Genomic DNA, 54714 nt, shown 5'->3' with positions numbered 1-54714 from the left:
AGCCGCGTGACGGTCGATATTTACGGAGATCCCGATACTCCTGGCCTGGTGGTCGTCCCCGGCGTGATGAGTGATGCGCACGCCTGGCGCCACGTCGCGCATGCCATCGACGCCTGGCCATCAGTGGCGGTCGTGAACCGGCGGGGCCGCATGCCCTCCGGGCCGTTGACCGATGAGTACTCGATGGGCAGCGAAGTCGTGGATCTCGGCGCGGTCATCGACGAACTCGGCGGTCCGGCAACCCTTTTCGGCTGGAGCTACGGTGCCTTGATCGCGTTGCTGGCCACCAACGACCGTCCGATGCGCCACGTAATCGCCTACGAGCCGGTGATGCGGCCGTTCGGCGCTCACGCGCTACCGGCATTGAAAGACGCTACCGCACACCAGGATTGGGATCGCTGCGTCGAGATCGTGAATCGGCAGATCTCTGGATTCCCCGCGGCGCAGGTCGAAACCCTCAAGGCCGATCAGGCCGGGTGGGCGACCTTACGCCGTCTGAGCGAGCCGCTGTACGCCGAGGTGACCGCGCTCAACACGACTTCGATGCCGGACGCGCTGGCGCGACAGGCAGACCGGGTGGATTTGATCATCGGCCGGAACAACCTCGGCGCGGCTCCGTACGGCACCTCGTTCGACGATGTCCGGCAACGCATCACCCACGCCGAGGTTCACGAACTACCCGGCCAGGGCCACCTCGCCCACATCGAGGCCCCTGCACTCCTCGGCCAACTGCTCAACGACCTCGGACCAGGGCGGACGTAGCGAACCCATCGCCGAAAAGGCGCCGAGGCTCGTCCTGTTACCTTCCCCAGCGGGCGCTCGTCATATGTGCGACGACCGAATTCGAGGGTCGTCGCATTGACGAGCGAATGGAGAACGCGATGTTGACCAACATCATGTACGTGACGATCTACGTCACCGATCAGGACCGTGCGCTGGAGTTCTACACCCAGCGGCTCGGGCTGGAAAAGCGGATCGACTTCGCCGGGCCCGACGGGCGTTTCCTCACCGTCGGTGTTCCCGACAGCCCGGTGCAGATCATCCTGTGGCCGCACGAGGCATCCGCGGGACAGCCGACCGCCGCGGGCGGGGACGCCGCGCCCGGTCCGCTCATCCTCGAATCCGATGATCTGCGAAAGGATTTCGAGATCCTCCGCGAACGCGGCGTCAGCTTCGAGACTTCCGAACCCGAGGACTATCCGTTCGGGGTCCGCATCGAGGCATCGGACCCGGACGGCAACCGCATCTCGCTCCGTCAGCAGCGCAAGCCGTGACCGCCCGCTCATCCGACGTCGTCGCCGAGACATTCCAAGCCCAGCGTGATCGGTTGCGCGCCGTCGCGTACCGCGTGCTGGGTTCGCACGTCGACAGTGAGGACGTGGTCCAGGAGGCGTGGATGCGCACGGTCCGCCAGGACACGGCGACCATCGACAACCTCGCGGGCTGGCTGACCACGGTGGTCGGCAGAATCAGTCTGGACCTGCTGCGCTCGCGCCGATCCCACCCGGAAACCTCCTACGGACAAGAGTTTCCGGACTTCGTGGTGACGCCGGACGACGACCCGACGCCGGATGAGCAAGTGGCGCTGGCCGATTCGGTCGGCCTCGCGCTGCTCGTCGTGCTCGATTCGCTCGCTCCAAGCGAGCGCCTGGCATTCGTCCTGCATGACATGTTCGCGATCCCGTTCCACGAGATCGGCCAGATCCTGGGCAAATCCACCGACGCCACCAAAATGATCGCAAGTCGCGCTCGCCGCAAAGTCCAAGCCGGGGAACGGCAGACGAGTGCCGGTCGCGCACACCGACAGGTCATTCACGCCTTCCACGCCGCTGTCCAGGGCGGTGACTTCGAAGCGCTCCTTCGTGTGCTCGACCCGAATGTGAAACTGACCGTGGACACCCCCGACGGCGCGGTGATCACGCTCGGTGCCACCAAGGTCGCCGCCGGTGCCCGCATGTTCTCCGGGGAGGTCGGCCGCCACCGGCCCGTGCTGGTCAACGGCGTCGCCGGGCACATGTCCTGGCGGCCCGACGGAACCCCCCTGTCGGTCATCGCCTTCACCGTCGCCGCGAGCCGGATCACCGCAATCGACATCGTCGTCGACCCGGCCAAACTCGCCTCGATCCACCTGCCCGACCTGGCCTGAGTGTCGTATCGCCAATGAATCCTGGGCACGGTTATCCGCATGCGGGTTCCGGGCCAGGTCCGGCCGGGTGGGGTTCTGCATCGGCATCAAGACCCTGGCCGGCTCCGAGGTCAAATGCAACGGCGTCGTCATGGTCGAGGGCGGCAAACCATGCGGCACAGCGCAACTCGACCGGGCGGCCAAACGCGACGAGGATGTCTCGAAGGCGTGGAAGGCAATTGCCGCCGGACTGGGCGCGACGATCGTATGTGGCGGCGGTGCAATAAGTTTGGCGGTGTACTCGATCCGGCGCGATCGCACCCCGGCTCACTGATTGTCCGCGGACGGTTATTCGAAAGGGGCCGGACCCCTTGCGGGGATCCGCCAGAAGCGAAGCAGGAGCAGACCGCCGTGGCCCAGACAATCGATGCTCCGGGCCACGACGCCCGGAACCTACTTCGCGTCAGTCAGATCGACCACTGCCGCACCGGCCGCATTGGTCTGCACCGACGCAATGCCCTTCTTCGCCGCATCCCTGCTCGCATACGCCTGACTCTGCGCGATGACCTCACCATTGCCGGCCTTGAGCCGCCACCGGAACTTATCGGCCGCGTCCGCGAACAGTTCGAATTTGCCTGCCATGACTACCTCGTCCCACTACATAGAGAAACGCGCATCTGACAGAAGGTCAGCGTAAGCGTGCCAGTCCCGACCGGTCGGCATTGACATGCACGACGTTCGGAATACTCGAGTCGCGGCACGAAAGTGCATTGTCAGCCGTGGCAATAGACCCGTACCAGGACCGTGTCGTCAGGAAGCGCCGCCAGGTAGTCGTCATTGCCGCGCGGCGGTATCGGGCAGTCGGGCTCGTCTTCGTAGGCTGTGTGCTCGTCCCAGCCCTTTATGCCAGCAGACGCCGCTCTCCTCGACACACCCGTCGTGGCATAAAGTCCAGCAACCCGGCTCCGAGAAACCCAGGGCAGACCAAGCCATCCGAAAAAGCGGGGGAACCTCACCCCCGTGCGCGTGGTTATTCCGTGCACGCAACACTGTCATGCACATTCGGACATTCCGTGCCGCCCTCCCAGGTGCGAACGTTGGCCCATGCCCCTTCCACCAGGATCGTGCCGGATCGCATTCGGCGGTCGTCTCCGACGCAATGGACACCCTGGAGTGGGGCGTGACCAACCCCCATGCACCACAACATGATTCAGCGCAGCATTTTGATCTCCGGCGCGAGCATCGCCGGACTGACGCTCGCGCACTGGCTGGGCCGGCACGGATTCGCAGTGACCGTCGTGGAGCGTGCGCCCGTGCCGCGGCCCTGCGGCCATGTCCAGGTTGTAGACGTTGCCTCGCCTGACACTCGTAGCTGCGCATCGGCAGCCTGAAAGGAAACTCGAGAATGAACAACGAAACCACCGTAGACCGCGAGGTTCCACGGATCGCTCTGGTCACCGGCGGTAATCAAGGTTTGGGGCTCGCCCTGGTGCGCCGGTTGTGTCAGCACCTTCCGGAGGGGTCAACGGTCTATCTCGGCGCGCGTAACCTCGAGCGTGGCCGGGGCGCCGTCGCCGAGCTCGCGACCGAGGGGCTGCGTTCGAGGCTGATCGTGATCGACGTAACCGACGGAACATCGGTGCGGGATGCGGCCGCAGCCATCCGCGAACGCCACGGGGGCATCGACATAGTCATTTCCAATGCGGCCGCGCGGATTTCGCCGGACCGTGACAATGCCGCACAGGTGCGTGGGTTCGTCGACACCAACAACCGCGGCGCGATCCGCATGATCGAAGCATTCGGACCGCTGTTGCGCGACGGCGCGCGATTCGTCTTGGTAGCAAGCTTCTTCGGCACCCTCACCCAGCTCGATCCCACATTGTGGGACCGCTTCGAGCGGCCCGGAATCACTCTCGCCGACATCGAGCGCACGATGGACGAGTACGTCACGGCAGTCGAAGCCGACAAGGCAACAAGCGACGGCTGGCCCGACTGGATCAATATCCCCTCCAAGGTCGGCCAGGTCGCGGCGGCCCGAATCATGGCCCGCGCCTTGCCGTCCGGCCGCGACATCCTCGTCAACGCGGCGTGCCCCGGCCTGGTCGACACGGACGCGTCGCGGCCATGGTTCGACAACATGGCCGAAGCACTCAGTCCCGATGATGCCGCCATCGACGTCGTCTGGCTCGCAACTCTGCCGACGGGCACTACCGAACCACACGGTGAACTCGTGCAGTACCGGAAGGTGATTCCCTTCCGACGATGATCACTGCCCGGGCCGGATATCCCAGACCGGCGGGACGGACATCGGTGGCTCGAGTCGCGGCAGCGGGCGATGCCGCCGCGGCGCCGGACAGCAGGAACACCGGGTTCAATCGGGTGTTTCGACTCATCGGTTTCGTTGTCGGGGTGCCTATTTCGCCGACGGTCTTTCTCGCTGCGATCGGCTCGTCGGCGGCAGGCGGGCGGATGTGAGGGGATCCGATTTCGAGTTCAGCGTGCGGTGCATCATGGCTGATCTACTGGCACATCTCACACCGGGTCTCGCCGAATCGATTCGCATCGCCGAATCCCCGTTCGATACGGCCGCTCGACCTTTCGCCGCAATGATCTTTGCCCTGCCCCCAAGACTTGGGGCGATCTCGAGTCCATTCGCTGCGGTATCTTCCATGCGATCGCCGCACCTGGTCGGCGCGCAGAGGAAGCAGCCACATGTTCAACAAATCCTTTGCGGCCGCCGCCCTCTCGGTGAGCGCCGCTTCCGTTCTCGCGGCACCGCCTGCCACCGCCGACCCGGTCAACTGGGGCGCCGTTTCCCTCAGCGCGTGGGGCAACGTCTACGCGTTTTCGGTCAACCACCCGACCGAAGCCGACGCCATTCGAGCCGCCGACCGAACGTGCAAGGGGCAGGGCATCATCGACTGCCACATGATGGTGACATTCGCGAATGGCTGCGGTGCAGTCGTGACGAGTCCGCTCGCGATCGTCGCGGGGTTCCCGATCGTGGGCTTCGGTAAGGGCGCGACCCCGGGAGAGGCATACGCGGACGCGACCCGCAACCTGCCCACCGGCACCGGAAGTGCCGGCTCGTTCAATCGCGAACATGCCTGCACCCAGCCTTGATCCAGGTCCATCACGGTCCTCGACATAGTGTGCGTTGCCGGAAGCTAGATGACCTCGGCCCGTTGATCCTCGGACCTGTCGCGGGGCCGGTTCGGACCGCCCGCCACGCGGCACTAGCGGATGCGATGAGCTGCAGGGAAATTCGTCAGCTGACAACAATGACCGTATGACTCCGACGCCGGACCGACATTCAGGCTGGGTCGTGGCTCCGACCCCGGTGCGACACCCCGAAGCTGCTGCTCTGCTGCGGGACTACTACGTCGAGGTCGCCGATCGCTATCGCCTGCTACATCTGGGACGCCGATCGACAGTGGCCGAACTGGACCGAGAGCTCACTGCCGACCCCGCTGACGACTTGGTCCCACCCCACGGCCTGTTCATTCTCGGCCGATTCAACGGTGATCCGGTCGCATGCGTGGGTCTGCGCGCACTCGGCCACGATGTCGTCGAATTGACCCGGGTGTTCGTTCGGCGGCGATGGCGTGGAATCGGCGGTGGCCGACACCTGCTGACCGCTGCGGAAACCGCCGCCACCGCCCTCGGTGCGACAAGGGTTGTGCTCGATACCCGACTGGATTTGGTCGAGGCCCGAGCCCTGTACCGCCGCAACGGCTATGTGGAGATCCCGGCGTACAACACCAGCGACTATGCCGAGGTCTGGTACGGCAAGTCGTTGAGTTGCCCCTGACCCCAGGTCCGCAACACGGCAAAGAGCGCGCGTCGGGAAGCTGCTGTCGGCCAACCGGTTTGGATAACCGACCAACGCGCGGGTTGCGGCAGTACAGTGCGTTCGCCGAGCCGCTATCATCACACCATGTTTGACATGATCTCCAGCCGAAAGGCCCGTGCCGCGTAACCGCCCACGCGAGGTCCGCGCTCGCGCTGCGATGCGACGCCGATCCCAAAGCGCCGAGCACGTCATCGACGGCCTGTCTTCGTCTGCACTAGCCGAGATAGATCGCCTGGAACGCACCCGAAATTACCTGCAGGCGGGGGACGTCGGAAGAGCTGTGCGTCTGTGGAAGAACCACGTTCGCCTTCCCACGCGCGAACTGTGGCTCTACTACGAGTACGGCGATGTGCACGACTTCTGTTGTGGCAGTCCAGTAGAGGCCCGTCACCTTCTCGAGGTCGTGATCGCGGCACTGTCACCGCGCGGGGCCCGCGAGCTACGCGTGATCATCGGTCGACTCGATGCCCTGCTGGAATCTTGACCGACCCGCACATGCTCCGCCATTGCCGTGCTCTGCCGAAGGATGAACAGTTTCAGCCATTGATCTTTCGAGGCGGTGGGTCGGTCGGTTCGGTCAGCCTGCAATTCGGCATCATGACGCTTTCCGCCCACCTCGGATGGAACAGCCAGTTGGCCCTCCGCGGTACCGCGCCGGGCCGGTTCGAACAGCGCGGTATGCGGACTGGACCCATGCGGGGCGCATACAGGAGCGCAAAAGGCCGTCGGATGATTCAACGATGGTGCACGGAAACAATTGCGCAAGAGCAGTTTCCATTAACGCGACGCGCTGCTGGTTCGCACCGTCTCTCCCACCGTGCCACCCAAGGTCGAATACGTCGCCACCGATATGGCGCGCGAGCTGTACGACCACCTGCTCGACCCCACCGATTGGGCCGAACGCCAACGTCCCACGATCGCCCGCGCCCGCGAAGCCCACAACCCCGACCCACGGCACCGCTCATAGGGTGCGGCAACGGCGGATATTGACGGATCAAGGATCGAGATTGGCTGACCGAGGATTTCGACACCGCCGCCAAAGCAATCGGGAGATCGATCGCACTGTGGGACTGGCCGCGCTGCTGTTCTGGGGAGAGGTTTTTGAGGGTCGAGGAGTTCAGCGACGGAATGGTTGACATCACTGGTTCCGCATCGGAATTCGCAGAGCTTGCTGCCGTGGTGGCCCGGGGCGAGGGGAGAGTCGAGACCGAGGATCTCGTTGCAGTGGAGATTCGTTCGGATGTTGGTCCTGGACTGCTGGTCCGGGTCGACAAGCCGCGCCGAGTGCTGCTAATGGTGGGCGATCGGGAAAGCCGTGCGCTGCTGGCGGAGGATCTTCGCGATGTGGGGTCCATGACCGAGGGCGGACATCAGCACATCGAGTACTCCGCAGAGTTCGGCTACCTGCGGGAAGGTTCGGCCCCTGTGGTTCTCAACAGTCCGCACGGGGGAATGCCGCGCTCGTAGCGCCGATCCTCGAACCCGGCAGGGCCCCTATCGGTGAGTTGCGAAACACCGCACGGTCATCGGTGCGGGTTCAGGCGGTCATCGCTGCCGCCAATTCGGCGCACAGGCCCGCGAGTTCGGAGGAACGGATCCGGGGCGCATCCGGTGAATCGGCGTTGTGCCACGCTACATCTCGTGCCGTTCCGATGGGCCGGGTGAAGACGTGTTGATGGAGGTGGACCCCAGCAACGCTCAATCCCGCGACGAAGGTGAACACATGGGCGGGTGCCAGGACCTGCCGCAGTGCGCTGATCGACGAGCGGACAGTGCGAGCGAAGGCAACGGTCTCGGTGTCGTCGAGTTGATCAAGTGTCGCAACGTGGCGTCGAGGCTCCACGAACAGATATCCCGGCCGGACCCAGTCTTCCTGCGGTGGACGGTGAGTCACCACCACCAGCTCATCCACGTGCACAATCGGGCTCACCAATGGCCCGGTCCCGTTGTGTTTGTCGCAGATCACGCACCCCCACATACAGGTGACGATATCGCTGTGCTCGCGGTACCGCCCATCCTCGGAGCGATCTTCGACAAAGCACGGGCACACCTCGCTGGTCTGCTGAGTCCAGGCGGGTCGCGGCACGGGGTTGCGTTGGGAAGCTGTTGTTGTCCAACCGGTTTGGACGGCCGACCAACGCGGGTCGCGGCAATATGGTGCGTTCGGCTGACCACGGCCTTGCCGGTCTGAACAGTCTTGTAAACGGTGCGGACTCAGGCGGTCATCGCCAGGGTCGCGGCTGACGACAACAAACACAGAGGTTCGCGGCTTCTCGGATCGGGTCAGTCCGTAGTGGTATGCGATGCCTTCTCGGAGTCCAGCATTCGGGTAATCGAGTCGATGAAGCCGCGGCAGTAGTCCCGGGTGGCATACGCCTCCAGGTCGAGAGGGGCTGGGTTCTCATGCGGTGTCGCCGTGCCGTGTTCCAGCAGTTGGCGCAGATTCGCGCGCAAGATTACCCACGGGTAGTGATGATCGCGTTGACACTCGTCGCATCGGATAACCTGACCGACGATGCCGCGTGGTTCGAGAATCGCCTGCGCCAGTTCTACGTCGGCAAGGTCTTCTCGAACGATCAGTCGTTCGTGTTCATTCAGCGGATCCGCAGATTCGGGTGACAGATCGCGCGAACGGAGCAGTTCGTCGACCTCCGCGGTGCTCGCGGTGAGATCGTTGAATACCGTGTCGTCACCGAGTTCCGCCAAGCCGTTATCGCGATATCCCCGGCAGTAATCCCAGCTGACATAGGAATTGCGAGCAAGCGGATCCGGCGGCACATGCCGACCAACCTGGCCGTCGCGGAATAGATACAGAAGTCGCACCCGCAGCTGGTCCCAGTCGTAATACTGTTCGTCGAGATTGACGCCGCGGATTCCGTACGGCGACAACAATATCGCGAACTCGCTCAGATCGTCGAGGTCCTCCAGTACCGACTGCCGCTCGTCGGCGTTCAACGGAGTTGGCGCGCCGGCTTCGCCCACCGATGGAGAAGCCTGATATGTGCGGCTGAACGCGTGCGACCACAGGTCCATGTGCATGGGATAGAGCAGATCCGAGAACAACGCGGGCGCGACGTGCCAGGCGCCGTCGTCCACTGCGCGTTGCAATTCGCCGGTCGACCAGCCGCAGTAACCGGTGAAGATCCGCACACCGTGGATGAGCGGGCGGATGCTTTCCGGATCGGCCTCGAGATCGACCTGGGCGATACGTCGGTCGAGGCGGCGCACTCCGGGCACGCCGTCGAGTTGCACGTTGCCCCGTAGCGCTGCCAGGCACAAGGTCGAGTCCGGTTGCGCGGGACCACCGATGCCGAGCACGTGAGGTGTCGTCGCGAGATCCGCCCACTCGGGCAGTGAGTCGTGCACCGAGGCCATGCCCGGCCGATTGAGTACGACACCGATACTGCCGTGCTCATTGTGTTGCACCAGGTAGATCACCGTACGCTGGAGTGTGGGCTCACTGAGATCGGGTGCGGCCACCAGCAAGACGCCGTTACCCTGCGCGATGGTCGGCGGCAGCAGCCGACGAGTGGTCGGTGGCTGCTGGGTATCGACAACGTCCGCTGTGGCTGACATCGCCTGCGCTGTGCGCCTTTTGAACCGTTCGAACACCTCTTCAATGTAGCTGTTCTCGGGTTGTTGACCTTCAGACGAGATGCATGGCCGAACCGCTCAACATGTCATCCGGCATTAGCGGATATTCACCGGAGGCGCGCTTGGGAGTTCGCCGGATCAGCGATACGGTTTTGCCGCCACGCCGCGATTACACGAGAGGTTAGGCACCTGCCGGATCGATCACCTCGGTGTGCTGCTGACCGCAGTGGCGGGTTGGAACAGTTCAATCAGGTTACCGGCGGGGTCGGCGAGCAGTATTTGGCGGCCGCCCGGGCCGCTGACGAGGTCGCTGCGAAATTCAATGTTGGTCGCGCGCAGGCGTTCGATCTCGGCATCGACGTCCCCCACAATGAGGTGGATGCGGTTGGCCCCCGGCCCGGTGGTCTCGGAGGGAGTGGCGCGAGCGCCGGAACTGGCTGGGCCCGAAAGCAATAGGCGTAGTGGGCCGCGGACCACATCAGCGAAGGCGGGGACGGCATCGGTGTGCAGGTCGAAGCCGAGAAGTCGACCGCTGCCTGCACATCATCGACAAGGTAGCGGACACTGGCGTACTCGGTGGTGGATGTTGCCAACGGGCAGTCCTTTCGTGAGAGTCGGCAGCAGATAGTGGACGCGGGTTTCGATTTCGGCGGCTGTGGCGCGCACAAGCTTTACACGCCCTTGCTGCCTCGCAGTCGGTACTGACCGCCGAGTCGACGTGGATCGATGCACTGCCCCGCCAAAAGGAATCGCACGTTCCAGAACCTGGTCATCGGCATGAGCGCGCAATCTCCGTGGCCGGAAGGCGCTGTGCCCCTATATGTTCCGGCAACCCGTGTCGGCCGCTTCGGTCAGCGCCAAAGTGCGGTAGCGCGGCGCTCGACAGCCTCGCTGCCGATGGGGTGCCCCCTTGCCATGGCGTGAAAGCCCGCCCCGCTGGTGGGATATGTTGACGCGATGCCGTACTTGCAGCGTGAGGGACAGGTTTTCATCCTCCAGTTGGGCAACCGGGGAGAACGCGATACGGAGAACCGGTTTCATCCGGATTGGGTTGGCGAAATGGACGCTCTGCTGGATGAGGTCGCTGCGACCTCCGGCCCCAGCGGGCTCGTCACGATCGGTGACGGGAAGTTCTACTCCACTGGCTTCGATGTGGAGTGGGCGGCGCGAAACCCGGAGCGGATCAACGAGAATGTTGCCGACCTTCTGCGGTTGTTCGCCAGAATTCTCACACTGCCGATACCGACTGTCGCCGCGATCAACGGTCATGCCTATGGTGCCGGGGCCTTTCTCGCTGTCGCACATGATCACCGGATAATGCGCCGCGATCGAGGCTACGTGTGTTTTCCCGGCGTGACGCTCGGCGTCAACTACGCTCCCGGGATGGTGGAGCTGGCACAGTCGCAGTTGCCGCTACCGGTGGCCCGTCGTGCTCTGGTCACGGGGCACCGCTACGGCGGGACCGAAGCGGTGACGACGGGCTTGGTCGACTCGCTCGCTGACGAGCACGATCTTCTGAAATCCGCTGTGGAGTGCGCCCAGCGCCTGGCCTCGACCAGCGGGCCCGCCCTCGGCCACGTGAAGTCGTCGCTCTATCGCAATGCCACCGCGGCCCTGCTCGGGTCGGTATCGGAATACAACCACGATTCCGCTTCGGGCTGAGGGGCCGCGCATATCGCACCGAAATCGGCATTTCAGGATGTCCTGCGCGACAGACGATCTCGTGACCGGCTCGACCGATAAGCGGGGCTTTACGGCAGTCAGACCCTCCTCCCTCTTCTCCGAACTGCAGTCGGCCGGCGGTGATGTGCTGTTGTGGACTGGCGTCCGCTGGAGTTGATCAGGGAGAAGGGCCGGGTTGTGTTTGATGCGACCGGCCGGGCGAGTGCTGCGCGCGAATTCCCCTCTGCGTCCGGCAGATTCGAACGTGGACTACAGGGGATCCATGCGCTGAGTGCCTCGAGAGTCGAGCGCGATTGTCGGCCCGGACATTGCACATCGTGTCGTGAGGACGGGTTACGGCTCCCATCGCAGGACAGTGATGTGATCACGGTACCCGGCACTGCGGTCACAGATCCAGCGCGGCCGTCGTAGGCTGCTCAACCGTGGACTACCTCGGCTCGATTCGAAATCCCTTGCACGACGGGCTATTCCTGCTGCTCTGTGACTCGCAGGCCCGGTACGGCGGCTGGGACGTTCACGGCACGGCGCTGGCCTGTGAAGGCAGCACCTCACTGGCGCTGGATGGACTGCGAGCCTATGTCGAGGAGGCCCACGGTGACGGCCGGTACGAGGTCCGTCGGGGCTCGGATCGAACACTGTGGATAGCGCTACCTGTCGAACCGGGGGTGCGCCCGATCGCCGCCGATGCCCTCGAACACGAGCCACGCGTTGGAACAGCTCCGGTAGGGCTCATTGATCTGCCGAGCCGAAAGCTGGTGCTGGCCTTGGCCTATCCCCCACTCAACATGGCGACCGACGGCGATTACGCGGGCATCACCCATGAGGAGGGCGAGCGTCTCGATGTCACTTTCGATGCCGCCGTCGTGGCGATCACGCGTGAGCACACCGCTACCGGACAGGTGCTGGCCTTGCGTCCGGCTCCCGAACTCAACGCCTAGGCGTCGGTCAACACGCGGGATCAGTCTCGAAATACACCGGGGTTCTGCCGCGATCCATTCGGTAAGCCCTTGTCGCGGAGGCATATTCGGCGAGAGACTCTGTGGGCGCGAAGGATTCCGGAAAGCGCCGACCGCAGCCCGGGATGAATATTAACCAGGCAAGACTCTGATACGTTCGATTCGTGGACGATGGACTCGGAGATTTGCTGCACCGTGTGGTGTACCTGCTCGGTGAGGCCGCGCGGCGGCGCGGGGGTGAGGCCGAGGGTTTGACGTATAGCCAGATACGCCTGCTGGGGATGCTGGAGGAAATCGAGCCGGTGACCCAGCATCAGTTGGCGCAGGCGCTGGCGGTGTCGGATCCGGCGGTCAGCCGGGCCTTGCGGCCGTTGGAGGCGGCCGGATTCGTCACGGTCGAAACCGACCCCGAGCATGCGCGGCGGCGGTTGGTGAGCACCACCGACGCGGGGCGCGAGGCATTCCATGGCAGCGACAGGCCGCTGCAGAACGAGTTGCGGGACGCGCTGCTCGAAGCGGGGTTCCCGTACGAGCGATACCTGAGCGACACGGCCGCGCTGGCAAAGCTGCTGGAGCCGCGTCGATAGCGCGCCGCCGCCTTCGTCGATGAAGCTAAGTCTTGCGTGGTTAATATTAACCATGCAAGACTCAAAGCATGAACGCGATGTCGTACCTTGCCCAGTCGGCTTTCCCCTTGGTGTGGATAGTGATCGCGGTTTCCGGCGCACTGATCCGAACCCGGCACAGCCCTTCGCGGGCAGCCACCCTCGAAACCTGGCAGCGATGGTGGGCCGCTGCCGCGCTCGGGGCCGGCAGCCTGTGGATGACGATCGCATTCCTGACCGCCCCGGACGTGATGGCCACCGCGATCGGCTTCGACCGGACCCCGTTCCAGTTCGAGATCGCCTTCGCCAACCTCGGATTGGCGGTCATGGGCTTCCGGGCTGTCTCTGCCGGTGCCCGCGAGCGCATCACCATCGGCCTGGGCGCCGGAATGTTCCTGTGGGGCGCGGCGATCGGCCACGTCTACCAGTGGTTCGCGCACGGCGACCACGCTCCCGGCAACACGGGCGGAGTTCTGTTGTGCGACATACTCTTTCCGGCGGTCATGATCGCCCTCGCACTGCGATCGCAACGACTCGACACTGCCGAACAGCTCACGACCGCCGCTCACCCAGCCCGCGCATAACCCCGGGGGACTCCGATGTCGTTGCACCACAACATGAATGACCACAGCGCAAGCTGGTCACCGCACCGCATCGGCGCATTCGCCGACGCCGTGATCGCAATCGCGATCACGCTGCTGGTCGTCGAGATCAGGCGCCCGCAGGAGCAGGACCTGGTCGACGCCGGCGCGCTGGCGTCATTCCTCTGGCACGAGCGGGCCTCCTTCATGGCGTTCGTGCTCGCGTTCTTCCTGCTGTGGTCGGTGTGGCGCCGCCATCACACGCTGATATACGAAGTGACACTGCTGGATCGGCTCACCCTCGCATGGCATGCGCCGCTCCTGCTGTTCGTCGCGATCCTGCCCTATTCGACAGCGGTGTTCGGGCATGCGACGGACAACAGTCTCGCGGTATGCCTGTTCGCGGTGACCTCGGCGCTACTGTTCGGCAGTGAAGGTCTGGTGCGCGAGCTGGCCGCACGACGATCCGTACTCGCCGACGGCGTCGCCACGGCCGATATCCGTTCCAGTGCCGACGCCTCGTTCGCGGTCGCCGCGGTCTTCCTCGCCACCGCCGCGCTCTGCTGGCTCAGCCCGTACGTGTGGTACGCCTGGCTTCTCGCACCACTGTCGGCCACGTTCGGTGGGCGTCTGATCGACCGGTTGCGCAGCAGCGGGTAGTCCCCGTCTCGCGGCGGATTGCACAGCCCCCGAAACTGAGGGCTCGGGAAGCCATAACGCCGTCCACGCCCGGAACGAAATAACGGGCATGAGACTGAAAAACGTTTCCCTGCAACAGTTCACATTCCGCACCGGCATCATCGCCGCGGCGATGGTCACCGCGTGGAGCGGCTTCGCCGGAGCCGCCGGAGCCAATCCCGGCGATCCGGTTGCCCAATTCACACCGACGCTGACGCGGGTTCCGGGCACCAACTGCGCCGCGATTCTCAATGCCGAGACCGTGCCACAGCCGCAGTCCGGCGTGTTCGGTGTCCGGGTGAAGATCACGCAGACCGGGGAGTCCTGCGGGGCCTACTACGTCACCGTGCATTGGCGGAACATCGGAACCGGGCTCGCCAGCGGACAGTCGCAGCGCGTCGAAGGCACGGCGGTGGTGGGGCTGCCGGACAACGTGATCACCGGCATGGGCATGGGGCCCGGCGCCGGGAAGGTGGAGGCGTGGCTCGACACATACTCCGAGGTCTACCCGCAGAATCAGGACCTCGAGCACATCGCCGGCCGCACGACGTTCACCCTGGGGTAAGTGAGCGGCGATCCGCGACCGCTCGATCGTGCTCGTCCTCCTCGATATGGAGCCGCGGCGGCTGATGTGGTCGACTGGGGCGACGGCACCGCCGGGCCGGGAGAGTGAGAGGGTCGTCTCGTATGAGTCTTGCAGCACGTTTGGAGCGGCTGGGCCGTCCGCTGGTCGAGGAGCAGCTCATGCACCCGACAGTGGCGGGAATCGCCAAAGGTGACCTCGCAGAGCCGGTTTTCCGCTCCTGGCTGGAACAGGACTATCTGTTCCTGCTCGACTACGTCCGAGTTTTCTCTCGCCTGGCCTGGCAGGCGCCCGCCGCGCATCTGGGGGATCTGGTCGATCTCGCACACGCCACTTTCCATGACGAACTCACCCTGCACCGCGGTCTGGCCGCGGAGTTCGGCGCCGATCTCGACGGTGCCGTCAAGGGTGAGCCGTGCGCGAAATACACTGCGTTCCTGCTGGATTCGGCCGCCAACTACGCCGACGGCCTGGCCGCGCTCTACCCGTGCATGTGGGGTTATTCGACGCTCGGCGGCATTCTCGCGCAGCATCCACCCGCCGACCCGCGATATCGGCGCTGGATAGACACCTATGCCGACCCCGGTTTCGCGGCGCTCACCGCCCGCTGCGCACAGATGCTCGACGAAGCGGGCGGCGATAACGCGGAGGAGCTGTTCCTGACCGGTATGCGCCACGAAATCGCTTTCTGGGACGTGCCATTCAGTCGCGGGTGAACCGGTAGGTCATATCGGTGAGCGCACCGACCTCGATCTGCGAAATCCCGGTGATGCCCAGATCGACGCAGTGATCCAGCACCAGATAGGTGGGAGCGGCACCGTTGGTGGCGCCGAGCAGCGCGTAATAGTCGTCGCTCCCCCACAGGCGCGGGCCGACCGCGACCGTGCCGTCGCGCGCGGGATTGAGCAGAGCCATGTACTGATAGAGATCGGTCGCCTCACCCGCGCCCGCGTTCTCGGTCCACATGTAATTCAGCACCGGCAGTACATAGTCGGTGACATCTTTGTCGGTGGCTTCATCGGAGGCGGCCAGCCGGTACTGATGGAACAGGATGTCCGAATTACTGAGCTTCTCCCCCGCTTCGCGCTCGGCATTCCACAGCAGGATCGCGCCCTGATCAGGGATCGGTGTGGCCAGGTATTCGGAGTCGTCATCGGTCGCGGCCGTCCACGTGGTGCGCATGGCTCGCCCGGTCGCCGATTTGGGAAAGTCCCGTATCGCCGAAGCGTAGAACTTCTCGAACAGCGCGCGGCGGTCGGCGAGCGCTGCGATCTGCGCGTCGGTGCGCGCACCCGCGCCCCTGGCGACAGCGTCCATCTTGGCGGCCCGGTCCTTACCCTTCTTGACGCATTTGTCGTACACGGCACGGAGTCTCGCGACCTTTGCGCGAGTGACCTGTTCGTCCTCGGGGATGGCGATCACGTCATCGTCCGGAGCCGCGGGAATGTCTTCATTGGATGTCATCGCACTGCCTAGCAATCAGATGTATCCCCCCTCCGATGGCAGTGTGCGCCAACGACATCGGCCGCACACGGCAATCCGCAAACAAACCGCGAGGTCAATGATCTTCTGCGAGTGAATGTTTCATCCGACTCAGAAGTATTCACCCATCAACTCGGTGGACCACTCGGGTTGGCGCAGTTCTCCCCTGGGCCCGAACTCGGTCATGTACGGCTTGATGTCGAGTACGGGCGCGCCGTCGAACGCTTCACCGCGCCCTCCCACCACCCGGCCCCGGGCACCATCTCGAGTGCGTCAGCGGAGTTCGTCATCACTGGAATACGTCCCCGGCAGACCACTATTCGGACCGCTGTTCCACACTCTGAGACCAAAGCATGTTGCGGACGAAGCAGATTGACCACCAGCGGTCCCGCAGTTAAATCACGCTCGGGTCGGTGAGGGTTTCACCGGTTTCCCGGTAGAAGTCACGCAGAGTTGCGGTATGCGGTTCCCTCTCCGCGCCCCACGGCCTCTACCTTCAGAATAAGCCACAGGCCGGGGCTTGCGGCAAGGCCCCGGTGATGCGGCAGAATCGCTCGTCCGACCAGGCAGAGGAAAGGATTCCGGTGTCCGGAAAGCTCGATGATGGACCGTTCTTCCATGGCACGATCGCGGATTTGCGCGTGGGCGATTTACTTACCGCGGGCCGCCCATCGAACTACCGCCGTGAGATCGTCATGAACCACATCTATTTCACCGCTCTGGTCGATGGGGCGGGCCTCGCCGCGGAGATCGCCGCGGAACTGACCGAGGGTGAGGCGATTCCGCGGGTCTACGCGGTGGAGCCGACCGGGGAGTTCGAGAACGACCCGAACGTGACCGACAAGAAGTTTCCCGGCAACCCGACCCGGTCCTACCGCAGCACCGCCCCGCTGCGCATCATCGGTGAGATCACCGACTGGACGCGCCTCACACCCGAACAGCTGCAGATGTGGCGGGATCGGCTTTCGACCGTGGTACGTGGCGAGATCCTGAATTGAAGGGTCACCCCTACCCCAGGGAGGCAGTGCCGGGAAACTCGTGAGATGACTCAGGCAGCGGGCTCGTAGGAGCCGCCCTGCTGGCGAACGATCACACCGAGCCGGTTGGCGGCATTGATCTGGGCGACCAGGGCGATCAGGGCCGCGGTTTGGTCGTCGTCGTAGTGCTTGCGGACCTGGGCCCAGGTCTCGTCGGAGACGCCGGGGTGGGCGTCGGCGATGCGGGTGCCTTCCTCGGCCAGGGCGAGTGCGGCCCGCTCGGCGTCGGTGTAAACCGTCGCCTCGCGCCAGGTGGCGAGCAGATTGACGCGCACCGCGGGTTCACCGGCGTGTGCGAGATCCTTGCTGTGCACGTCGGTGCAGTAGGCGCAGCCGTTGATCTGGCTGACGCGCAGCATCACCAGATCCTGTGTGGCCTTGGGCAACTCGGATTGGACGATCACCATGCTGGTATTGCCGAAACGCTTCGCGAACTTGGCGCCGAGGTCGTTGGTGAACAGGTTGAAACGGGGTTCCATGACATCGTCCTTCGAATCGTGTTGTTGTGCTTGACGACCATGAGATGCCGACAGCCCGAACCCTGTGACAGGGCTGAGCTGTGACCCATCCCACTGCGCCGTACAGTCACAAAGCGGCCCGCTCCGGCATCTCATGTCCGCGAGACAAGATCGAACGGAAGGGAAGTGCTGACGTGAGCCAGCCTGGCAACCCCGCCACAGAAACGTTTGTGGCCCATCGGAATCTGCTGTTCACCATCGCCTACGAGATGCTCGCCTCGGCCGCGGACGCCGAGGATGTGCTGCAGGAGACCTGGATGAAATGGATCGGCGTGGATCTGTCCACCGTGCAGGACCGGCGCGCCTACCTGGTCCGCATCACCACCCGCCAGTCCCTCATGCGCCTGCGCAGCCTCGGCCGCCGCAGGGAGTCCTACGTCGGCCCCTGGCTGCCCGAACCGCTGCTCACCGCACCGGACGTGGCCGAGGACGTGGAGCTCGCCGACAGTGTCTCGATGGCCATGCTGCTGGTCTTGGAAACCCTCACCCCGACCGAACGGGCTGTCTTCGTCCTACGTGAGGTCTTCGACCTCGACTACGACGAAATCGCCGAAGCCGTAGACAAAACCCCGGCCGCGGTCCGCCAAATCGCCCACCGCGCACGGGAACACGTCGCCGCCCGCCGCCCTCGCGGCAGCGTATCCCCGACAGACGCACGCGACGCCGTCGACGCTTTCCACCGCGCCATCGAAACCGGCGACATCCAAGGGCTTCTCGACAGACTTGCCCCGGACGTCGTCTTCCTCGGGGACGGCGGCGGCATCAAAAAGGCTGCGCTGCAACCGATTACGGGTGCCGACGCGGTCGCCACCCTACTCGCAGCGTCCCTCCCCCGCCTCGGCCGCGAAATGTCGGCCGAGCCCGCCGCCATCAACGGCTTCCCCGCCCTGATCCTGCGCCTCGACGGCGAAATCGACACTGTGATCGCCGTCCACGTCGACAACGGACTCATTACCGGTCTGTACTCCGTCCGCAACCCGGAGAAGCTGTCGCGCATGACCCACGAGACCACCCTGCACCGCTAGTACGGTGTCAGCGACGTGCCGTGTGCGGGGTCCGACTCTCCGCGAGTCCCGCGTCTGCCGTTGCCGCCTAGCCCTCGGGGTAGAAGAGGAACAGGGTGCAGCCGTTGGGGGTTGAGGGGACGTGCCAGGTACCGGCTGGGGCGTGCAGGAAGGTGCCGGCCGGGTAGTCGCCCGCGCCGTCGTTGAAGGTGCCGGTGACCACGTAGACCTCCTCCGGACCGGGCTCGTGGACGTCACGGTGGGGCCAGGAGGCGCCGGGGTCCATTTCCAGGACGTGGGCGTGCGCGCCGGAGGTGCCGTGCCATAGGGAACGCAGCCGGATGCCTGGGAACAGTTCTCGCACAGGGGATTCGGTGACGGTGGCAAACGTGTATCCGGCTTGGTCGAGGATTTCGGAGTGCATGCGCTCCACGCTGCCCGGTGGGGACGGACCGGGCGAGAGTCCGACCGGACACCATGGGGTACTTTCTTGCCATGCATCGCGTGGTTGCCCTGGTGCGGCCGGTGCAGTCGACGTTCGAGCTCGGCTGCGCGGTCGAGGTATTCGGTACGGTGCGGGCCGGGATACCGCAGCACTACGAATTCGAGGTCTGCGCCGAGACGCCCGGTGCGGTGCCGACAACAGCGGGGTACTCGATCGCGGTGGCACACGGATTGGCGGCGCTCTCGACCGCGGACACGGTCCTCATTCCCGGATGGTCACCGGTGGACGCGCCGCTGTCGGACGCTGTCCGCGAGGCGCTGCTGCGGGCGCACGCGGGCGGGGCACGGCTGGTGACGATCTGCTCGGGCGTGTTCGCGCTGGCGCGCACCGGCTTGCTGGACGGGCGCTCCGCGACGACGCACTGGGCGCGCGCCGAACAGCTCGCTCGCGAATTCCCCGACGTGCGTGTGGAATCCGGCGCGCTGTACGTCGATCACGGTGACGTCGCCACCAGCGCGGGGGCGGGTGCAGGCATCGATTTGTGCCTGCACCTGGTGCGCCGCGACCACGGCGCGGCGTATGCGGCGCTGATCGCGCGGCATATGGTCATGCCGCCGCATCGGGAGGGCGATCAGACTCAAAATCCCCTGCCCGCAACCGATCTCGACGATCTGCTCGAGTGGGCGCAGGCGCGGTTGCACGACCCGTTGTCCGTCGATGAGATGGCCTCGTATCTCAACGTCTCACCGCGCACCTTGGCCCGGCGCTTCTCCGATCACCTGGGCACGAGCCCCGGCGGGTGGCTGCTGTCCCGGAGGGTGGCGGCGGCGCGCACGCTGCTGGAGGAGACCGAACTCCCCGTGGAGGTGATCGCGACGCGCGTGGGACTCAGCTCAGCGGTGAACCTGCGGCGGCGCTTCCGCGCCCAGATGGGCACGACGCCGGGCGCCTACCGCCGCGCATTCCGTTGTCCCTGAAGATAATTCAGTTTGCCCGGATCACGATGGCGGAGGCGTTGTCGTTTCCGCCTGCCGCCGCGCAGGCGGCCAACAGCGCGCTGACAGCGGCGCGCGGCGGCGTGTTCTGACCGAGAAGACGCTCGAGGTCGTGGTAGGCGACCTGTTCGGATACCCCGTCGGTGCACAGCAGGTATCGGTCACCGGGTTTCATTGTCACGCTGAGCACGTCGGGCTCGGGCGCGGACCCGTGGCCGATATAGCGCGTCAGTTGATACCGGGCCGCCGCGGCCTGTGCCGAGTCGAACGGATACCAGCCGTGCACCGCCCCCAGCCATGCCATCGTGTGGTCGGTGGTCAGCAGTTCGAGCAGCCCGGCACGCCACCGATACACCCGGGAGTCGCCGATCTGAACGAGCCAGCAACCCTGGGGCGTGGCGATCATGGCGGTGAGAGTACATCCGGCCAGTGTCCGGAGTTCATGGCCGACGCGGCTCACCCGTGCGTGTGCTGCTGCCACCGCCTCACGAAATGTGTTCGGCCCGGGTTCTGCCGCGCGCGTGACGTGGTCGACGAAGGTATCGACGGCGATCCGTCCCGCGGCCGCGCTACCCGGACCGTCGCCCATGCCGTCGGCCACCACCGCGAGCAGCGGTCGCTCGACGAGGTGGGTGACATCGAAGTTCGCGGAGTAGCGGTTGCCGGTGTCACTGCCCACTGCGGTTTCGATGTCGAGGCGTTGCACGAGGTGAAGCCTATCCACGGCGAAATGCTGACGCCCACATGGGCGTACAGCCGGGGCTGTCACGCGTCCGGGCGATGCCGTGCCCGCCCGGACGCGCTCGGGGCGGCGTGACCGCTATCCGCGGCGACGGCGGACCAGCACGAACGCGGCGATCGCCGCGATCACGACGACCGCACCGGCGCTCACGGCGATCAGGACCGACCCGCGCCGATCATCGTCGGTCGAGGAGACCTCGCCGGGGGCCGCGGCCTGGGTGACGACCATGCCCTTGGAACCGCCGCCGGTCACCGATCCTGTTGCACCGCTTGCGTATTTCGGCCCCGGTTCTGGAGCGCCCGCCAGGGACAGATCCAAGCGGATCGGGACCGGGCGCTCGTCACCCGCCTCGACCGGCGAACCCAGCTTCACCGAGATGTAGTACCAGCCCGCGACGGCTTGGCGGGTCACCGCGGCGGTGCTGGAATCACGGTTGGCGTAGCGGATCGGAACCGTGGCGATCGGCTTGTCCGAAATGGGCAGGGACACATCGGTTCCCGTGTACACGTGGGTGTCCGAGGCGACTTCCGCGGCGACCGGCGAATACAGCACGGTCTCGATATTGGAGGTGGCCTTGGTGCCGGTGCCGCCGTTGGCGGCGAAGTTCACCCGGTACGACAGCCCCTGACCCCAGTCCGCCTTGACCCGGTAGAAGACGTACTCGCCCGGTCGCAGCGTATCGGTGTAGCGGCCCGCGCCGCCCAAGGTGGCCGCCGATGCCAGCGAACCACCGCCGGTGACCGGCAACTCCGCGCCGCCCGGGTCGGCGAACGTCGTGGTCACCTCGCTCGCGGCGGGGCCGCGATCGGTGACGCCGGGTTCGACGCCGATCATCAACTCCAGCGGCAACCGCTGCGGCAGACCGTTGGAGACCTTGTCCCAGTCGAGTTGGAAGTAGTAGCGGCCCGCCCCGTGACAGGTGCCGCCGGGCGCGCCCTCGACCGCACCCCGGAAGGTCAGGCTCACCGCCAGGGTGACGCCGTCGCTGGAATGCGATGCCTGATCGTATTCGAATACGTTGCAGTCCTTGCCATCTCGATCGAATACCCGGATGTTCATGGTGTTGAAGTCATCGGCGACGCTGATGTCCGGCAGTCGCGGAAACGACACGACACCACTGAAGTAGGCGGTGCCGTCCGCGGGCACATCCACTCCGTAGTAGCGCTTCTCGTGCTGGCCGACGGTGTCCAGGTAGTGGCCCTGGGTCGCGTCCGGGGCCGTCCGATAGTCGCCGGTACCGGTGATCGGCGTGCCCGAGGCCGCGTAATTGCGCAGGGCGGCACCGGTCATGCGAGGCAGGATCCGTTCCAGCGCTTTGCCATCCGCGGCGTCGGCGTACGTGCCACCGGTCGCCTGTGCCATACAGCTGAGCTGGGCGCGCGCCTTCTCATCGACGGCGAAACCGATCGAGTGCACGATCAGGCCAAGGCCCTGCTGCTTCAATTCCCTTGCCACATCGCAGGGTTCGGGTGGCGCGCAGGTGTCGTCGCCGTCGGAGACCAGCACGATCGACCGTGGGCCCGAGATCGGCAGCGCCGCGGCGGCCTTGCGCAGCGAGACTCCCATCGGAGTCCAGCCGCGGGCCTGGATGCCGTCCACCGCACCGGTCAACGCGCCGCGGTCCAGGGTCTCGGGGCGCTGGAGCACCTGGACGTCACTACAGCCCGCGGCCTTGTCCGCCTCGGCATTACCGGTACCGGCGCCGTAGACCGCCAGCCCCACCTTCGATTCGGTGGGAGCGGAACCGACGAAGCCGCGTACGGCGCGTTTGGCCGAATCCATCATGGTGCCATCGGCATCGGGGCGCTGCATGGATCCGGACGCATCCAGGATCAGCATGGTGGGCGCATACTGCGGCGAATCGGGACGCGCGGGCGCGGTCGCCGGCAGCAGGGACGGCAGTAGCGCGACCGTGGCGGCCGCGAACAGTGCGGTCAGTCTGGTCGTTGTCGACATGATCCTTCTCGGTCTTCGGTGCATCGTGCTTTCCGAAAATACCGATCAGAGTGTCGCGTTCACATGGGTGAGAGTCGCACTCACATACGCGAGCGTCCAAAACGCCACCGCCGCCTCGCAATTCGGCTAAGACGGCGCATTTGTGCCACGGGGTGGTCCGGAGTGGGACGTGTTCGTCGGTGTCGGTGAGCGATTCGTAGTAGGCGCCGTCCGGGCTCCGTGATCCATTCGACCGCTTCGGGCGCGCTCAGCAAAGTGCCCAGGAGACGCCGTTGACCAACCATGTCCGTACACCCGCAACCGGGCCCGCTACAGGCGAAGGCATGGTCTTCGTCCATCGACTGGCACGTGGTTATCCCGCCGGGAACCGTGGTGCGCCCTCTGGGTGGAGGGCACACCACGGTCTCGGTACCAGCTCAGACCGTGCCGTCGTGCAACGGATAGTCGATCACGACCACACCGCCGGTGGCGTAGTTGGCGACATCGGCGGAGGTGCGCTGGCCCTGGGGCGATGTCCGTGCCGCGATCATGGCGTCGGCGTCGGCGAAGTCGGCTTCGAAGACCGCGAAATACGGTGCTTGTCCGTTGCCCGCCGATACGTCGAAGCTGTACCGGCAGGCGAGCAGGCCGGGCATTTGCCTGACCAGTGGAAGGTGCTTGCTCACGTAGTAGTCGCGGAAGTGGTCGGGGTCTACGGGCGCGGGATAGAGGACCAGCAACCTATGCATGAGGGCCTCGGTTCAGCTCAGGGGTGAGTGCGGTATCGGGTATCGCGGGCGGGTGGAATGTCATATCCGCAGGTTAGGGCCTGATACATGGTCGAGGGAAAGACCGGGACGGGATAGAGTCAGAACGGATCGTTATCAATCGACGGGGAGGGCATGTGGCGCCGGATACGGTGAGCCTGCGGTACTTTCTGGTGCTGGCGCAGGAGTTGAACTTCACCCGCGCGGCCGCACGGATCGGTATCGCGCAGCCCGCACTCAGCGCACGGATGCGCCGGTTGGAGGACGAACTCGGTACGAGTCTGCTGGTGCGCGATACGCGCAGCGTCGTATTGACCACGGCCGGTGCGGCTTTGGCCGAGTCCGCGCCGCCCGCGCTGGCGGCGCTGGACCGGGCCTGGGACACCGCGCGCCAGGCCGGGGCCGGTGAATTGGGCACGCTGCGCATCGGATACAGCCTCAGCGCGGGGGCCGAGACGGCACCGGCCCTGGTGGACAGGCTCATTCACAGCAGCCCGGGACTCGAGGTCGGCGCGGTCCCGATGGCGACGCCGGAGGTCTCCCCCGCGGTCGCCGACGGCCGCATCGACGCTGGGATCACGCGCGGTGAACAGCCGGGGCGGGGCGTGCGCCGATTCCTGCTGCGCCGGGTGCGCGTGGGAGTGCAACTGGCACAACATCATCCACTGGCCGAACAGTCGGAGATCGAGATCGCCGATACGGCCGGGTATCCGCTGCGCCTGCCCGACCGTACGGCGAATCCCGTGGTGCACGATGAGCTCGCCGCAGTGTTCGCCGACACCGTGCCGAACCCTCGATTCCACACGCCCGCAATCTCTTTCGACATGGCGCAGCGTGATCTGTTCGACGGGATCACCCTCGCCCCCGCAGGGGAGACCGCGCTAGCGGTCGCACCCGCGGGTCTCACATGGCGTCCGCTGCGGGGCGCACCCGCCATGACGTTCCACCTGGTGCTGCCGCGGGTGCAGTCACCCCTGCACCACCGAGTCCGTTCGGTCGCCAAAACCCTGGCACACGAGCTGAACTGGCTGAACTGACGCGTCGGCACCGCCCGCGTGGACCGATCCGGGTCGCGCTAGCCGATGCGGGCGACTCGGTGCACACCCGCGCCTTGTCGATCCGATCGGTTCACCAGTGGGCGCCGATCAGCCGTGACGCCGCGTCGCGGATCACCGCCGCAGCCTGGGATCGAGTGCTGATCTCGGGAATCTGCACCAACCACCACGTGGCTCCGGCGGCACGATACCGGTCGGGGTCCTGATCGGCGGTTCCGGCGACGGTGACCTCGAAACCGTCCAGGCTGCCCCGGAATTCGCCGATGAGTTCGAGCATCGCGACCAAATCGGCCGGGGACGCCTCCGGGCAGCATCCGTCGAATCGAGCCGCTCGGCGCAACGGTGCCCGATGCAGTGACTGCGTCGCCACCCAGATCGGAATCCTCGGAACCTGTAGTGGCCGAGGCAGAAAACTCAACCCGTCGACCTGGAAATGCGGGCTATGGTGATCAACCACGTCGCCACTCCACAGGGCCGTGATCACCTCGAGGCTTTCGTCGAGCAATCGCGCGCGTGCCCGCGGATCGCTCTCCTCCCCGAGCGCGGTGAGCTCACCCCCGGTGTTCGACCCCAACCCGACCCCGAGCACGAACCTGCCACCGCTGAGCTGGTCCAGCGCCACCGATTGTCGTGCCACATCGTGCGGACGCCGCCGCGACAGGGGTGTCACCCGTGGACCGAACCGCACACCGCGGGTCGCGGCCGCGATCGCCGCCAGGGCGATCCACGCATCGCAGACCGGCAATCCCGGCCGCTGCGGCCGAATCACGTGGTCCCACAGGAAGACTCCGTCGAACCCCGCCGCCTCGGCTTGCGCGGCGAGTTCGGCAGAACACCGCGCTCACGCGTAGTCGACAACGACGCCTTCATTCACGACGTGGACACCGGCAATCGACGCTGGTTGGCGGGGGCTGCTGCCTCAGCGGCCGAGAGCGGATTTCAATCGCTCGGGAACGCGCTCACCGTGGATGTGCGCGGCGCCCGCATCGATGCGTTGCAGGTCGCCGGGCGTCAATTCGACCTCGAGCGCTCCCAGGTTCTCCTGCAGGCGAGGGAGTTTGGTTGTGCCGGGGATCGGCACGAACCACGGCTCCCGTGCCAGCACCCAGGCCAGAGCGATCTGGGCTGGTGTGGCTCCCTTCTCGGCGGCGATCTGCCGCAGCAGGTCGACGAGTGTGTGATTGGCCTGCCGCGCCTGCGGACTGAAGCGCGGCAGCATGCGGCGTAAGTCGTTGTCGGCCAATGATGTACGGGAATCGATGGTACCGGTCAGATATCCCTTGCCCAGCGGGCTGAACGGCACAAGGCCGATGCCAAGCGCCGCCAGGGTCGGAATGATCTCGGCGTCGAGATCTCGCGTCCAGAGCGAGTATTCGCTTTGCAGTGCCGTCACCGGCTGTACGGCGTGGGCGCGGCGGATCGTGGTGGCCCCGGCCTCCGATAGACCGAAATGCTTGACCTTGCCCTCGGCGATCAATTCCTTGACCGTGCCCGCGACCTCCTCGATGGGCACGTCGGGATCGACGCGGTGCTGGTAGAGAAGGTCGATGCGATCGGTGCGCAGACGCCGGAGCGAGGCCTCGGTCACCCTGCGGATCTGCTCGGGCCGACTGTCGAGCCCCGAGGTCGGGGTCGGGCCGTACTCGCCGTGCGCGAGACCGAATTTGGTGGCGATCACCACCCGGTCGCGGACCGGCGCGAGCGCCGCACCGACCAGTTCCTCATTGGTGAACGGGCCATAGACCTCGGCGGTGTCGAAGAATGTCACGCCGAGATCGACCGCGGCCCGCAGCAGCTTCGTCATCTCGGCCGGGTCCGGGGTCGCACCGTAGAAGAAGCTCATGCCCATGCACCCCAGGCCCAGGGCCGAGACTTCGAGGTGCTGTCCGAGTTTGCGTGTCCGCACTGGGGAATCTCCTTCGGTAAGAGGCAATCCGGCCCATTGCCCGGCTGTTCACCGGGGCCGGTAATCGCAGGTTATGGCCGCGTTGCCCGGACGGGGAGGGCCTTGCCGTACAGGTACTGCCGATACCCCGTGTCCGGTAGCGGCCGGGTGCGGGGCCGGTCGGGGGTACCGGCAGTACCTCCCTTCGCCTGCGTGCGGCGCCTACGGTGAAGGGATGACCACGATCGATTTGCGCACCGAGATCAAGGAATTCCTGAGCTCGCGTCGCGCGCGGATCGCACCCGAGCGGGCCGGTCTGCCCGCCTACGGCGGCAACCGCCGGGTCGAAGGTCTGCGTCGCGAAGAGGTGGCTCTGCTGGCGGGGATATCGGTCGACTACTACGTGCGGATGGAACGCGGCAGTCTCGCGGGCGCCTCCGACGGAGTGCTCGACGCGTTGGTCGGCGCCTTGCAACTCGACGAAGCCGAGCGCGATCATCTGTTTCACCTCGCACGGCAGTCCAGGACACCCGGCGGTGCACGCCGTCGGCGCACCGCGGTGACGGTGCGTCCGGCGCTGCACCGGGTGCTCGACGCCATCACCGCCGCGCCGGCGTGGATCTGCAACGGCCATTATGACGTACTGGCCATGAATCACCTTGCCCGCGCGCTATTTTCACCACTGCTGGTGGGCCCGCGACAGCCGGCGAACACCGCGCGGTTCGTATATCTGGATCCCGAAGCGGCACGGACGTTCTTCGTCGACTACGACCGAATCGCCCGTGACGTGGCCGCCAAGCTGCGCATGGAAGCCGGCCGCAACCCGCACGACGAGGAGCTGATCGCACTGGTTGGTGAATTGTCAACGCGCAGTGAACTATTTCGGCAGCAGTGGGCATCCCGGGACGTTCGGCTGCACCGATCCGGACGCAAGCGGGTGCAGCATCCGGTGGTGGGCCGGCTCGACCTGGACGTCGAGTCGATGGAGATGGCCGCTGACCCCGGCCTGCTCCTGAACATCTACACCGCGCCGGCCGGCACCGCGACCGCGGACGGTTTGGCGGTATTGGCGTCGTGGGCGGCCGAGCTTCACACTCCCAGTTGATAATTCCACCCTTGTCAGACCGTTCGGGGTCGCCACAGTGCGACGAACCAGATCAGGCCGGTCACGATATGCATCGATGCCAATGCGGTCTTGGTTTCGACCGTGGCCCCGGCTGCGAGCACGAGGACGATGCTGAGCAGGCTGAGGGCCAGTCCTCCCGTAGCGAGTAGTCGCCGGAACGACTGCCCTCGCCCGGCGAGGAGCACCAGCGCGACAGTTGCGATCGCGATGGCGACGAATAGGGCGCCGACGATCATGCCGACCCCGATGGTCATCGTCCGGCCGCCGCGGGGAGTGACCACCATATCGGCTCCCGCGAGCTCGGCGACGCCGAAGATCACCAGATCGGTGATCACTGCGGCCACGAAGACGACTCCCCCTGTCCCCCAAGGTGATCGGCGCTTGTGCGGCTGAACGGCCTGGGACGTGTTCGCCGGATGCTGGGCTCGAATCATCGGTTGTTCCTCCTGGATCGGCGCGCGGTGATCGGCGGAGGCTTGTCGCTGTCGGCAAGATCGCCACCCCGATTGAGTGATACCGTCACCTATTTAGGTGACGGTATCACGTAAATAGGTGAGGTCATCACCTAATGTGGATAGAATGACGGCATGAGCGACGTTCCAGCGCCCGCCGCACCCTCGATCCCGCAGGCGTTGGGGCGATTACGGGTCGCGCTCAACAACAGCTTCAGCACCGCGAGCCGCGAGGCCGGATTGACTCCGCAGCAGGCCGAACTCCTGTGCTACGCCCTGACTCCGCGCTCGATCGGAGAGCTCGCCGGGCTGCTGCACTGTGATCGCTCCAATGTCAGCCACCTCGTCGACCGCGCCGCCGCTCGCGGCCTCCTCGCCCGCCGTCCCGGCGACGACGACGCGCGCATCAGCATGATCGAACTCACCGACAGCGGACGTTCCCTGGCATCGGATTTCATGCGCCGACTCGACGAGCTCACCCACGATCTGCGGCAGGCGTGGACATCCCAGCACACCACCGCGGCCACCGGCATCCTCACCGAGATCGCCGAGACCCTCGAAGCCCGCACCACCTGACAAACCGCACCTTCGCTCCCGCACTCCGGCGCTTCGATGCCACGCTCAGGACACCATGCCGATGGGGTGATCAGGCCACGAGTTCGATAATCGCGCGCGGCTGCCAGGGCAGTGGGCCGCTCGGGAAGGTGAATTGCACCAGGCGGTGGGTTGCCGCTGCTTCGAAGTGGCAGGTGAACGGTGGGAGGAAGCCCGAGACCACTTTGTCGAGCAGTGTGTTGATATGGCTGAAGCTGGGTCGCAGATTGACCTGCCAGACGTCCATCGAACCCGCGGGCACCGTGATGGTCATGCGCTTGTCGACCTTCACCTCGAGCGGCCAGGAGATCGAGAAGGCGAGCCACAGATCGTGTTTCGATTTCGCGCCGCGCCGGAAATCGAGTCCGCGCAGCAGGGTCAATCCGCCCAGCAGCGGCATGACACCGCGTGGGAACGGGGCGAGTTTGCCGCCGAACTGAATGTGTTGTGTATCAAGGAAATAGCCCTCTTCACGCGAGACCGTGCGGCCTCGATAGTAGGAGGCAGCCTGGTAACTTTCGGCTTCGATGAAGCCTTCGGATCGACGGATGCGTTGTTCGACCTTGGCACTGTAAGCCTGGTCGGAACCGACCTCGAGAGAGGAGATGTAGCAGTCGTCGTCGTGGTCGACCACGCAGGTAATCGGATGTCCCGCAGCACTTTCGGTGAGCCGAATCCGATAGTGCGACCTCTCGCCGTCGGTGATGCCGGGGTCGCGGAATGGGCTGGCCATGGCAGTCCTTGTCGTCGGGACCGGGCCGCGGGGCCCGGTCCAACCCTTTGATGGCAAGGCGGAGCTACAGCTCGGCCGTCTCGGCTCGGCCCATCTCGGCGGTATGCTCCTTGGCCCACTGCACCGTGCACCAGGCGATCATGTAGGTCGCCCACGTCACCGGGCCGATTCCCGGAATGTAGAACGAGATGAAGCCGTTGGCGGCGTTGAACGGTCCGTACAGCGTTGTGACACCGAGGATGGCCGGGAATTGCGTCAGCACCCCCAGCACCGCGAGCCAGCTCAGCCATGTGGGGAACACACCCGCGCGACGGCCTATGACCGCGACGGCGATGATGTTGGGAATCCACAGCGGACCCAGCATGCCGCCCGCCGCGAAAGCCTGCACGTGCAGGACGTGCAGCAGGTCATCGGAAATGTGGCCGTAGAGCACAATCGGCGCGGCAGCGAAGCTGACGTACATGAGAATCGCTGTGACGAAAGCGATATCGCTCACGATCGCGATCCACGAGAGCACGTGGTTCTTGCTCGTGTCGATGCTCCAGAAGTACGAGGCGGTCGCGCCGACCATGGCCAGGAACGGGATGGCGGCGGTGCCGATGACGATCATCCCGATCTTGCCCACGAGCTGATACTTGCGATAAAGCTCGACAGTGCCTTGCACGTCCCAGCTTTCGGGAAAGACGTAGGCGATGATCAGCGCGGCGGCGATGCCACCGATCACCAGCGTTACGGCGATAAGCGCGTAAACAAGCCGTGCGCCAGAGGGTTTGGCCAGCCACGACGCCAATCTGTCGAGTACAGCGGCGAACCATGAGGACGACGAGCGCGGCGGGACGACAGCGGTGTGAGACATCGAAGATTCCTTGATCCGTGGCGGGCTATCGGCTTTGACGGCGGGCTGGGGAGGAAGGCAGATACTGGACAGCCTTCCGGGCCGTGCCTTCGGCAAGCCGCATCGTGGGAATCGCGCAGATTCGCCGCAGCAGACCGGGCGAGATCCGGTGCAGCACCCACGCCGCGGTCGCATCGAAGTTCACCGGCACGATGGCGAGGTCGAAGCGGATCGCCAGTTGCACCGCGCGGGCCACCAGATCCGGCGAGGCCAATCCGAAGCGATCCTGGATCGACTGGAAATCCGCGCGCACCGATTCGGTGGTGTCCGCATCGGAGGTGACCAGCGTCGCGTGGGTGGCCAACTGGGTCCGGGTCGCGCCGGGACAGATGGCGCTGACGCCGATGTTCCTGGGGCCCAGTTCAGTTCGCAACGACTCGGTGATCATCAGCGCGGCGGCTTTGGAGGTGGAGTACGAGACCGCGACGCGGTTGGGGGTCCACGCGGCCCCCGAGACGATCACGACGATATGGCCGGGCCGCCCACTCGCCAGCATCTTCGATCCCACGATCTTGCTGCCGTGGATGACGCCGTAGACGTTGATGGACATGACGCGGTCCCAGTCCTGCGGCGTCTGATCCATGAACGCGCCGCCGACCGCGATGCCCGCATTGTTCACCAGGATGTCGGGGACACCGAAGCGCGCAACGATCTCCTCGGTGAGCGTCTCCCAGCGCGCGGGGTCACGCACATCGAGTTCGTATGCGTGACAGTCACCTTCGGCGAGAGTGGTCGTCTCCTTGGCCGCGGGCAGGTCGATATCGGTGGCGATCACAATGTCGCCCGCCGCGGCCTGGCGCAGCGCGATCGCGCGGCCGATGCCGCTGCCCGCACCGGTCACCAACACCACACGGCCGCGCTTGTTCGCTACCGGTCCGGTAAACGGAAGTCTCATCATTGAGTCCAATCCTTTGTAGATCAATTACTCTGTCCGGCAATCAGTCCGCCGCGACACCCGCACCGATCACCACGACCTCGAACTGAGGCTGATCCCTTGCAGGCGTTGGTGTTTCAGTGTTCTCACTCAAGGAACGACTCCTCACTCGATGATCGCCGGATAGTCGGCGATCAGACGTACTCCCCCGCCGACTTCCTGGACGTGGCGTGGTGGCCGGTACGGCGGCGTCACTGTCTCAGATAGTTGCAGATTTTAGATAGGCTGGCAATCCAGCTGGCAAATAAATCTGAATATCGAAGGTATTTGAAAGGGAGAGTCGGCCGCTTCATCCATCTGGGACAGTGCAATGCCCGGCATGCCGGGCCGGTGTTTGGCAGGATGTCGGGGGGCGGTGTCGCGGTGGTCACAACGAGGTGCCTTCGGTGCACAGTGCCAGGCACTCAACGAGATTCGTCCGCTCCAGGGGAAGCAGTCAGGTTGTTATGAGCGAAGAGCCGACCACCATCGAACTCGACGAGGCCGTCCTCGCCGGACCACCCAAGACCCTGGCCGGTGGCCTCATCAAGGCGGTGCGGCCGCGTCAGTGGATCAAGAACATCCTGGTATTGGCGGCACCGCTGGCGGCGGGGACGATTCCGGGGACCGACACCTTCGCCATCGCCGACCTGACCCGCGACCTGCACGTCGGTATCGCGTTCGTGGTGTTCTGCCTGGCGGCGTCGGGCATCTACCTGGTCAACGATTCGCTCGACGTCGAGGCCGATCGGGCACATCCGACCAAGCGCTACCGGCCGATCGCGGCCGGTGTGGTTCCGGTGAATCTGGCCTATGCGCTGTCGGTGGTGCTATTGACCAGCTCGATCCTGCTCTCGTTCGCGGCGTCGGCGCAGCTGGCCGTGGTGATGGTGGTCTACATCGGCATCCAGCTCGCGTACTGCTTCGCGCTCAAGCATCAGGCGGTGCTCGACATCTGCATCGTGTCCTCGGGCTTCCTGCTGCGCGCGATCGCCGGCGGCGCGGCGGCCGATATCGCACTGTCGCAATGGTTCCTGCTGATCGCGGCGTTCGGCTCGTTGTTCATGGCCGCCGGTAAGCGCTACGCCGAGATGAAGATCGCCCTCGACACCGGTGCCAAGATCCGCAAGTCGCTGCGGTACTACACGCCCACCTATCTCCGTTTCGTGTGGACCCTCTCGGGCACGGCGGTGGTTATCTTCTACGGGCTGTGGGCATTCGAGGCCGATCACAAGGACAACCCCTGGTTCGCGATCTCCATGGTGCCCTTCACGATCGCCATCCTGCGGTACGCGGTCGATATCGACGGGGCTGGGGCCGGTGAACCCGAAGAGATCGTGCTGGGTGACCGCGTCCTGCAAGTGTTGGTGCTGGCGTGTGCGGTGGCGATCGGTGTGGCCGTCTACCTCACCTGAGCGGACACGTCGCGGACCGAGCGGCCGGGGTGTTCCACGCGGGAGAACACCCCGGCCGTTCGTCAGTGCGGCGCAGCGATTGTCAGCGCAGCGCCTTGGCCGCCGCGACCAGGTTGCGCAGCGATGCGGTCACCTCGTCGGTGCGGCGGGTCTTGAGACCGCAGTCCGGGTTGACCCAGAGTCGTTCGGCGGGAACAGCTTTGAGAGCCAGGGCAAGCGAGTTCTCGATTTCCTCGGCGCCGGGCACGCGCGGGGAGTGAATGTCGTAGACACCCGGACCCACACCGAGATCGAAACCCGCCGCGTTGAGGTCGTCCAGGACCTCCATATGCGAGCGGGCGGCCTCGATGGAGGTGACGTCGGCGTCCAGGCCCGCGATGGCGCCGATGACCTCACCGAACTCCGAATAGCACAGGTGCGTGTGGATTTGGGTGGTGTCCGCGACGCCGGCGGTCGAGAGCCGGAACGCGTCCACCGCCCACTCCAGGTACGCGACCTGATCGGCTTTGCGCAGCGGGAGCAGCTCGCGCAATGCGGGCTCGTCGACCTGGATGATGCCGATGCCGGCGCTCTCCAGATCGACTGTCTCGTCACGGATCGCCAGTGCGATCTGGCGTGCGGTATCGGCCAGCGGCTGATCGTCGCGAATGAACGACCAGGCCAGGATGGTGACCGGACCCGTCAGCATGCCCTTGACCGGCTTGCTGGTCAGGGACTGCGCATAGGTGATCCACTGCACGGTCATCACCTCGGGCCGCACCACATCGCCGTACACGATCGGCGGGCGCACGCAGCGGGTGCCGTAGGACTGCACCCAGCCGTTGATGGTGGCGGCGAACCCGTCGAGCTGTTCGGCGAAGTACTGCACCATGTCGTTGCGCTCGGGCTCACCGTGCACCAGCACGTCGAGTCCGATTTCCTCTTGCAGCGCAATGACTTCGGCTATCTCGGCGCGCATGCGGGCGTCGTATTCGGCCTGGTCGATCTCGCCCTTGCGCAGCTCGGCGCGGGCGATGCGGATGCGGCTGGTCTGCGGGTAGGAGCCGATGGTGGTGGTCGGCAGCAGCGGCAGGTTCAGCCGCTCCTGCTGTACCGTGCGGCGTTCGTCGGCCGGGGTGCGGCTGATCGCGTCCGCGTCCAGTCCGGCCAGGCGTTCGCGCACCGACTCGACCCGCAGGCGCGGATCGGCCTTGCGGTCCGTCACGGCGGTGCGCGCGACCGCGAGCGCCTCGGCGACGGCGGTTTCGCCGTCGGTGAGAGCGGTTGCCAGCAAACGGATTTCGGCGATCTTCTCCGCACCGAACGCCAGCCAGCTGCGCAGCCGCTCATCCAGATCGGTCTCGGGTGCGAGGCTGTACGGCACGTGCAGCAGTGAGCAGGAGCTCGACACGGCAACGGTCACACCGGCTTCGCGCAGACCGGTCAGGCGCGGCAGTGCGTGATCGGGATCCACCCGCCAGATGTTGTGGCCGTCGACCACGCCCGCCACGATCAATTTGTTCGTGATCGACTGCGCCGCAGCCACATCCGCGTCACCACCGGCGACCAGATCGAGTGCGATGCCCTCGATGCCGGTGTCGGCGAGCGCGGGCAGCGCCTCCCCCAGTCGCCCGAAGTAGGTGGCCACCAGGATCGCGGGCCGCGAACTCGCCTGCGACAGTTGCCGATAGGTGTCGCGCACCGCGGCCAGCTCGGCGGCGGACAGGTCGGTGACCAGGCTCGGCTCATCGATCTGCACCCAGGTCGCGCCCGCCTCGGCCAGCAGCGCGAGCAGCCGCTCGTACAGCGGCAGCAGGCTCGGCAGCAGGTCGAGCAGATCGCTGCCGTCGACCGATTTGGCGAGCTTGAGGAAGGTAATCGGCCCGACCACCACCGGCCGTGCCGGAACACCCAGCGCCAGAGCCTCTTTCAGCTCCGCGAGCGGCTTGTCCGGATGCAGCGAGAACTGCGTCGCGGCCGATAACTCCGGCACCAGGTAGTGGTAGTTGGTGTCGAACCACTTGGTCATTTCCAGCGGTGCGACCTCGGCGTTGCCGCGCGCGGCGGCGAAATACCGATCCAGTTCATCGGCGATACCCGATACCCGCTCGGGCAGCGCGCCCAGCAGTACCGCGGTATCGAGGATCTGGTCGTAGTACGAGAACGTGCCGACCGGAACCGAATCCAGCCCGGCATCACGGGCGGAGGCGAGTGCGGAGGTGCGCAGGTTCCGGGCGACCTCGTGCAGGGCGGCGGCGTCGCCGCGCCCGGCCCAGTACGCTTCGATCGCCTTCTTGAGCTCCCGGTTCGGACCGATACGCGGTAGCCCCAGCACTGTTGCGGTGAAGGTGTTTTCAGGGTTCGACATCGAATGAACTCCATGGTTCAGCAGCCAGTGACCGCCACCCATAACGAGCGCACACCCAGCGAGCCCACCGCAGCATCGTTCCCGTGCCCGGGTCCACTCGGCGCAACGCCCAATCCACGAGGCGACGACCGCCGGATACGGCGTATCCGGCACAGCGGGCAGGTCTTCGGACTCGTGGGCATCGACCCCGATCGGGGTCGGCCCCGGCGCTCGAGGCCCGGGGCTGGTCCTACTGACCGTCGCTTCCCAGGCATACTTCCGGCGCCCAGTGCGAATGACGGCTGTCGTTCCCACTCACCGCTGCGGGACAGTCCCGGATTCTCACCGGGTTCCCTCTCGCCCAGCGGCGCGCGAACGCACCGTCGGGCTTCGACGCCTTCGGGTTGGGGTCAGGGGCTCCTCGACTCCACCTCCGGCGAACCAGCTGCGGAGGCGAATATAGCGAAAACCGATGGGATGGCGAAAGGCGGGTCCGGTCCGTCCCACGGAGTGGACATTCCGAACGATGCGCGAGAGATCGGGAATCATCCACCCCCGGTGGATGATTCGATCGCGATATCCGGCGGTCAGTCGTCGCCGCGGGCTTCCTCGATGGTGTGCTGCAGTTCGCGGTTGATGCGCTGGGCTTCGGTGAGCTGGTCTTCCAGGATCACGATCCGGCAGGCGGCCTCGAGCGGATTGCCCTCGTCGACGAGTTGGCGGACCCGCGCGGCCAGGCGCAACTGGTAGCGGGAGTAGCGGCGGTGCCCACCCGCCGAGCGTTGCGGGGTAAGCAGTTTGGCCGCGTCCAGGTTGCGCAGGAACACCTGCGTGACGCCGACGATCTCCGCGGCCCGGCCCATGCTGTAGGCGGGGTAGTCGTCATCGTCCAGCCGGTCGGCCGGACTGGTGGTGGGGTTCGGGTGTGGATCTTCCACGGCGCCTCTCGGGAATCTCACGCCTTCAGGCCCCGGCGCAGTGCGCCGGGGCCTGAGGTCGTATCGAATAGGTTGACTCAATTGCGGGTACCGGCCGGGAAGGCCGGTGAATGACACCGCGTCCGATCGTGTCGACACGGACGCGTTGTGCGTTTGTGTGTGCTCGTGGACCACCTCCCAGCTCGTAGATTGCGCATCCCCGCACCCGAATATCGCTGGCACGGTCCCGCTTCGAAAGTCCACGTACGACTTCCGGCGCTCTGTCGCGGCGTTCTTCGTCCCCTCCTGCGGTCCTGTCGAAAACGGGTTCTGCACCCGCCGGCAGGGGACGGCCCACCAACTTCTCCGGGCGGTTGATCTGATCCCGGGCCCATGATCTTGCTTGTCGAACAAGACCGACACTACAACGGGTCGCACCGGATGTCTACACCCGCGAGTGCAGATTTTTTCCTACAAGTCGGCAGAAGGTCGCTACCGCGGTGGAAAAAAATCTGCACTGGAGACTCTAGACATTCGTGGCGACCGTATGTAGTTTCACTGTTGTTCACAAGGGAGATCAAGTGACTGGGCAGGCGAACTGCCTGGTACGCGGTACACCGGTCCCCTCCGCGCAGGCCAGATCCGCCCGAACCCCCGCGGGCAGGACCGCCGCCGGAGGGGACCGCCGCCGCTCTACCGGTGCTGTGTACGCAGCTGGTAGCGCCGCTCGGCGTAGGCGAGATCATCGCGCCACAATCGATTCGCGGCATGGTTCATCGCCGGACGCAGCAGCGGCAGCGCGTGGTGTGCGAACCGGAATCCCGGACGATCCGAGGTCGCGATGGTCGTCTCTACCACCGCTGTCCGGGCTCGGCCGTCCGGGCCGGGACCCAGCGGGGTGGCATGAGTTTCGACGACGCTGCCCGTTCCTTCGCCCGCCACGATGCGCATCACGATGGTGCGCGGATCCGGGCAGCTGAATTCGGCACGCACGGGTACGCCCAGTCGGCGGGTCACGCGGAAGGTCACCGCCAGCTCGAATCGGTGATTGTCCTCGGTGATCCCCTCGCGCGGCGGCGTGCCCGTGACGTCGAGGTGAGCGAAGGAGTAGGGGTGGAACCACGAGCCGTGCCACGGGTCGAGTCGATTGGCGATGATGTCGCGCGGTTCGCACACCCCGACCAGCCGAGTCACCGCATGCACCGTCGTATCCGCGGGCCGCTCACCCAGAATCGGTGCCTCAGTGGGTGTTTCACCGCCCACGCTGTCGAGTCGCACCCACGCCAGCACGCCGTCGTCGTAGCTCGGATAGGGGCACCATCGCGACGCGTTCTCGGCGGGGCCCACCCGCAGACCGTGCCAGCGACAGATCAGCGCATCGTCCTCGACCTCCGCGGTGGCCAAGGGCGCGCCCAGATGCGGGCAGGCGCCGGGCCCGGCCCGCAGGCCGCCGGTGGCGTCGCGCCACAACACCACTTCCCTGCCACCGACTTTCGCACCGAACGGCCGGTCGGGGCGGATCGCGGTGCTGGCGGCCACGACGTACCAGTTCCCCGACGGACGTTCCTGCGACCAGCGCAGGGCCGCGGCGATCAGTGCGGGATCGGCGTCCTGATAGGTGGGCCGCTGACGGGACCAGGTTCCGGGCGAGAATCGTTGTAGCGGAGAGTTCTTCGGCCAGGAGACGAGTTCGGAGCGGATGCTCATCGGGACTGCCTTTCGCGGTTCACGAGCGTGCGCAGGAGTGCCGAGCGTCCCCGCGCGGGGACCGAGTGCAGGGTGTGCCCGGCCGCATCCCATTGGCGCAGCAGGGTATTGGCCGCCATCCACCCCGTGGTCGCGGCGCGTTCCATCAGTGCCACGGGCAGATCGACGCGGATACCGTCACCGGCCAGGGCCAGATGTGGGTGCGGGGTCCGCACGCCCGGGCGGGCGGCGAAGTCGCCGGGCGAGAACCGCGGGCAGTCCTGCCGCCACAGCAGCGACTCCCCCACGATGTTCGCCGACTCGGTCTCCGGATACATCGCGTGCAGGCGCGCGAGCAGCCGCTCACGCAACTCGGCGCGTTCGGCGGGCGCGGGGACGGTCTGCGCGGCGGCGTACGCGTGCAGTTCCACCACGCTGCCGCCGGTGGCACGGGCCCACTTCGCCGCCTGTGCTTCGTAGCGGTCCACCACGCTGATGTTGTCGAGCGGGTCCATTCCGCCGGTGCCCAGGAAGCATGACCGGTCCGCGCGGATCGGCCGGTCCAGCCACAGTCGCTGCACCGCGAACGCGGGCGCGAGGGCTGTCGCGTCGACCTGAGCCCGCCAGGCGGCATCACCCAGGCTCGGTGACGCGGCCACGATGCGCCGTAGTCCGCCGATATCGGTGGCGAGCACCACCGCGTCGACGGCCATGGTCGTTCCGGTGTCATCGGTGAGCTCGAAACCCGCACCGCGGGAATCGATTCGATCGATCGACACCCCGCGCCGGAACCGGACGCTGCCGGGCCGTTCCGGCGTGGCGGGCGCGGTCAGATACTCCTCGAGTGGATTCCAGAGGCTGACGTCGAAATTGTCGCGTGCCACATCGAAGATCAGTCCCTCGCTGGATCCGAGGAAGTAGATGTGGAACATCGCCGCCAGTTCGGCCGCGGACATGCGCTGCGGTTCGATGAAGAAACTGCGCGAGAACACCTCGAAGGCCAGGTGCCGCGCGGACTCGGGAAAGTTGATGCCGCGCAGGAAGGTGTCCGCGTCGAGGTGGTCGAGCCGCTCGTAGATCTCCGGGACCGATACCGCCGCCAGCGGGGCGGCCGCGCGCGGGTCCATCCGGACCAGATCACGCAGCCGGAAGGTGGGACTGCGCAGTGCGAAGGCCACCGCGTTCCAGGGCGGTGTGCGCGGCAGTCCCCGGAAGGTGTCGCGGCGTCCGTGTGCGTCGACGAGCGGATAGTCCTCCAGCCTCCGCAGCCGCCGCAGGTGCGGGTCGGTGCGTCCCAACAGTTTTCGAAGGTTGTAGTACTGCGCGAAGAAGGCGTGGAAACCGCGGTTCATGGCGACCTCGGTACCGTCGGGCAACTGCTCGTTCCAGGCGCCGACGCGGCCACCCAGATACCGCTCGCGCTCGACGACCTCTACCCGGCAGCCGCGTTCGGCGAGTCCGGTCGCGGCGGCCAGGCCCGCGATTCCCGCACCGACCACCGCGACCCGCGGGGCGGTTCCCACCAGCGCCAGGTCACGGTGACCCGGGGACGCCGGATAACGCACCCGCCGCCGATCTCGTCCCTCGACGCTGCTCGCGGCGGTCATCGCGGTACACCGCCCTGTCGTTGCCGAGCGCGTTCCCAGCCCAGCAGGACCGCGGTTACCAGAGCGAATCCGAACAAGTAATCCTCCACCGGGATGTCCCACGGAAACCGAAGTCCGAGAATGTGATCCGGGTTGTACACCACGATCGGCGTGGGCCCCTTGGTGAGCCAGCCGTCGACCAGGATCTGAAAGCCCAGCACAATCGCCATCGTCAGCCAGTACGCCGGACGCCGGAACAGGCCGGTGCGCAACAGTATCGACTCGGCCGCGCAGACCGCGACCACCGCGACCACGGCGGGCAGCGTATAGCCGACGCCCGCGAAATTCATTGGCGTGCCGCCTTTCTCGCGTTCGCGAAACGACGGCGTCCCAGTGCGAGCAGGTTCTCGACCGCGACGAAGGTGAGCAGGCCGCAGACCGGGACGACGAGGAAGAACAGCAGTTCCTCGAGCGGCATCGCTCCGGGCAAGGTCACCCCGAGGGTGTAGCGGGGATCGAAACTCCACACGCCCGCGGCGATCGCGATCAGATCCCAGGCCACGAACAGCACCACCGCCGGCCACAGTGCGGCCAGCAGCAGACGCGGCCGTCGATAGACGCCGGTGCCGAGCGGCTCCAGCGGGGCGGTCACGCCGAGGCAGGCCACAAGTGCCAGCAGGTAATGCCAGTGGTCCATGTCGTGTCCTCACCGATGGTCGCGAGGTTCGGAATTCTCGAACGCCGTCGCCGCCTGGGCTTGCGATGGTGGCGTACGGGCGGGATCGCCTCGACGCGCACGCCAGGCGCGCACGAGACCTGTTGTCCCGACCCGGATTCTGCGCGCGTTGCCGACCGTGGCCCGGCGGCCGAACACCTCGAAGTCGCTGTCCCGGATGCGATCCAGGATCTCCCCGTACAGCATCGCCGCCGTGTCGACGCAGGGCCGCGAGCGTGGCGCCAGCAGCTCCGACCCGCGCCGCGCGTACGCGTAGATACCCCTGGTGATCTCGACCTGTTCGGCCAGCGCCCGCCGCACCTTGGCATCGACCCGGCCACGAGAGCGGCACCAGCGCAACAGGTCCCGATCCACCCCGTGGGCGGCCAGTTCATCGGCGGGCAGGTAGACCCGATCGCGGGCGAGATCCTCGTCGACATCGCGCAGGAAGTTGGTGAGCTGGAACGCTTTTCCGAGCGCGGCGGCATACGGCGCGGCGGCGGTCACCCCGTCGGTGGTGCCCAGGACCGGCAGCAGTTGCAGTCCGATCACCTCCGCCGACCCGTAGACGTAGCGGTCCAGAGCGGCGCGGTCCGGGTAGTCGGTGATCGTCAGGTCCATCCGCATGGAGTCCAGGAACGCGTCGAACAGGTGCCCGGGAATGCGGTAACTGCTCGCGGTGTGCAGAACCGCGGCCAGGACCGGATCACCGGCTGCGTCCGCGGCGGCGAATTGCCCTGCGAGGGTGTGTAATCGGGCCGACCGTTCGGCCGCGGTGCGGCCCGGCTCGAACTCGTCGAGGATATCGTCGGCGCGACGGGCGAAGCCGTAGAGCGCGTGCACCGCGGGCCGCTGGTCCGGGGCCAGCAACCGCGTCGCGAGGAAGAAGGTCTTGCCGTGGGCGGCATTGAGCTCACGACAGGTCCGATAGGACCGGCGCAGGTGCGGATCGGTGATGCCCGCGGCATCGAGTTCGGCGCGCGTCATCACGACACCCGAACCACGGGCGAACCGGCGCCGACAGCGCTGGTTTTCCGCTGCCGATGCCCGGTGACACGGTCCGCGGCCAGCCGCCCGGAGATCAGCACCGGCGGTATGCCCACTCCGGGCACGGTCGACCCGCCCGCGAGCACCACATTGTCGAGACCGCGAATCATGTTGGCGGGCCGGAACGGACCGGTTTGAGCGAAGGTGTGGGCCAGCGCGAACGGACTGCCCGCCGCCATATCCTGGCGGGCCCAGTCGGCGGGAGTGACCACCCGCAGCACTTCGGCCTCGCGAAGTTCGACTCCGAGCCTGCCGCGCGCCAACTCCAGAACCTCCCCGGCGTAGTCGGTTCCCACCCGGTCCCAATCGATCTGTCCCCGTGCGAGATTGGGGACCGGCGCCAGGACGTAGAGCAGATCGCGGCCCGCCGGGGCCAGGCCCGGATCGCTCGCGGTGGGGCGGGTCACCAGCAGGGACGGGTCGGTCATCACCTTGCCCTCGTCGATGATCTCGCGGAACGCGGCATGCCAGGCGTGCCCGAACAGCAAGCTGTGGTGCGGAATTCGCGTCTCCTGCGCGCACGCCACATGCAGCACGACCGCCGAGGGGGCGGGGCGCACGGCGACCGGACGCCGGGATCGGTGTGCGAGCAGTTCATAGGTCCGATGCAGTTCGGTCGTCAATACCACTGCGTCACAGGCGATTCGCTCGCCCTGATCGGTGTGCACGGCGACCACTCGCCCGCCCGTGCGCTCGAGTTCGGTGACGGTGGATCCATAGCGCAGGCGCACACCCGCGGTCTCGGCCGCCGCCGCGAGCGCATCGGGCACCGCCCGCATACCGCCGCGCGGGAAGCTGACCCCGGACATGGTGTCCATGTGGGCGATCACCGCGTAGGCCGCCAGCGCCTGCTCCGGCGCGACGCCGGCATAGAGCGACTGAAAGGTGAACACGCGCCGCAACATCGGGTCGGTGATGAACTCACCGACCTTGCGATCCCAGCGGCGGAACCCGCCCAGCGCGGTGAGGCCCGCGAGCGCCGGTAACGACATCGACAGCGGGGAATCGAAGTTCGCCGCGACGAATCGATCGAATTCGGTCTCGTACAGCCGGCTCAGCCAGTGCCGCAACCGGCGATAGCCCTCGGCCTGCCCGGCACCGGCGAAGTCGGTGACCGCCCGCACCATCCGGTCCTCATCGCTGTGCACCTCGAGGGTGCGGCCGTCGGCGAATTTCGCGTGGTAGGCGGGGTCGACGGGCAGGAGCTCGAGTCGATCGGTCATCCGCTCCCCGACCGCGGCGAAGACCTCCTCGAGTACCGCGGGCATCGTCAGTACCGTCGGGCCGGTGTCGATGCGGTAGCCGTTCACGTCCAACCGGCCCATCCGCCCGCCCGGCACGGCGTCGCGTTCGACCACCGTCACCGAACGGCCCCGCCCCGCCAGATGAATCGCGGTGGACAGACCCGCCAGACCGGCGCCCACCACCACGACATGGTCGCTGTGTCCCTTGACCGTGCGCATGGATGTCCTCTCCTCACAACTGCCGTGCGGTGCACAGCAGCGCCATCTGTTCCAGCGCCGCGCGCCGATCCCCGCCGAATGCGCGGTCCGGTATCGCACGCAGGGCATCGTCGACCCGCTCGGCGATCATGTCCTCGATGCGTTCGGGCGCACCCGATGCCGCGATCAACCTCCGGCAGCGATCGATCGCGGCGGGGTCGAGTTCGGGGCGGTGCAGCAGATCCGACAACTCGTGGCGGGTGGCCGGCATAGCCATGTCCAGCGCGGTGACCACCACGCTGGTGGCCTTGTGCTGTCCGAGGTCGCTGTCCTGCGGCTTGCCGGTTATCGAATCCGCGCCGAAGATGCCGAGCAGATCGTCTCGCAGCTGGAACGCCTCGCCTATCCGAGTTCCGTACTGTCCGAGGGCTTTCAGTGTCCGCTCGCTCGCACCGGCCAGTGCCGCGCCCAATTCCAGGGGCCGTCGCACGGTGTAGTTGCCCGATTTCGCGCGGGCGATCTCGAGCACCGTGTCCAAGCTCGGACTCTCGCGGATATCGTTGCCCAGATCGGCGAACTGACCCACCGCGAGTTCGATGCGCATCGCGTCATATCGTGGCCACAGTCGAGCCAGCGCGGCCTCGTCCAGGCCGCTCTCTCGCAGCATCTGCTCGGCCCACACCAGGCACATATCGCCGAGCAGCGTCGCCGCGGACATTCCGAATCCCTTTGGCGCGCTGTCGCGTCCGCCATGTCGTTCGGATAGTCGGACGTGGGCGGCGGCCGATCCCCGGCGCAGTACGGCATCGTCCATGACATCGTCTTGCAGCAATGCGAACGCGTGCAGCAACTCCAAGCTCGCCGCGGCACGCAACGCGGCGGCATCGGGCTCACCGACGCATAACCAGCCCAGATACATGAATGTCGAACGCACGCATTTCCCGCCGACCGCGTACTGCGCCAGCACCTCATCCACACCGGCCGGCCGCAACTCGTCCACGCGCACGCGGCGCAGGAAGATCGTGAGCTCCTCGAGCACGCGGGACCGGGTATCGGTATGCCAATTGTGAAAGCCTGTCGCGAGATCCGGTACCGCCGGACTCAGTGCGGCTCGGGCGGAATCGAAGGACACCGTGCTCATCGGGACAACTCGTTTCGCGACGCCGGAACAGCGGTCCGGGCTGGCTTGGGCTCGAGGTCGGCCAGAAAGCTCGAAATCACCTCGAAGGGCGCGGTTTTCGCTATCTCTTGCGCCAATCCGGCTGCTGCGGAACGGTAATCGGCGGTGCCGAGTACCCGATCGACCGCGGCCGCTATCGCGCCGGGTCTCGGACGCGCCGTGCCGAGATCGATTCCGGCACCGGTGTACGCGATCCGTGCCGCGACCTCGGGTTTGTCCGCGCTCTCACCGGCGACGATCAGTGGCACCCCGTGACGAAGCGCCTGCTGCACGCCGCCGTAGCCGCCGTTGGTGATCATCACGTCCACTCGGGGCAGCAGGTCTCCGTAGGGGATGAAATCGCTGATGTAGGCATTGGCCGGGATCGCGCCGAGTGGAGTTCGCGACCCGCCTGTGCACGCCACGACGGCAATGTCGTCGCGTCCGCTCAAGGCCGTCAGGGTGGGACGGATCAACTGATCGAGATCGGTGTTGTTCCAGGTCCCCTGCGTCACGTGTACGACGGTTGTGGTGGCGGGCAGGTCACTCCACCAATGCGACGACTGTGCCCGCGCGGGGCCGCGATCCGGGAGCGGTCCGGTGAACACCACCGAGTCCGGCAGATCGCGGCGCGGGTATTCGAAACCGGGAATCGTGAACTGCAGCAGCCGATCCGCGAGCCGGGGCCAGTCGAGCAGATAGTGCGGTGCGGCCCCCAGACCGAGGCGGGCGAGGATCTCGTCGAGCCGTCGCTGGTCGCCCCTGAACAGCACGTGTTCGACGAACCGGTTCAGTCTCGTGTAGTCCCGGCCCAGGCGCGGCCGCCAGCCCATACCGAACGGCGCGGTGTCGGCACTGGACAGCATGAGCGGGACAACGCCGCACGCCAGCACCGCCGGACGCGGCTTCTCGGCAAGCAGGAGCGGGATGACGCCGGTGAACATGACATCGGCCAGAACCGCGTCGTACTCCGCGCGATTCAATTCGGCGGTCAGCGCACGGAACTGGCCGGCGATCGGGGCGAGGAAGCCCTCGCGCAGCTCGGCGCGGCCGATCCGCCAGCGGCGCAGCAGTCCCGGCAGGTGGCGATGCGGTACGTCGGTCGGCGTCGCCATCGTGTGGGCGTCGAGCGTGACGAACGGAATACCCTGCGCCGCAGCGGTTTCACGAAATCTCGCACCGGTGAGCAGGCGCACCTGATGCCCACGGCGACGCAGATCCGCCGCCAGCGTCAGCATGGGCGTGACATGGCCTGGGATCGGACTCGCCGCCACGAGATATCGAGCCACGTCGTGATCCCTTCGCCGGTCCATCAGCGTTGTCGGCCGGTGCTCCGCCCATCTCCGTCGACGGGCCGCACCGCTAGTTGCGATCGTGGACGATGCTACCTCAAACGATGCAAAAACGATGCACTGAATTGTTCCTTCTCACTGTGGATCCTTTGCCATCGCACAACCAAGCAACACGGAACATCTGCCGTAGATCGCCGAAACTAGTTGCAGCACAAACAATTACGTGAGACCGCGCATCGAACGACAAGTCGGATGCGAGAAGAGGATCGCGGTACGACAATGATGCGAGTTCGATGCATTCAACCCGTGGATCCAACCAATATTAGCTGTTCGGTAACTGTACGGTTGTCCTGCGCGCTCGACCGTCGAGCGCGCGATCGATCGATTCGGAGGATGCCGTGTCTCTGAGTGACAAGATCAGCAACAAGGCCGAAGACCTGGGCGGTAAGGCCAAGGAAGCCGCCGGAAATCTGACCGGCGACGATTCGCTTCGCGCGGAAGGCAAAGCCGACCAGGTCGAGTCCGGACTGAAGAACGCGGTGGAGAACGTCAAAGACGCCGTAGAGGACACCGTCGACAAGGTCAAGAACGCCTTCAAGAAGTAGCGGGTCGCGCACGAATTCGTGTGGGCGCCGGACCATCCGGTCGGGCGCCCGCCGAATCCCGACGGGACGGTCGCCGAACATTTTTGACGCCTCTGCCTGTTTGCCAGGGCCCGCGCGGAGATACTGAGCTGGTGAAGGACATGACAAGCGAGTCCGATACGGGCGACCTGCCCGCAGTGGACATGCGTTCGGTCGAGAAGATCGTCGGGGCGGGGAGCCCGTTGCCGGTCGGGTCGTTCCGGTTCTGGTTCGACGGCATGCGCTGGGAATGGTCCGACGAACTGGCCCGGCTGCACGGATACGAGCCCGGGTTGGTGGAGCCGAGCACGGAACTACTGCTGGCACACAAGCATCCGGAAGATCGCGATCGCGTGGAGGCCGAATTGGTGACGTCGGTGCGCGACCACGCGCCGTTCTCCAGTCTGCACCGCATCATCGACACCGCCGGCGCCGAACATCAGGTGGTGGTGGTCTCCGAACCGATCATCGATGACGACGAGAGCGTGATCGGCACCAGCGGTTACTATCTCGACCTCACCGATAACCTGCCCGAAGCCCAGCCGGACAGGTTGAGCGAGTCGCTGGTCGAGATCGTGGCACAGCGGGCGGTGATCGAGCAGGCCAAGGGAATACTGATGACCGTCTACGGGCTGTCGCCGGATCAAGCCTTCGGCGTGCTGCGCTGGCGTTCCCAGGAGACCAACGTCAAATTGCGCGACCTCGCCGCGGCGCTGGTGCTGGCCGCCAAGCCGCTCACCCCGATGGACGTCCGCGTCAGAACAGCTTTCGACCATCTTCTGCTCACCGTTAACCGGCACCAGCCCCAGCAGTAACCGGAATACAGGTGCCGCGACGATGCCGCCGTCTCCTCCGACACGGTTCCGCCGCTTGGCGCAGCCGGATTCTCGGATGCGCCGGAGGAGACGGAACGTATCAGTGATTCTCGAGGCGTGCTGAACGCGTACGGGCGGGACCGGTCCGGTGCCGGTGCGGGTTTCGCGCGCGGGGATGGCGCGGGTCCGGGGACCGCTGGCCAGCCGGGGCCGCGCGCATTGCCGGCTGCATGATGGTGTCCCACCAGGGGCGGAGCGGACTGGGGTCGGGCCAGTGCACGACCGCTAGGTCCGGGTCGGTGGGGGTGGTCGGAGTCGTGGTGCTCATGGTTTCATCCGATCGGGGGCCGTGGGATCAGGCCGCGCGGCGCCCGGCGCGGCATCGAGGCCAATGTGCCTGGGCGCGTGGAAGATCCCGGGGTGAGGGTGCGGCGCTCGTACGCAGATAGGGCACGACCCGGGTGGCTTCGGGGCCGCGCGGGGTGTCCACGGCGGTGAAGATGACCGGCTGCCCGGCGGTGAGCGTCGCATAGCCCGGGACCTCGATCACTGCGTAGTCCACGAACACCGCGGGTCCGGTATCCGGGGTCAGGAATCCGAAGCCCTTCTCGGCGTTGAACCAGGCCACGTGCGCGTGCTGCCAGCGCGGCATCTCGTTGTCGCGGGCGTGCGGATCCGAATCGGCAAGTGGGACAGGCGGAGTCGTCGTGTTCGGCAGACGGGGTGATCCGGGCGTGATCGATACGGTCGAGATCGTGGTCATCTCGATTCCTCCTCTCGCACATCGGAGAACGAGGGGTGGGTCCGGCCGGAACCGGCCGACCGGACCCACCCCGGGGCGAATAGATCGACATGGTGCTGGGTAATACCCGCGAGGGCGGGAGCAGCGCCCAACATGTTGCGCCACAACGGTGGCCGTGCGCACGAATCGAAGGGGCCTTCACCGCGTGCGCGCCGCGGGCTTCACCACCGGCGACGTCCGGCCCTCGGGGGCGTGTGTGGAACGTCAGGGACAGGCATCACCTCACTTTCACACTCCGTGGGCGTGGTGATGTTCATGACCGGGACCTGCCGGGGCAGCGAACCGGCCCGCCGGTCAGGCGTTGATGACCTGGGGTTCGCGCTCGGAACGGGAGATCTCGATCTTGCGAGGCTTGGCCTTCTCCGCCACCGGGATCGCCAAGCGCAGCACGCCGTCGCGGTAGTCCGCGCGAATTCTCTCGGTGTCCAGGCTTTCGCCCAGCACCAGCTGGCGACTGAAGACGCCGCGTGGTCGTTCGGCCGCCAGCATGGGCCGACCGGGGTCGAGTTCAGGGCGCGCGGCCCGCACGGTCACCACATTGCGTTCCACATCCAGATCCAGGGACTCGGGATCGATGCCCGGCAGATCGAACTCGACCAGGAACTGGTCGTCCTCACGCCAGGCGTCCATCGGCATCGCCGCGGGTCGGGCCGCGGTGCCGAACACCTGCTGCGTCAGACGATCCAGATCACGGAAGGGATCAGTGCGCATCAGCATGGTCGCCACCTCCAACTCACTCCATTCTCGGTAGTCGCTTCACCAGATAACCTCTGCCATCTGGCATAGATATTATTTAGCACTCTCTATAGGCGAGTGCAAGACTTCGAGCTAGGTAATCTGTGGGCAAGGAGTCACCCCGAGGTCCTCAGCGCTGATCGCGCAGTCGCGCTATCTCGTCCTCGAGTTCCTGGTTGCGCCGGCGCAGCTGCTCGATCTCGTCCAGGAGCGGCGCACGCGCCAGATGCAGGGATTCGGCCATGCGTTCGCTGCCGTATTTGACCGGGATGTTCTTGATGCAGTTGCGGTCCAGGCCCTCGACGTGGATACGGAATCCACGGTCGCAGCGGGTGCGGATCATCCCGTGCTCGGTGGTCAGCATGCGGTCGATGAACTCGGGATCCGCCGCGCGCTCGATGATCTCGGCCCGGCCGAAGACCTTGACCCGGGTGCGGGTCGGGTAGTCGATGAAGAACAGGGCGATCCGGTTGTCCCGGTCGAGGTTTCCCAGGGTGACGAACTGCTGATTGCCGGAGTAGTCGCCCAATTCGATCGTCGAGGGATCCGGAACGTGGACGAAACCCGGTGGACCGCCGCGATGTTGGATGTAGGGCCAGCCGGACGGAGCGACCGTGGCGAGGAAGAAGGAATCGGTGGAGCGGATCAGCTGCGCGGTGGGCCCGTCCAGCTCTTGCGGTTCGCCGATGTCCCGGCCCTCGGCCATGTGGCGTCCGTACCAGTTGATGCTGCCGCTCGCGCGTTGGCGATTGGCGCTGGCGTCGGAGAAGGCGATGGCCCCGTACCGGGTGGTGTCATTGATCCGAGGGTCACCGGGGACCAGCGGCATGACGAACTCCGTTCCTCTCGATGAGCGTTGGTCGGGTCGGTGCCCCCCGGGGGTGGACACGAACCCGTCCCACCCCACGCTACGAGGAGCGGACCTTCACCCGGGCCGCCAAGCCTGATCACGCCGACGGCAGCGCTGGCCGGATACTGGGGTTCCGCCAACGCGGTGAAAATTCTTTCGAGCGCAGCGATGAGTTTTCCCGGCAGCCCCCGTCTTTGCTTGTGAACGCGCCACCGACCCGGCGCGACCGACCCGCAAGGAACACGAAATGACTGCCATCACCGCCCACACCGCCACCGAGACCACCGCCACCGTCCGCCCCGGCAAGATCCGCAACCGTGTGCTCTGGACCCTGCAGATCGTGCTCGGCCTGTTCTTCATCATCGCCTCCGGCGGCCCCAAGCTCCTCATCCCGCGGACTCTGATGGAAAGCAACGCCACCGCCTTCTCGATTCCGTTGGCGCTGTTGATCTTTATCGGTCTCGCCGAGGTCGCGGGTGGTATCGGCTTGATGGTGCCCCGCCTGACCGCGGCTGCCGCGATCGGCCTGGCGATCGTCACCTTCCTTGCCGCCGGCTTCAACGCATTCCTGGCCGGCACCCCGGAACTGGCTCCGTTCCCGCTGGTACTCACCGCGATCTTCGCCTGGATCGCCTACGAGCGCCGGGCCTCGCTCACCACCCTGCGCACGCTGATCAACCGATGACCTGCGCCTAGACGCGGCTACCGGCGGCTCCCAGCCGCCGGTAGCCGCGTTGGGCGTGACGGGGACGGTCCCGGTCGGGGTTGGCCGGGCTGTCCCACAGAGTCGCGGGGCGGGCTACACCGGGTCGGGCGCCCGCCCCGCGTCCCCTGAGTCATGTGCCGGCGGTTGTCGGCGTGTTCGTGTCGAGCCGTCAGCACAGCCTCGACACCGACCGCCGAAAGCCTCCAGAGAGGTCGACAAGGGCGGTCGAAACGGCGTTCGTTCTCCGGACCGGGGAACTCGAATCATGGCCTGTAGCAGCGGTTTCGCACGCCGGAGGGCATGATTCGCTGTCGCCTCCGCGGCGTTGAGGACTTCACTGGGACCTGCGGTTCGACACGCCACGAGGATCGGGCCGCCACAGGAAAAACACGCACGTGCCGGGAACGGCGCATCCGCTGTCCGGATCTGCACGCACGAGCGGAACACTCGCAGCGTGTGTTCGGTGCCGGTGTCGGGGGCAGCGCGCTCAGCACGAGATCACTTGAAGGAATGCAATGACGAAGACAATCTTCATGAGCACCACCGTGATCGGCGCCATCGCCGCGGCGGTCATCGGATCGGCAGCATCGGCATCGGCGAATGCCACCCCGATCGCGCACACCTGGTGCCCGCACAGCGAATTGATGCATAAGACCTGGGATGTGAACACCGGCAAACCGGTCATCTGCGTCAACACCGGGGCCACCGGATACATGTGGGTTCCCGACGCCACTCGCTGATCCGAGGTCTCCGTCGTCGGTTCGCGCGGCCGTGACAAACTCGTGGAGAGGACCCCGATACCGGTCAGCTCCACGAGGATCGGTGTGAAACCCGCACGGGCAGAGAAAGATTCAATATGAAAAGACTGAGATCGTCACCGATCGGTATCGCGGTGCTGGTGCTCAGCATGCTCGCGAGTTGGGCCACGGGCAGCGCGCTGGGTGGGCTCGTGATTCTCGGGGTGGCCGCGGCGGTGGTATTCGTCCGGGCGCTGCGCGCAGAACGACGCAAAGCCGGAGCCCAGAGTTAGTTCGGCGACCACGGTGACTCGGCCCGGACCCGGCGTCTGGGCCAGGCACGGCTCGAAAACGTCGTGCGTTCGGGAGTTGTCCCAATCTGTCGTCACCTCAACCCGATTACTCGCTGCAGGGCCACCAGCCCCATAACCGCCATGCCGGGACGACAGACCAGGTCACCGACCAAATCACTTGACACAAGGCGCCTTACGCTGATGTGCGTGCGTTCTTCCCGACGGTCCCGCCGGGCGCCGATCACGACGGTCGGGGCGAGCCCGGTGGCCGTCGTGACCCGGCGCGGGGGCCCGGCCGGCCTGCAAGGTTCTGCTGTCGAGTTCGAGCATTCCGGTGAGCTTTCGCGCCGAAGCGAAGAGCTTCTCAATGGGCGGGCACCAGGGCCAGCCCGTGCGCGCCGGGCAGGCCCGTCAGAGTCGCCTCCGGCCGGTGTTCGCGCAGGTCGACGACCGTGACGGTATCGGAGGCGGCGTTGGCGACGTAGGCGCGGGCGCCGTCGGCCGAGGAGATCAGGGTGAGCGGGACCTGACCGAGACCGGCCTGGCCGAGCGGGGCGAACGTGGTGGTGTCGAACGCGCGCAGGACCCCGTCAAGGGGTCGGGGGCCGGGCTCGAAGTGGACCTCGGCGGTCAGCAGCATGCCGTTGGTGGTGACGTGGACCGGGACGGCCGGGGCCGCGAGGTCGATGGCGTGGACGGTCTCTTCGGTGCCGATGTCGATCACGAGGATCTGGTGCCGGGTGGTGCCGCCGGTGAGGTCGAGCTTCGGGGTCGCGACGAAGGCGTGCCGTCCGTGGACCGCGACGCCCTCGCTGCCGGGGACCTCGATGTGGTTGACGGCCTGGCCCGTCGCCAGATCCAGGACCGTGACGAACGGGGCCTCCTTGCCGGTCACATACGCCTTCGCGCCATCCGGGGTCACGGCGAACCAGTGCGGCCCACTGACCCCGACCGGCATCCGTTCGACGATCTTCCCGGCGCTGGGATCGACAGCCAGCACCGCACCCTCGCCCGCCGGGCCCGCCTCGACGCTGACGTAGAGCAGGTCTCGGTCCCGGTCGTGGTACAGCCCGTGCGGGGAGTGCTCGGGTGCCAGGTCGATGACCCTGACGAGGGAACGGGTCGCGACGTCGATCACGGCGATCTCGGTGCCGCTGTCGCCGTGGACCTCGTAGAAGCCGTCGCGGTAGGTGATGGCGCAGTAGAGGTGGTTGCGAAGGGTGTCGTACTCCATCTCGTGAGGCTCGGCGGGGACGACGACCTCACCCAGGCGTGCGTTGGTGGCGGGATCGAGGAAGACGATGCTCGGCTTGTCCTGGCAGGCGACTGCCAACAGCTTCTTGGTCATGGGAACGACGTTAGGAACAGGGGTGGATTCCAGCCAGAACAGCTTTGGTCACTACTCTTTGCGCTGAACGCAATCCTGCTGCTCCGACCCGAAACCGGGGGGATCCCTGTGGCCGCCATCACTCAGTTGGACGTCAACCTAGGGTTGCGGAGCGGTGGTTCGGTGCGGCTGATGGTGCGGGGGACTCCAAGCGCGGCCAGTTTGTCTGGGTTGCGGATACCGTAGCCGTTGACGATCTTGTCGTCGGCGATGTCGAAGACAAGGAGGGCTTCCAGTTTGTCGTCGACGTAGCATGCCAGTGCCGGCTGGTTGTTGCAGTTCACCGTCTCGATTCGTACCTGCGGTCGCCGCTTCGCGTATCGGAAGACAGCCATGAGAATCGCGCCCACCCGTTCAGCTCCGACCATGACCAGTTCCGGCAGCGCGGTCACCTTGCCGCCGCTGTCGGTGGTCCAGGTGATGTCCGGCGCGAGCAGTGACAGTAGGCCGTGCATGTCCCCGGTGGTCGCGGCGATGATGAAGAGTTCGGTGACCGCGGCGGTCCGGGCGGTGTCGACGGGGGTGTACCGCTTGCGCCGGGCTTGCACGTGGTTGCGGGCGCGGCGGGCGGTCTGGTGCACGGCGTCTACGGATTTGCCTGTCGCGGAAGAGATCTCGTCATAGTCGAAGCCGAAGACCTCGCGCAGCACGAAGACCGCCCGTTCGATGGGGGTGAGCGATTCCAACACCACCAGCATTCCCATCGAGGCCGATTCGGTGAGCACCACATCGCTCGAGGCGTCACCGTCGGCGAGCAGCAGCGGCTCGGGCAACCATGGGCCGACGTACTCCTCGCGGCGGCTGGCACTGGCCCGCAACACATTCAACGCCTGTCGAGTGACCAGCTGGGCCAGATAGGATTTGGTGTCACGGACCGCGGTCAGGTCGACGCGTCGCCACCGCAGATAGCTGTCCTGCAGCACATCGTCGGCCTCGGTTGCCGAACCGAGGATTTCGTAGGCGACAGTGAACAGCAGCGGTCGCAGGTGCACGAAACGCTCGGTGTGCTCGTCGATGGGAGTCACGGCTGCAGGGTCCTCTCCGATACTGCTGCGGGCAGGTCCTTACGCCTGCCCAAGCCCATGAAGGTGGGAATCGCGCCGGGCTTGCGAGCCTCCTTGCGGATGGTTGCGATCGGGCCGGCGAGACCCACCCGCTCCTTTATCTGCCCGGCTACCCGCCCGCCGATGTACATCGGCACGGGTGTGTCGTCACGACGGCTGAATTGCATCACCCCCGCGCGGCTGCCCAAACCCAGGGTGCACGCCACAAAGGCCACGTCCAGCACGCTGGGTTCGGATCCGGCGATGCGCGCCAGCACGGTGTCGGCGGCCTGGGCGCCCAGGGGCTGGGCGGCGTAGCAGCTCATGCGCAGTGGCCGACCCGAGGGCGCGACCGCGTCCCCCGCGGCGACGATGCGATCGTCGTCGATACTGGTCAGCGTTTCGTCGGTCAGCAAACGGCCCAATTCGTCGGTGCGCAGGCCACTGCGCACCGCCAGCTCGGGCACCCCGAACCCGGCGGTCCAGATCGTGAGCGCACTGGGCAGCACATCGCCGTCGGCCAGTACGACCGCGTCGCGTCGCACTTCGCGCACTCGTACCTCATCACGCACATGGATTCCGTTCTCGGCCAACCACTTCGCCACCGACCGCCGCGCCGGATTCGAGAAGTTCGCAGCCAACTTACCGCCGCTCACAACCGTGATGCTGCGGCCCTGCTCGGCGAGCTCGGCGGCGGTCTCGATTCCGGTCAGCCCGCCACCGACCACCACGATCGGCGCCTGGGCGGGCACCTTCCCGAGCGCGGCGCGCAGCCGCCGGGCGTGGTCGTATTCGGCAATCGGATAAGCGAACTCGGCCGCACCGGGCACCGACACGGGCATCGCGGCGGTGCTGCCGACCGCGTAGACCACGTAATCGTAGGCAAGCGTGCGCCCCGACCCCAATTCCACTCGGCGCGTGGCGGTATCGATGCGGACGGCACGGTCCACCGTCAACCGCACATCCGCGCCGAGCAGCGTGTCGTAATCGATGGTGGCCTCATGGGTTTCGGCCACGAACTGGTGCAATCGCATGCGTTCGACGAACTGCGGGTGGGGGTTGACCAGCGTGATCTCGATATCGCGACGCAGCCGCAGCCGATTGGCCGCTACGGCACCGGCGTACCCGCCGCCGATGACGACGACCTTGGTGATGGCGTTGAAATCAGTCATACCCCCAAGACACGCCACACCCCTCATAGCTGACACAAAGTGGCGTCCATCACATTCGCGATCTCGCAGCCACGCATCGCCAGGGGCGCACACCGGAATAGGACGGAGTGCACGTAATCGGCAGTAGCGGACACCCGGGACGGCTCGGTCCGGCACGGCCGGTTGATCTTCCGCCACGCCGCGCTGGCCGCTTCGGTCAGCGCGGCATGCGGCTAGGACGCTGTTCGGCTGGAATGCCGGGCAACGGGCGGCAGGGCCGTGAAAGGCCGCTGCTATTTCTTCTCGCTGTCCTCCTTCTCAGCGATGGGCTCAGTGAGAGGCGCGAGGACTCCCCTGCTCGTATCTGAGGTGAGAGCCTCAAGGTTTTCACCCAGGTTGTACAAGATATTGCCGGAGTTGGGCTTCAAGAGTTCGCTCGTCACAGAGTTCTGTTCCCTGTCGGCCATCGTCAGCTCCTTCGGTGTCGGATAGCTTCACATCGCACGATATCGCTGGACGAATGCCCAAGTGCGGTAACGGATTACTGCGGAAGGTCATCCGACATTCGGCAGTTCAGTGCGTTCGGCCGATCTCAGATGATCTCTGCCCGTTGATCTTTCGAGGCCCCGCGCTGGCCGATCCAGACAGCGCGCCATGCGGCATGAGCGGATATCGGTGTCGGGCAAATTCTGTAGACTCCCTTCGGATTGCTCGATTGCCACGTCCGAGATCGAGCGGGTCACATAGCTAG

General features: G+C 66.1%; 61 protein-coding genes, 4 pseudogenes and 1 riboswitch. Of the genes and pseudogenes, 30 read left to right on the top strand and 35 right to left on the bottom strand.

Going from position 1 to position 54714, the window contains the following annotated elements:
• Nucleotides 1-6 precede the first annotated feature (6 nt).
• The 4 genes from AB0L82_RS41460 (at nt 7) to AB0L82_RS41445 (ending at nt 2459) form a co-directional block, all read left to right on the top strand.
• Nucleotides 7-762 (top strand): alpha/beta hydrolase, encoded by a 756-nt coding sequence (locus AB0L82_RS41460; RefSeq protein WP_364650276.1) that lies wholly within the window; start codon nt 7-9, stop codon nt 760-762.
• 119 nt (nt 763-881) lie between these two features.
• Complete coding sequence (locus tag AB0L82_RS41455) at nt 882-1274, top strand: VOC family protein (RefSeq protein WP_364650273.1); 393 nt, start codon at nt 882-884, stop codon at nt 1272-1274.
• Nucleotides 1271-2146 (top strand): sigma-70 family RNA polymerase sigma factor, encoded by an 876-nt coding sequence (locus tag AB0L82_RS41450; protein ID WP_364650270.1) that lies wholly within the window; start codon nt 1271-1273, stop codon nt 2144-2146. The genes AB0L82_RS41455 and AB0L82_RS41450 overlap by 4 nt, the downstream gene beginning before the upstream one ends.
• Nucleotides 2147-2213: 67 nt before the next feature.
• The gene (locus AB0L82_RS41445; protein ID WP_364650267.1) at nt 2214-2459 is read left to right on the top strand and encodes a hypothetical protein; all 246 of its coding nucleotides are present in this window, start codon (nt 2214-2216) and stop codon (nt 2457-2459) included.
• 119 nt (nt 2460-2578) lie between these two features.
• Here the strand turns inward: AB0L82_RS41445 and AB0L82_RS41440 are convergent, their stop codons facing one another.
• Complete coding sequence (locus AB0L82_RS41440; RefSeq protein WP_364650264.1) at nt 2579-2767, bottom strand: DUF1508 domain-containing protein; 189 nt, start codon at nt 2765-2767, stop codon at nt 2579-2581.
• Between the two features lie 563 nt (nt 2768-3330).
• Here AB0L82_RS41440 and AB0L82_RS41435 point away from each other — a divergent pair.
• From AB0L82_RS41435 to AB0L82_RS41405, 7 genes and pseudogenes are all read left to right on the top strand, one after another.
• Nucleotides 3331-3477: pseudogene (locus AB0L82_RS41435) on the top strand (NAD(P)-binding protein); the annotation flags it as partial.
• A 53-nt stretch (nt 3478-3530) separates the two neighbouring features.
• Nucleotides 3531-4391, top strand: coding sequence for an SDR family NAD(P)-dependent oxidoreductase (locus AB0L82_RS41430; protein ID WP_364650261.1), 861 nt, complete (start codon nt 3531-3533; stop codon nt 4389-4391).
• Nucleotides 4392-4837: 446 nt separating this feature from the next.
• Nucleotides 4838-5248 (top strand): DUF4189 domain-containing protein, encoded by a 411-nt coding sequence (locus AB0L82_RS41425; RefSeq protein WP_364650258.1) that lies wholly within the window; start codon nt 4838-4840, stop codon nt 5246-5248.
• Between the two features lie 202 nt (nt 5249-5450).
• Nucleotides 5451-5936 carry a GNAT family N-acetyltransferase gene (locus AB0L82_RS41420; RefSeq protein WP_364650256.1) on the top strand — a complete coding sequence of 162 codons (486 nt, stop codon included), beginning with the start codon at nt 5451-5453 and terminating at the stop codon, nt 5934-5936.
• Nucleotides 5937-6258: 322 nt separating this feature from the next.
• Nucleotides 6259-6462 carry a hypothetical protein gene (locus AB0L82_RS41415; RefSeq protein WP_364650253.1) on the top strand — a complete coding sequence of 68 codons (204 nt, stop codon included), beginning with the start codon at nt 6259-6261 and terminating at the stop codon, nt 6460-6462.
• A 306-nt stretch (nt 6463-6768) separates the two neighbouring features.
• Nucleotides 6769-6945 (top strand): winged helix-turn-helix transcriptional regulator, encoded by a 177-nt coding sequence (locus tag AB0L82_RS41410; protein ID WP_364650386.1) that lies wholly within the window; start codon nt 6769-6771, stop codon nt 6943-6945.
• A 161-nt stretch (nt 6946-7106) separates the two neighbouring features.
• Complete coding sequence (locus AB0L82_RS41405) at nt 7107-7445, top strand: hypothetical protein (RefSeq protein ID WP_364650250.1); 339 nt, start codon at nt 7107-7109, stop codon at nt 7443-7445.
• Between the two features lie 70 nt (nt 7446-7515).
• On the opposite strand, the gene AB0L82_RS41400 is transcribed toward AB0L82_RS41405, so the two are convergent.
• From AB0L82_RS41400 to AB0L82_RS41390, 3 genes and pseudogenes are all read right to left on the bottom strand, one after another.
• On the bottom strand, nt 7516-8235 hold the full coding sequence (locus AB0L82_RS41400; RefSeq protein ID WP_364650247.1) for a hypothetical protein: 720 nt from the start codon (nt 8233-8235) through the stop codon (nt 7516-7518).
• 26 nt (nt 8236-8261) lie between these two features.
• The gene (locus AB0L82_RS41395; protein ID WP_364650245.1) at nt 8262-9554 is read right to left on the bottom strand and encodes a YqgE/AlgH family protein; all 1293 of its coding nucleotides are present in this window, start codon (nt 9552-9554) and stop codon (nt 8262-8264) included.
• Nucleotides 9555-9773: 219 nt separating this feature from the next.
• Nucleotides 9774-10165 (bottom strand): annotated as a pseudogene (locus AB0L82_RS41390) (VOC family protein).
• A gap of 364 nt (nt 10166-10529) precedes the next feature.
• On the opposite strand from AB0L82_RS41390, the gene AB0L82_RS41385 reads away from it, so the two are divergent.
• The 7 genes from AB0L82_RS41385 to AB0L82_RS41355 all read left to right on the top strand — a co-directional run bounded on the left by AB0L82_RS41385 (nt 10530) and on the right by AB0L82_RS41355 (nt 15374).
• Complete coding sequence (locus AB0L82_RS41385; protein ID WP_364650243.1) at nt 10530-11234, top strand: enoyl-CoA hydratase-related protein; 705 nt, start codon at nt 10530-10532, stop codon at nt 11232-11234.
• A 443-nt stretch (nt 11235-11677) separates the two neighbouring features.
• A complete protein-coding gene (locus AB0L82_RS41380; protein WP_364650240.1) occupies nt 11678-12193 on the top strand; it encodes a hypothetical protein in 516 nt (171 codons plus the stop codon).
• A 182-nt stretch (nt 12194-12375) separates the two neighbouring features.
• Nucleotides 12376-12798 (top strand): MarR family transcriptional regulator, encoded by a 423-nt coding sequence (locus AB0L82_RS41375; RefSeq protein WP_364650237.1) that lies wholly within the window; start codon nt 12376-12378, stop codon nt 12796-12798.
• A 68-nt stretch (nt 12799-12866) separates the two neighbouring features.
• The gene (locus AB0L82_RS41370; protein ID WP_364650234.1) at nt 12867-13400 is read left to right on the top strand and encodes a DUF6790 family protein; all 534 of its coding nucleotides are present in this window, start codon (nt 12867-12869) and stop codon (nt 13398-13400) included.
• Nucleotides 13401-13433: 33 nt separating this feature from the next.
• Nucleotides 13434-14057 carry a TMEM175 family protein gene (locus AB0L82_RS41365; RefSeq protein WP_364650231.1) on the top strand — a complete coding sequence of 208 codons (624 nt, stop codon included), beginning with the start codon at nt 13434-13436 and terminating at the stop codon, nt 14055-14057.
• A gap of 88 nt (nt 14058-14145) precedes the next feature.
• Complete coding sequence (locus AB0L82_RS41360) at nt 14146-14640, top strand: hypothetical protein (protein WP_364650228.1); 495 nt, start codon at nt 14146-14148, stop codon at nt 14638-14640.
• 122 nt (nt 14641-14762) lie between these two features.
• The gene (locus AB0L82_RS41355; protein WP_364650225.1) at nt 14763-15374 is read left to right on the top strand and encodes a transcriptional regulator; all 612 of its coding nucleotides are present in this window, start codon (nt 14763-14765) and stop codon (nt 15372-15374) included.
• Here AB0L82_RS41355 and AB0L82_RS41350 read toward each other — a convergent pair.
• Both AB0L82_RS41350 and AB0L82_RS41345 read right to left on the bottom strand, forming a co-directional pair.
• Entirely contained in the window at nt 15361-16122 is a 762-nt protein-coding gene (locus AB0L82_RS41350; RefSeq protein WP_364650222.1) for a hypothetical protein, read from the bottom strand. The two genes, AB0L82_RS41355 and AB0L82_RS41350, sit on opposite strands and share 14 nt — an antisense overlap.
• A 129-nt stretch (nt 16123-16251) precedes the next feature.
• Nucleotides 16252-16386, bottom strand: a complete 135-nt coding sequence (locus tag AB0L82_RS41345) for a hypothetical protein (protein ID WP_364650219.1) — start codon at nt 16384-16386, stop codon at nt 16252-16254.
• A gap of 338 nt (nt 16387-16724) precedes the next feature.
• Here AB0L82_RS41345 and arr point away from each other — a divergent pair, with 338 nt between their 5' ends.
• Nucleotides 16725-17138: an NAD(+)--rifampin ADP-ribosyltransferase gene (arr, locus tag AB0L82_RS41340; protein ID WP_364650216.1), complete on the top strand. Its 414-nt coding sequence runs from the start codon at nt 16725-16727 to the stop codon at nt 17136-17138.
• Between the two features lie 50 nt (nt 17139-17188).
• Here arr and AB0L82_RS41335 read toward each other — a convergent pair whose 3' ends face one another.
• Nucleotides 17189-17656 (bottom strand): carboxymuconolactone decarboxylase family protein, encoded by a 468-nt coding sequence (locus tag AB0L82_RS41335; protein ID WP_364650213.1) that lies wholly within the window; start codon nt 17654-17656, stop codon nt 17189-17191.
• A gap of 173 nt (nt 17657-17829) precedes the next feature.
• Here AB0L82_RS41335 and AB0L82_RS41330 point away from each other — a divergent pair, with 173 nt between their 5' ends.
• The gene (locus AB0L82_RS41330) at nt 17830-18720 is read left to right on the top strand and encodes an RNA polymerase sigma-70 factor (protein ID WP_364650209.1); all 891 of its coding nucleotides are present in this window, start codon (nt 17830-17832) and stop codon (nt 18718-18720) included.
• Nucleotides 18721-18787: 67 nt separating this feature from the next.
• Here AB0L82_RS41330 and AB0L82_RS41325 read toward each other — a convergent pair whose 3' ends face one another.
• Nucleotides 18788-19123 carry a cupin domain-containing protein gene (locus AB0L82_RS41325; protein ID WP_364650206.1) on the bottom strand — a complete coding sequence of 112 codons (336 nt, stop codon included), beginning with the start codon at nt 19121-19123 and terminating at the stop codon, nt 18788-18790.
• Between the two features lie 71 nt (nt 19124-19194).
• Here AB0L82_RS41325 and AB0L82_RS41320 point away from each other — a divergent pair, with 71 nt between their 5' ends.
• On the top strand, nt 19195-20121 hold the full coding sequence (locus tag AB0L82_RS41320; RefSeq protein WP_364650203.1) for a helix-turn-helix domain-containing protein: 927 nt from the start codon (nt 19195-19197) through the stop codon (nt 20119-20121).
• 7 nt (nt 20122-20128) lie between these two features.
• On the opposite strand, the gene AB0L82_RS41315 is transcribed toward AB0L82_RS41320, so the two are convergent.
• The 3 genes from AB0L82_RS41315 to AB0L82_RS41305 all read right to left on the bottom strand — a co-directional run bounded on the left by AB0L82_RS41315 (nt 20129) and on the right by AB0L82_RS41305 (nt 23565).
• Entirely contained in the window at nt 20129-20845 is a 717-nt protein-coding gene (locus tag AB0L82_RS41315; RefSeq protein WP_364650201.1) for a PP2C family serine/threonine-protein phosphatase, read from the bottom strand.
• 114 nt (nt 20846-20959) lie between these two features.
• Nucleotides 20960-22837: a VWA domain-containing protein gene (locus AB0L82_RS41310; protein WP_364650198.1), complete on the bottom strand. Its 1878-nt coding sequence runs from the start codon at nt 22835-22837 to the stop codon at nt 20960-20962.
• 416 nt (nt 22838-23253) lie between these two features.
• Nucleotides 23254-23565 carry an EthD family reductase gene (locus AB0L82_RS41305; protein ID WP_364650195.1) on the bottom strand — a complete coding sequence of 104 codons (312 nt, stop codon included), beginning with the start codon at nt 23563-23565 and terminating at the stop codon, nt 23254-23256.
• A gap of 155 nt (nt 23566-23720) precedes the next feature.
• On the opposite strand from AB0L82_RS41305, the gene AB0L82_RS41300 reads away from it, so the two are divergent.
• Nucleotides 23721-24620: a LysR family transcriptional regulator gene (locus AB0L82_RS41300; RefSeq protein ID WP_364650192.1), complete on the top strand. Its 900-nt coding sequence runs from the start codon at nt 23721-23723 to the stop codon at nt 24618-24620.
• A gap of 91 nt (nt 24621-24711) precedes the next feature.
• Here the strand turns inward: AB0L82_RS41300 and AB0L82_RS41295 are convergent.
• Both AB0L82_RS41295 and AB0L82_RS41290 read right to left on the bottom strand, forming a co-directional pair.
• Nucleotides 24712-25455: pseudogene (locus AB0L82_RS41295) on the bottom strand (LLM class flavin-dependent oxidoreductase); the annotation flags it as partial.
• A gap of 102 nt (nt 25456-25557) precedes the next feature.
• The gene (locus tag AB0L82_RS41290; RefSeq protein ID WP_364650189.1) at nt 25558-26544 is read right to left on the bottom strand and encodes an aldo/keto reductase; all 987 of its coding nucleotides are present in this window, start codon (nt 26542-26544) and stop codon (nt 25558-25560) included.
• A gap of 214 nt (nt 26545-26758) precedes the next feature.
• Between AB0L82_RS41290 and AB0L82_RS41285 the strand changes: the two genes are divergently transcribed.
• Nucleotides 26759-27628 (top strand): helix-turn-helix transcriptional regulator, encoded by an 870-nt coding sequence (locus AB0L82_RS41285; protein ID WP_364650186.1) that lies wholly within the window; start codon nt 26759-26761, stop codon nt 27626-27628.
• Nucleotides 27629-27642: 14 nt separating this feature from the next.
• Here the strand turns inward: AB0L82_RS41285 and AB0L82_RS41280 are convergent, their stop codons facing one another.
• Entirely contained in the window at nt 27643-28083 is a 441-nt protein-coding gene (locus tag AB0L82_RS41280) for a DUF6069 family protein (protein ID WP_364650183.1), read from the bottom strand.
• A gap of 153 nt (nt 28084-28236) precedes the next feature.
• Between AB0L82_RS41280 and AB0L82_RS41275 the strand changes: the two genes are divergently transcribed.
• Nucleotides 28237-28677 carry a MarR family transcriptional regulator gene (locus AB0L82_RS41275; protein WP_364650180.1) on the top strand — a complete coding sequence of 147 codons (441 nt, stop codon included), beginning with the start codon at nt 28237-28239 and terminating at the stop codon, nt 28675-28677.
• Nucleotides 28678-28747: 70 nt separating this feature from the next.
• On the opposite strand, the gene AB0L82_RS41270 is transcribed toward AB0L82_RS41275, so the two are convergent.
• The 3 genes from AB0L82_RS41270 to AB0L82_RS41260 form a co-directional block, all read right to left on the bottom strand.
• Nucleotides 28748-29428: a hypothetical protein gene (locus AB0L82_RS41270; RefSeq protein ID WP_364650177.1), complete on the bottom strand. Its 681-nt coding sequence runs from the start codon at nt 29426-29428 to the stop codon at nt 28748-28750.
• 64 nt (nt 29429-29492) lie between these two features.
• A complete protein-coding gene (locus AB0L82_RS41265; protein WP_364650174.1) occupies nt 29493-30284 on the bottom strand; it encodes a hypothetical protein in 792 nt (263 codons plus the stop codon).
• Between the two features lie 25 nt (nt 30285-30309).
• Nucleotides 30310-31218 carry an SDR family NAD(P)-dependent oxidoreductase gene (locus AB0L82_RS41260; protein ID WP_364650171.1) on the bottom strand — a complete coding sequence of 303 codons (909 nt, stop codon included), beginning with the start codon at nt 31216-31218 and terminating at the stop codon, nt 30310-30312.
• 425 nt (nt 31219-31643) lie between these two features.
• Here AB0L82_RS41260 and AB0L82_RS41255 point away from each other — a divergent pair, with 425 nt between their 5' ends.
• Nucleotides 31644-32651, top strand: coding sequence for a decaprenyl-phosphate phosphoribosyltransferase (locus tag AB0L82_RS41255; protein ID WP_364650168.1), 1008 nt, complete (start codon nt 31644-31646; stop codon nt 32649-32651).
• A gap of 82 nt (nt 32652-32733) precedes the next feature.
• Here the strand turns inward: AB0L82_RS41255 and metE are convergent, their stop codons facing one another.
• The 10 genes from metE to AB0L82_RS41205 form a co-directional block, all read right to left on the bottom strand.
• A complete protein-coding gene (metE, locus tag AB0L82_RS41250; protein WP_364650165.1) occupies nt 32734-34998 on the bottom strand; it encodes a 5-methyltetrahydropteroyltriglutamate--homocysteine S-methyltransferase in 2265 nt (754 codons plus the stop codon).
• 139 nt (nt 34999-35137) lie between these two features.
• Nucleotides 35138-35377, bottom strand: a riboswitch (cobalamin riboswitch).
• Nucleotides 35378-35564: 187 nt separating this feature from the next.
• On the bottom strand, nt 35565-35840 hold the full coding sequence (locus AB0L82_RS41245) for a MerR family transcriptional regulator (RefSeq protein WP_364650383.1): 276 nt from the start codon (nt 35838-35840) through the stop codon (nt 35565-35567).
• 747 nt (nt 35841-36587) lie between these two features.
• Complete coding sequence (locus tag AB0L82_RS41240) at nt 36588-37601, bottom strand: DUF5914 domain-containing protein (RefSeq protein ID WP_364650162.1); 1014 nt, start codon at nt 37599-37601, stop codon at nt 36588-36590.
• Complete coding sequence (locus tag AB0L82_RS41235; RefSeq protein WP_364650159.1) at nt 37598-39187, bottom strand: FAD-dependent oxidoreductase; 1590 nt, start codon at nt 39185-39187, stop codon at nt 37598-37600. The genes AB0L82_RS41240 and AB0L82_RS41235 overlap by 4 nt, the downstream gene beginning before the upstream one ends.
• Nucleotides 39184-39516 carry a lycopene cyclase domain-containing protein gene (locus AB0L82_RS41230; RefSeq protein WP_364650156.1) on the bottom strand — a complete coding sequence of 111 codons (333 nt, stop codon included), beginning with the start codon at nt 39514-39516 and terminating at the stop codon, nt 39184-39186. Before AB0L82_RS41230 ends, AB0L82_RS41235 begins: the two co-directional genes overlap by 4 nt.
• Nucleotides 39513-39863, bottom strand: coding sequence for a lycopene cyclase domain-containing protein (locus tag AB0L82_RS41225; RefSeq protein WP_364650153.1), 351 nt, complete (start codon nt 39861-39863; stop codon nt 39513-39515). Before AB0L82_RS41225 ends, AB0L82_RS41230 begins: the two co-directional genes overlap by 4 nt.
• A 9-nt stretch (nt 39864-39872) precedes the next feature.
• On the bottom strand, nt 39873-40868 hold the full coding sequence (locus AB0L82_RS41220; RefSeq protein ID WP_364650150.1) for a phytoene/squalene synthase family protein: 996 nt from the start codon (nt 40866-40868) through the stop codon (nt 39873-39875).
• Nucleotides 40868-42391: a phytoene desaturase family protein gene (crtI, locus tag AB0L82_RS41215; RefSeq protein WP_364650147.1), complete on the bottom strand. Its 1524-nt coding sequence runs from the start codon at nt 42389-42391 to the stop codon at nt 40868-40870. Before crtI ends, AB0L82_RS41220 begins: the two co-directional genes overlap by 1 nt.
• 13 nt (nt 42392-42404) lie before the next feature.
• Complete coding sequence (locus AB0L82_RS41210; RefSeq protein WP_364650144.1) at nt 42405-43511, bottom strand: polyprenyl synthetase family protein; 1107 nt, start codon at nt 43509-43511, stop codon at nt 42405-42407.
• The gene (locus AB0L82_RS41205) at nt 43508-44818 is read right to left on the bottom strand and encodes a nucleotide disphospho-sugar-binding domain-containing protein (protein WP_364650141.1); all 1311 of its coding nucleotides are present in this window, start codon (nt 44816-44818) and stop codon (nt 43508-43510) included. The genes AB0L82_RS41210 and AB0L82_RS41205 overlap by 4 nt, the downstream gene beginning before the upstream one ends.
• Before the next feature lie 401 nt (nt 44819-45219).
• Here AB0L82_RS41205 and AB0L82_RS41200 point away from each other — a divergent pair, with 401 nt between their 5' ends.
• Complete coding sequence (locus tag AB0L82_RS41200; protein WP_364650138.1) at nt 45220-45426, top strand: CsbD family protein; 207 nt, start codon at nt 45220-45222, stop codon at nt 45424-45426.
• A 140-nt stretch (nt 45427-45566) separates the two neighbouring features.
• Nucleotides 45567-46259, top strand: coding sequence for a PAS and ANTAR domain-containing protein (locus tag AB0L82_RS41195; RefSeq protein ID WP_364650380.1), 693 nt, complete (start codon nt 45567-45569; stop codon nt 46257-46259).
• Nucleotides 46260-46713: 454 nt separating this feature from the next.
• Here the strand turns inward: AB0L82_RS41195 and AB0L82_RS41190 are convergent.
• The 3 genes and pseudogenes from AB0L82_RS41190 to AB0L82_RS41180 all read right to left on the bottom strand — a co-directional run.
• Nucleotides 46714-46911: pseudogene (locus AB0L82_RS41190) on the bottom strand (cold shock domain-containing protein); the annotation flags it as partial.
• Nucleotides 46912-47355: 444 nt separating this feature from the next.
• Entirely contained in the window at nt 47356-47793 is a 438-nt protein-coding gene (locus AB0L82_RS41185; protein ID WP_364650135.1) for an HSP20 family small heat-shock protein, read from the bottom strand.
• A 133-nt stretch (nt 47794-47926) separates the two neighbouring features.
• Entirely contained in the window at nt 47927-48625 is a 699-nt protein-coding gene (locus AB0L82_RS41180; protein ID WP_364650132.1) for a pyridoxamine 5'-phosphate oxidase family protein, read from the bottom strand.
• 268 nt (nt 48626-48893) lie between these two features.
• Here AB0L82_RS41180 and AB0L82_RS41175 point away from each other — a divergent pair, with 268 nt between their 5' ends.
• The 3 genes from AB0L82_RS41175 to AB0L82_RS41165 all read left to right on the top strand — a co-directional run bounded on the left by AB0L82_RS41175 (nt 48894) and on the right by AB0L82_RS41165 (nt 50382).
• On the top strand, nt 48894-49331 hold the full coding sequence (locus AB0L82_RS41175) for a DoxX family protein (protein ID WP_364650129.1): 438 nt from the start codon (nt 48894-48896) through the stop codon (nt 49329-49331).
• A gap of 536 nt (nt 49332-49867) precedes the next feature.
• Nucleotides 49868-50092: a hypothetical protein gene (locus AB0L82_RS41170; protein ID WP_364650126.1), complete on the top strand. Its 225-nt coding sequence runs from the start codon at nt 49868-49870 to the stop codon at nt 50090-50092.
• Nucleotides 50093-50208: 116 nt separating this feature from the next.
• Nucleotides 50209-50382: a hypothetical protein gene (locus AB0L82_RS41165; protein WP_364650123.1), complete on the top strand. Its 174-nt coding sequence runs from the start codon at nt 50209-50211 to the stop codon at nt 50380-50382.
• A gap of 364 nt (nt 50383-50746) precedes the next feature.
• On the opposite strand, the gene AB0L82_RS41160 is transcribed toward AB0L82_RS41165, so the two are convergent.
• The 5 genes from AB0L82_RS41160 to AB0L82_RS41140 form a co-directional block, all read right to left on the bottom strand.
• Nucleotides 50747-51730 carry a YncE family protein gene (locus AB0L82_RS41160; protein WP_364650120.1) on the bottom strand — a complete coding sequence of 328 codons (984 nt, stop codon included), beginning with the start codon at nt 51728-51730 and terminating at the stop codon, nt 50747-50749.
• Nucleotides 51731-51852: 122 nt separating this feature from the next.
• On the bottom strand, nt 51853-52794 hold the full coding sequence (gene sigJ / locus AB0L82_RS41155; RefSeq protein ID WP_364650117.1) for an RNA polymerase sigma factor SigJ: 942 nt from the start codon (nt 52792-52794) through the stop codon (nt 51853-51855).
• Nucleotides 52791-53984: an FAD-dependent oxidoreductase gene (locus AB0L82_RS41150; RefSeq protein ID WP_364650114.1), complete on the bottom strand. Its 1194-nt coding sequence runs from the start codon at nt 53982-53984 to the stop codon at nt 52791-52793. The genes sigJ and AB0L82_RS41150 overlap by 4 nt, the downstream gene beginning before the upstream one ends.
• 272 nt (nt 53985-54256) lie before the next feature.
• Nucleotides 54257-54430 carry a hypothetical protein gene (locus tag AB0L82_RS41145; RefSeq protein WP_364650111.1) on the bottom strand — a complete coding sequence of 58 codons (174 nt, stop codon included), beginning with the start codon at nt 54428-54430 and terminating at the stop codon, nt 54257-54259.
• Between the two features lie 87 nt (nt 54431-54517).
• Nucleotides 54518-54714 (bottom strand): hypothetical protein (locus tag AB0L82_RS41140; protein WP_364650108.1); only part of this gene is annotated, 197 nt, incomplete at its 5' end.

Origin of the sequence: Nocardia sp. NPDC052001, assembly GCF_040680615.1 — a bacterium.
Classification (GTDB): Bacteria; Actinomycetota; Actinomycetes; order Mycobacteriales; family Mycobacteriaceae; genus Nocardia.
The sequence above is the reverse complement of the archived record's forward strand: the minus strand, read 5'-3'. Positions and strand labels throughout refer to the sequence as shown.

Excerpts from the sequence above, each read along its gene's own strand:
- AB0L82_RS41220 (WP_364650150.1), bottom strand. The coding sequence starts at position 40,868 with ATGACGCGCGCCGAACTCGATGCCGCGGGCATCACCGATCCGCACCTG.
- AB0L82_RS41150 (WP_364650114.1), bottom strand. The coding sequence starts at position 53,984 with ATGACTGATTTCAACGCCATCACCAAGGTCGTCGTCATCGGCGGCGGG.
- AB0L82_RS41430 (WP_364650261.1), top strand. The coding sequence starts at position 3,531 with ATGAACAACGAAACCACCGTAGACCGCGAGGTTCCACGGATCGCTCTG.
- AB0L82_RS41355 (WP_364650225.1), top strand. The coding sequence starts at position 14,763 with ATGAGTCTTGCAGCACGTTTGGAGCGGCTGGGCCGTCCGCTGGTCGAG.
- AB0L82_RS41370 (WP_364650234.1), top strand. The coding sequence starts at position 12,867 with ATGAACGCGATGTCGTACCTTGCCCAGTCGGCTTTCCCCTTGGTGTGG.
- AB0L82_RS41170 (WP_364650126.1), top strand. The coding sequence starts at position 49,868 with ATGACGAAGACAATCTTCATGAGCACCACCGTGATCGGCGCCATCGCC.
- AB0L82_RS41285 (WP_364650186.1), top strand. The coding sequence starts at position 26,759 with ATGACCACGATCGATTTGCGCACCGAGATCAAGGAATTCCTGAGCTCG.
- AB0L82_RS41265 (WP_364650174.1), bottom strand. The coding sequence starts at position 30,284 with ATGTCTCACACCGCTGTCGTCCCGCCGCGCTCGTCGTCCTCATGGTTC.
- AB0L82_RS41225 (WP_364650153.1), bottom strand. The coding sequence starts at position 39,863 with ATGGACCACTGGCATTACCTGCTGGCACTTGTGGCCTGCCTCGGCGTG.
- AB0L82_RS41210 (WP_364650144.1), bottom strand. The coding sequence starts at position 43,511 with ATGAGCACGGTGTCCTTCGATTCCGCCCGAGCCGCACTGAGTCCGGCG.
- AB0L82_RS41270 (WP_364650177.1), bottom strand. The coding sequence starts at position 29,428 with ATGGCCAGCCCATTCCGCGACCCCGGCATCACCGACGGCGAGAGGTCG.
- AB0L82_RS41275 (WP_364650180.1), top strand. The coding sequence starts at position 28,237 with ATGAGCGACGTTCCAGCGCCCGCCGCACCCTCGATCCCGCAGGCGTTG.
- AB0L82_RS41175 (WP_364650129.1), top strand. The coding sequence starts at position 48,894 with ATGACTGCCATCACCGCCCACACCGCCACCGAGACCACCGCCACCGTC.
- AB0L82_RS41235 (WP_364650159.1), bottom strand. The coding sequence starts at position 39,187 with ATGACCGCCGCGAGCAGCGTCGAGGGACGAGATCGGCGGCGGGTGCGT.
- AB0L82_RS41310 (WP_364650198.1), bottom strand. The coding sequence starts at position 22,837 with ATGTCGACAACGACCAGACTGACCGCACTGTTCGCGGCCGCCACGGTC.
- AB0L82_RS41405 (WP_364650250.1), top strand. The coding sequence starts at position 7,107 with ATGGTTGACATCACTGGTTCCGCATCGGAATTCGCAGAGCTTGCTGCC.
- AB0L82_RS41260 (WP_364650171.1), bottom strand. The coding sequence starts at position 31,218 with ATGAGACTTCCGTTTACCGGACCGGTAGCGAACAAGCGCGGCCGTGTG.
- AB0L82_RS41195 (WP_364650380.1), top strand. The coding sequence starts at position 45,567 with ATGACAAGCGAGTCCGATACGGGCGACCTGCCCGCAGTGGACATGCGT.
- AB0L82_RS41305 (WP_364650195.1), bottom strand. The coding sequence starts at position 23,565 with ATGCATAGGTTGCTGGTCCTCTATCCCGCGCCCGTAGACCCCGACCAC.
- AB0L82_RS41245 (WP_364650383.1), bottom strand. The coding sequence starts at position 35,840 with ATGGGCCGGGCCGCGGAGATCGTCGGCGTCACGCAGGTGTTCCTGCGC.
- AB0L82_RS41395 (WP_364650245.1), bottom strand. The coding sequence starts at position 9,554 with ATGTCAGCCACAGCGGACGTTGTCGATACCCAGCAGCCACCGACCACT.
- AB0L82_RS41425 (WP_364650258.1), top strand. The coding sequence starts at position 4,838 with ATGTTCAACAAATCCTTTGCGGCCGCCGCCCTCTCGGTGAGCGCCGCT.
- AB0L82_RS41325 (WP_364650206.1), bottom strand. The coding sequence starts at position 19,123 with ATGCACTCCGAAATCCTCGACCAAGCCGGATACACGTTTGCCACCGTC.
- AB0L82_RS41365 (WP_364650231.1), top strand. The coding sequence starts at position 13,434 with ATGAATGACCACAGCGCAAGCTGGTCACCGCACCGCATCGGCGCATTC.
- AB0L82_RS41440 (WP_364650264.1), bottom strand. The coding sequence starts at position 2,767 with ATGGCAGGCAAATTCGAACTGTTCGCGGACGCGGCCGATAAGTTCCGG.
- crtI (WP_364650147.1), bottom strand. The coding sequence starts at position 42,391 with ATGCGCACGGTCAAGGGACACAGCGACCATGTCGTGGTGGTGGGCGCC.
- AB0L82_RS41335 (WP_364650213.1), bottom strand. The coding sequence starts at position 17,656 with ATGGAACCCCGTTTCAACCTGTTCACCAACGACCTCGGCGCCAAGTTC.
- AB0L82_RS41385 (WP_364650243.1), top strand. The coding sequence starts at position 10,530 with ATGCCGTACTTGCAGCGTGAGGGACAGGTTTTCATCCTCCAGTTGGGC.
- AB0L82_RS41180 (WP_364650132.1), bottom strand. The coding sequence starts at position 48,625 with ATGCCGCTGGTCCCCGGTGACCCTCGGATCAATGACACCACCCGGTAC.
- AB0L82_RS41165 (WP_364650123.1), top strand. The coding sequence starts at position 50,209 with ATGAAAAGACTGAGATCGTCACCGATCGGTATCGCGGTGCTGGTGCTC.
- AB0L82_RS41350 (WP_364650222.1), bottom strand. The coding sequence starts at position 16,122 with ATGACATCCAATGAAGACATTCCCGCGGCTCCGGACGATGACGTGATC.
- metE (WP_364650165.1), bottom strand. The coding sequence starts at position 34,998 with ATGTCGAACCCTGAAAACACCTTCACCGCAACAGTGCTGGGGCTACCG.
- AB0L82_RS41230 (WP_364650156.1), bottom strand. The coding sequence starts at position 39,516 with ATGAATTTCGCGGGCGTCGGCTATACGCTGCCCGCCGTGGTCGCGGTG.
- AB0L82_RS41240 (WP_364650162.1), bottom strand. The coding sequence starts at position 37,601 with ATGAGCATCCGCTCCGAACTCGTCTCCTGGCCGAAGAACTCTCCGCTA.
- AB0L82_RS41145 (WP_364650111.1), bottom strand. The coding sequence starts at position 54,430 with ATGGCCGACAGGGAACAGAACTCTGTGACGAGCGAACTCTTGAAGCCC.
- AB0L82_RS41280 (WP_364650183.1), bottom strand. The coding sequence starts at position 28,083 with ATGATTCGAGCCCAGCATCCGGCGAACACGTCCCAGGCCGTTCAGCCG.
- AB0L82_RS41160 (WP_364650120.1), bottom strand. The coding sequence starts at position 51,730 with ATGACCAAGAAGCTGTTGGCAGTCGCCTGCCAGGACAAGCCGAGCATC.
- AB0L82_RS41360 (WP_364650228.1), top strand. The coding sequence starts at position 14,146 with ATGAGACTGAAAAACGTTTCCCTGCAACAGTTCACATTCCGCACCGGC.
- AB0L82_RS41320 (WP_364650203.1), top strand. The coding sequence starts at position 19,195 with ATGCATCGCGTGGTTGCCCTGGTGCGGCCGGTGCAGTCGACGTTCGAG.
- AB0L82_RS41455 (WP_364650273.1), top strand. The coding sequence starts at position 882 with ATGTTGACCAACATCATGTACGTGACGATCTACGTCACCGATCAGGAC.